The organism is Pseudomonas sp. F(2018) (assembly GCF_005508865.1).
In the GTDB taxonomy this organism is placed as follows: Bacteria; Pseudomonadota; Gammaproteobacteria; order Pseudomonadales; family Pseudomonadaceae; genus Aquipseudomonas.
Genome location: NZ_SCOM01000003.1, coordinates 57,672 through 112,268 on the forward strand (window position 1 = coordinate 57,672; position 54,597 = coordinate 112,268).

Consider the following 54,597-nt stretch of genomic DNA (forward strand, 5'->3'; position numbering starts at 1 on the left):
CTCACCCCTTTCGCCCTGTTTTCTCTCGCTCGCAAGACCGCAAGCGGGCTCCAAGCCGTCAAAGCTTGAAGCCGCGCCCCTCGGGCGCCGATAATGCACAGTTTTCGACCAGCCGCGGCCGACCCGAGCAGACCATGAAAGACACGATTCGCCACCTGATCCAGCAAGCCCTGACCCGCCTCACCGCCGAGGGCATGCTGCCCGAGGGCCTGAGCCCGGCCATTCAGGTGGAGAACACCAAGGACCGCAGCAACGGCGACTTCGCCAGCAACATCGCCATGATGCTGGCCAAGCCGGCCGGCATGAAGCCGCGCGACCTGGCCGAGAAGCTGGTCGCTGCCCTGCCGGCCGACGCTGGCATCGCCAAGGTCGAGATCGCCGGACCCGGCTTCCTCAACTTCTTCCAGAACAGCGACGCCCTGGCCCAGCGCCTGGAAGCCGCCCTAGCGGATGACAAGCTCGGCGTGCGCAAGGCCGGCAACCCGCAGCGCGTGGTGGTCGACCTGTCCGCGCCGAACCTGGCCAAGGAGATGCACGTCGGCCACCTGCGCTCGACCATCATCGGCGACGGCGTGGCCCGCGTGCTGGAGTTCCTCGGCGACAGCGTGATCCGCCAGAACCACGTGGGCGACTGGGGCACCCAGTTCGGCATGCTGCTGGCCTATATGCAGGAAAACCCGATTGCCGCGGAAAGCGAGCTGTCCGACCTGGAAGGCTTCTACCGCGCCGCCAAGAAGCGCTTCGACGAGTCCGCCGAGTTCGCCGACCGCGCCCGCGAGCTGGTGGTCCAGCTGCAGGCCGGTGACGCCGAGTGCCTGCGCCTGTGGAACCGTTTCAACGACATTTCCCTGTCCCACTGCCAGGCCATCTACGACCGCCTGGGCGTGAAACTGAGCATGGCCGACGTCAAGGGCGAGAGCGCCTACAACGCCGACCTCGCCAACGTGATCGCCGACCTGCAGGCCAAGGGCCTGCTGACCGAGGACAACGGCGCCCAGTGCGTGTTCATGGACGAGTTCAAGAACTCGGAAGGCAACCCGCTGCCGCTGATCGTGCAGAAGGCCGGTGGCGGCTATCTGTACGCCACCACCGACCTGGCCGCGACCCGTTATCGCGCCAACGTGCTCAAGGCCGACCGCGCCCTGTACTTCGTCGACCAGCGCCAGGCCCTGCACTTCCAGATGGTGTTCGCCGCCGCCCGCCTGGCCGGCTTCGTGCCGGCCAGCATGGAGCTGGAGCACATGGGCTTCGGCACCATGAACGGCCCGGACGGCAAGCCGTTCAAGACCCGCGACGGTGGCACCGTGAAGCTGGTCGAGCTGCTGGACGAGGCCGAGCAACGCGCCTATGCCCTGGTCAAGGACAAGAACCCCGAGCTGGCCGAGGACGAGCTGCGTCATATCGGCCGCGTGGTCGGCATCGCCTCGGTGAAATACGCCGACCTGTCCAAGCACCGCACCAGCGACTACCGCTTCAACTTCGAGCTGATGCTCAGCTTCGAGGGCAACACCGCGCCCTACCTGCTGTACGCCTACACCCGCGTCGCCAGCATTTTCCGCAAGCTGGGCAAGGACGTGGCCGAGATCGGCGGGCAGATCCGCATCGAGGCGCCGCAGGAGCAGGCCCTGGCCGGCAAGCTGGCGCAGTTCGCCGACACCCTCAACAATGTCGCCGGCAAGGGCGAACCACACCTGCTGTGCGCCTACCTCTACGACCTGGCCGGCCTGTTCTCCAGCTTCTACGAGAATTGCCCGATCCTCGCCGCCGAAGATGAAGCCACCCAGCAGAGCCGCCTGCGCCTGGCCGCGCTGACCGGCCGCACCCTCAAGCAGGGCCTGGAGCTGCTGGGCCTGGAAACCCTGGAGCGCATGTAAGTGGCGGCGGCGAAGAAGAAGCCCGCACCCAAGCGCGGCGCCAGCCGTTACCAGGCGCCGGCGAAGAAGCCGGTACCCGGCTGGGTGTGGATGGTCTGCGGCCTGGTGATCGGCGGGTTCTTCATGTTCCTGTTCAGCCTGGAGCCGGGCCGCGACGATGTGAAGCGGGCCAAGCCCGAGGAACAGAAGCGCGTCACCGAGCAGCAGAAGAAGCCGCAGGTGGCAGCGGAGCCGATCAAGCCAAAGTACGACTTCTACACCCTGCTGCCGGAATCCGAGGTCATAGTGCCGCCGGATGCCCTGCCGCCGGCCGATGCCGTGAAGCCGCCAGAAACCAAGCCGGTGAGCCCGGAGGAAGCGGCCAAGATCGACGCCACCCGCGCCGAGGCCGCGCTCAATGGCGAGACCCCGCCTCCGCCGCCCGTCGTGGTAGCCAAGGCGCCGGTCACCACCCAGTTCTTCCTGCAGGCCGGTTCGTTCCGCAAGCGCGAGGACGCCGACAAGGTGCGCGCGCAGATCCTCATGCTCGGCCAGAACGTGCAGGTGGAGTCCGGCAAGGTCCGCGAGGAGACCTGGCACCGCGTGCTGGTCGGCCCCTACGCCAACCGCGAGCAGCTGGCCACGGCGCAGAAGCAGTTGGCCGGCAGCGGCTTCAGCAATCTCTTGCTACAACAGCGGCAGAGCCGCTGAGTCATCAAGTTGCCCGCTCCGGTTGAAAAGCCGGGCGGGCCACCCCATCTGATCTCCATTCGGGCACATCGGCCCCGCTGCGTGGAGATTCACCCCTTGACCACCATCGTTTCAGTCCGCCGCAACGGCAAAGTCGTCATGGGCGGCGACGGCCAGGTTTCCCTCGGCAACACCGTGATGAAGGGCAACGCCAAGAAGGTGCGGCGCCTGTACCACGGCCAGGTGCTGGCCGGCTTCGCCGGCGCCACCGCCGACGCCTTCACCCTGTTCGAGCGCTTCGAGGGCCAGCTGGAGAAACACCAGGGCCATCTGGTACGGGCCGCCGTCGAGCTGGCCAAGGACTGGCGCACCGACCGTTCGCTGAGCCGCCTGGAGGCCATGCTGGCGGTGGCGAACAAGGACGCATCGCTGATCATCACCGGCAACGGCGACGTGGTCGAACCCGAACACGGCCTGATCGCCATGGGCTCCGGCGGCGGCTTCGCCCAGGCCGCGGCCATGGCCCTGCTGCAGAAGACCGAGCTGTCCGCCCGCGAAATCACCGAGACGGCGTTGAACATTGCCGGCTCCATCTGTGTCTTCACTAACCAGAATCTGACCATCGAGGAAGAAGACTGCGCCGAATGAGCGCGGCTTCCGGAGCCACATACATGTCCATGACGCCCCGCGAGATCGTTTCCGAGCTCAACCGCCACATCATCGGTCAGGATGACGCCAAGCGCGCCGTGGCCATCGCCCTGCGCAACCGCTGGCGGCGCATGCAGCTGCCGGCCGAGCTGCGCCAGGAAGTGACGCCGAAGAACATCCTGATGATCGGCCCCACCGGCGTCGGCAAGACCGAGATCGCCCGCCGCCTGGCCAAGCTGGCCAACGCGCCGTTCCTCAAGGTGGAAGCGACCAAGTTCACCGAGGTCGGCTATGTCGGCCGTGACGTCGAGTCGATCATCCGCGACCTAGCCGACGCCGCGCTCAAGCTGCTGCGCGAGCAGGAAGTGCAGAAGATGAGCCACCGCGCCGAGGACGCCGCCGAGGAGCGCATTCTCGACGCCCTGCTGCCGCCGGCCCGCGTCGGCTTCAACGACGACCCGGCGCCGAGCCAGGACTCCAACACCCGCCAGCTGTTCCGCAAGCGCCTGCGCGAAGGCCAGTTGGACGACAAGGAGATCGACATCGAGGTGGCCGAGCAACCGGCCGGCGTCGAGATCATGACCCCGCCGGGCATGGAGGAGATGACCAGCCAGCTGCAGAACCTGTTCTCCGGCCTGACCAAGGGCAAGAAGAAGACCCGCAAGCTCAAGGTCAAGGAAGCCTTCAAGCTGGTGCGCGACGAGGAAGCCGCGCGCCTGGTCAACGAAGAAGACCTCAAGGCCCGCGCCCTGGAGGCGGTGGAACAGCACGGCATCGTGTTCATCGACGAGATCGACAAGGTCGCCAAGCGCGCCAACGTTGGCGGCGCCGACGTGTCCCGCGAGGGTGTGCAGCGCGACCTGCTGCCGCTGATCGAGGGCTGCACGGTCAACACCAAGCTGGGCATGGTCAAGACCGACCACATCCTGTTCATCGCCTCCGGCGCCTTCCACCTGGCCAAGCCCAGCGACCTGGTGCCCGAGCTGCAGGGCCGCCTGCCGATCCGCGTCGAACTCAAGGCGCTGTCGCCCGAGGACTTCGAGCGAATCCTCACCGAGCCGCACGCGGCGCTGACCGAGCAGTACAGCGAGCTGCTGAAGACCGAGGGGCTGAACATCGAGTTCGCCGCCGACGGCATCAAGCGCATCGCCGAGATCGCCTGGCAGGTCAACGAGAAGACCGAGAACATCGGCGCCCGGCGCCTGCACACCCTGCTCGAGCGCCTGCTGGAGGAAGTCTCCTTCAGCGCCGGCGACCTGGCCGGCCAGCAGAACGGCGAGCCGATCCGCATCGACGCCGCCTACGTCAACGGCCACCTCGGCGAACTGGCGCAGGACGAAGACCTGTCGCGCTACATTCTCTGATGCGCGCGCGGGGTGGATAATGCGTTATCCACCCCGCTTCAGGACTCCCCGCGATGCGCATGCCCACCGCCATCAAACTGCACAAGGCCTCCCGCACCCTGGAGCTGGCCTATGGCGACGAGCGCTACAGCCTCGGCGCCGAGTTCCTGCGCGTGCATTCGCCCTCGGCCGAGGTGCAGGGCCACGGCAAGCCCATCCTGCAGCACGGCAAGCAGAACGTCGGCCTGAGCCGCATCGAGCCGGCCGGCAACTATGCACTGAAACTGTGCTTCGACGATGGCCACGACAGCGGCCTGTACACCTGGGACTACCTCTACCAGCTCGCCACCCGCCAGGAGCAGCTGTGGGCCGATTACCTGGAGGAGCTGGCCCGCGCCGGCAAATCCCGCGACCCGAGCGAGTCAGTAATCAGACTGATGCTCTAGGGCTGCTCGGCGCTCGATCATCGCCGCGCTCTGTTTCGCCCCTTCCGCCATATTAGTTTCACGCCTAGAGCGCATTTTCTAATCGCGCTCGGCATACTCCCGCGCGCCGCGCAATCAGTGTTCGCGAACTTGCGCAAAAACGGAAACTCGGGTAACCAAGGAACTGGCAGGTTCCATGCATTTGCCCCGGCGAATGCGAAGAAAGCGCGGAGTTCGCTCCGCACCCGGTAAACCCGAGCAGTACCAGCCCTTCGCCCTGTGCCCTTCACACAGCTGCAGTTGGTATTCGTCTCAGGACAATGGAGCGTCGTAGATGACCCAAAAGAATAATGAAGACCTGCATCGCCAAGCCTCGGAGAACACCCTGGGTCTGAACCCGGTGATCGGCTTGCGCGGCAAGGATCTACTCACTTCTGCCCGAATGGTGCTGGCCCAGGCCATCAAGCAACCGTTCCACAGCGCCAAGCACGTTACCCACTTCGCCTTCGAACTGAAGAACGTACTGCTCGGCCAGTCCGAGCTGCTACCGGAGGACGGCGACCGCCGCTTCGCCGACCCGGCCTGGAGCCAGAATCCGCTGTACCGCCGCTATCTGCAGACCTATCTGGCGTGGCGCAAGGAACTGCATGACTGGATCGAGGACAGCAACCTCTCCGAGCAGGACACCAGCCGCGGCCACTTCGTCATCAACCTGATGACCGAAGCCATGGCGCCGACCAACAGCATGGCCAACCCGGCCGCGGTCAAACGCTTCTTCGAGACCGGCGGCAAGAGCCTGCTCGACGGCCTCTCCCACCTGGCCAAGGACATGGTCAACAACGGCGGCATGCCGAGCCAGGTGAACATGGCGGCCTTCGAGGTCGGCAAGAACCTGGCCACCAGCGAAGGTGCGGTGATCTTCCGTAATGACCTGCTGGAGCTGATCCAGTACAAGCCGACCACCGAGCAAGTGCACGAGCGCCCTCTGCTGGTGGTGCCGCCGCAGATCAACAAGTTCTACGTGTTCGACCTGTCGCCGGAGAAGAGCGTCGCGCGCTTCCTCCTGCGCAACCATGTGCAGACCTTCGTGGTGAGCTGGCGCAACCCGACCAAGGCCCAGCGCGAGTGGGGGCTGTCGACCTACATCGAGGCGCTGAAGGAAGCGGTCGACGTGGTCACCAGCATCACCGGCAGCAAGGACGTCAACATCCTCGGCGCCTGCTCCGGCGGCATCACCATCTCCTCGCTGCTGGGCCACTACGCGGCCACCGGCGAGCAGAAGGTCAATTCGATGACCCTGCTGGTCAGCGTGCTGGATACCAAGCTGGACACCCAGGTCGCCCTGTTCGCCGACGAGAAGACCCTCGAGGCTGCCAAGCGCCGCTCGTACCAAACCGGCGTGCTGGAAGGCAAGGACATGGCCAAGGTGTTCGCCTGGATGCGCCCCAACGACCTGATCTGGAACTACTGGGTCAACAACTACCTGCTGGGCAACGAGCCGCCGGTGTTCGATATCCTCTACTGGAACAACGACACCACCCGCCTGCCCGCCGCCCTGCATGGCGACCTGATCGAGCTGTTCAAGACCAACCCGCTGACCCGCGCCGGCGCCCTGGAGGTCTGCGGCACGCCGATCGACCTCAAGCAGGTCACCACCGACATCTACTGCCTGGCCGGCACCAACGACCACATCACCCCGTGGGAGGCCTGCTACAAGTCCTCACTGCTGTTCGGCGGCAAGGTCGAATTCGTGCTGTCCAACAGCGGTCACATCCAGAGCATTCTCAACCCGCCGGGCAACCCCAAGGCACGCTTCGTCACCAACAGCGAGCCGGCGACAAGCGCCCGCGAATGGCAGGAGAAAGCCACCAAACACGCCGACTCCTGGTGGCTGCACTGGCAACAGTGGCTGGCCGAGCGCTCGGGCAAGCTGAAGAAGGCACCTGCCGGCCTGGGCAGCAAGAACTACACGCCGGGCGAGGCCGCGCCAGGGACTTACGTACACGAACGCTGAGACAAGCAACGCTGCACCTTGCGCAGTACTGCCCGCGGCACCTGGAAGTGCCGCACGCCGCGGCGGGCCAACGGCCCGGGCGGCGCCCGCCGCAAGGCGGGAGACTGGCGAGCGGTCCTGGAAGGTCGCTCTCCGCTGATCCATGTATAGGGCCTAGCGCATGCCGCAATCTTTTGTATTTCGCACCATCGAGCTGGATGGCCAGATCATCCGCACCGCGGTCCGCCCGGGCAGCAGCAACCTCACGCCACTGCTGATCTTCAATGGCATAGGCGCCAACCTGGAGCTGGTGATGCCCTTCGTCCGAGCCCTGGATCCGGACCTGGAAGTGATCGCCTTCGACGTCCCGGGCGTCGGCGGGTCATCCACCCCGAGCACGCCCTACCGCTTCCCCGGCCTGGCCAAGCTGGCCGCCCGCATGCTCGACTACCTGGACTACGGCCAGGTCAACGCCATCGGCGTGTCCTGGGGCGGTGCTCTGGCGCAGCAGTTCGCCCACGATTATCCCGAGCGCTGCAAGAAGCTGGTGCTGGCCGCCACCTCGGCCGGCGCGGTGATGGTGCCGGGCAAGCCCAAGGTGCTCTGGCGCATGGCCAGCCCGCGGCGCTACATCCAGCCGTCCTACGGCGTACACATCGCTCCGGACATCTACGGCGGCGCCTTCCGCCGCGACCCCAAACTGGCCCTGGCACATGCCAGCAAAGTGCGTTCCGGCGGCAAGATGGGTTACTACTGGCAGCTGTTCGCCGGCCTCGGCTGGACCAGCATCCACTGGCTACATCGCATTCGCCAACCTACTCTGGTACTGGCCGGCGACGACGACCCGATCATCCCACTGGTCAATATGCGCCTGCTGGCGTGGCGCATCCCCAACTCGGAACTTCACGTGATCGACGACGGTCACCTGTTCCTGGTGACGCGCGCCGAAGCGGTGGCACCTATCATCATGAAATTCCTCCAGGAGGAACGGCAGCGTGCGGTAATGCATCCGCAGCCGCAGCCGATTCGCAGTCACTGATCGCACAACTGTAGTGCTACTCCGGCAGGCTCGCCCCAGGGCGACGCTGGCCGGACAAGGAAGTTTTTTTCGCGCGGCAGTCTGGAATGCCCTCCGGCGCGCTTTGGTACAAGCCTTGCTGTCACTGGATGTGACAGTTCGACGACGGAGCCTGCCCCATGCGAGACAAGACTGCACCGGGATCCATGCCGGTACCCGCACACTTCATGAACGCGCAGAGCGCGATGGTCGGCGTACGCGGCCGCGATCTGTTTTCCACCCTGCGCACCCTGGCCTTCCAGGGCCTGCGCCAGCCGATGCACAGCACGCGACACTTGCTGTCGTTCGGCAAACAGTTGGGCCGGGTGATGCTCGGTGATACGCCCTTCCAGCCCAACCCGCAGGACAGCCGCTTCGCCGACCCCACCTGGCACCTCAACCCCTTCTATCGACGCAGCCTGCAGGCCTACCTGGCGTGGCAGAGGCAGCTCAAGGCGTGGATCGACGAGAGCGACCTGTCGCCGGACGACCGCACCCGCGCGCACTTCCTGTTCGCCCTGCTCAACGACGCCCTGGCGCCGTCCAACACCCTGCTCAACCCGCTGGCGATAAAGGAGCTGTTCAACAGCGGCGGCACCAGCGTGCTGCGCGGCGCACGTCAGCTGTTCGACGACTTGCTGCACAACAACGGCATGCCGCAGCAGGTCAACAAGCGCGCCTTCGAGGTCGGTCGCAATCTGGCCATCACCCCCGGCTCGGTGGTGTTCCGCAGCGAGATGTTCGAGCTGATCCACTACAAGCCGATGAGCGAAAAGCAGTACGAGCGCCCGCTGCTGGTAGTACCGCCGCAGATCAACAAGTTCTACATCTTCGACCTCAGCCCGGAGAAGAGCTTCGTCCAGTACTGCCTGAAGAACGGCCTGCAGGTGTTCATGATCAGCTGGCGCAACCCGGACGCTCGTCATCGCGAGTGGGGCCTGTCCAGCTACGTGCAGGCCGTGGAGGACGCCACCGACGTGTGCCGCGCCATCAGCGGCAGTAAGGAGGTCAACCTGATGGGCGCCTGCGCCGGTGGCCTGACCATCGCCGCTCTGCAGGGCCACCTGCAGGCCAAGCGCCAGCTGCGCAAAATCGGCTGCGCCACCTACATGGTCAGCCTGCTGGACAGTCAGGTGGAGAGCCCGGCGATGCTGTTCGCCGACGAGCAAACCCTGGAGTCGGCCAAGCGTCGCTCCTACCAGAGCGGCGTGCTCGATGGCCGCGACATGTCCCGGGTATTCGCCTGGATGCGCCCCAACGACCTGATCTGGAATTACTGGGTCAACAACTACCTGATGGGCAAGGAGCCGCCGGCGTTCGACATCCTCTACTGGAACAACGACAACACCCGCCTGCCGGCCGCCCTACACGGCGACCTGCTCGACCTGTTCAAGCACAACCCGCTGACCCGCATCGGCGGCCTGGAGGTGTGCGGCACGCCGATCGACCTGTCCAAAGTCAACCTGGACAGCTTCAGCGTCGCCGGCATCAACGACCACATCACCCCCTGGGACACGGTGTACCGCTCGGCGCTGCTGCTCGGCGGCAATCGCCGCTTCATCCTGTCCAACAGCGGCCACATCCAGAGCATCCTCAATCCGCCGAGCAACCCCAAGGCCACCTACTTCGAGAACGGCAAGCTGACCAGCGATCCGCGCGCCTGGTACTACGACGCGCAGAAGCACGAGGGCAGCTGGTGGCCGCAATGGCTGGAGTGGATCCAGCAGCGCTCGGGGGAGCAACGCGAAACGGTGTTCCGCGTCGGCAGCAATAAATACCCGGCGATGGAAGCAGCCCCCGGAACCTATGTCCACGTGCGCTGAGACGCGGCGAAAAACACTGGCCGGGCGCAAGCCCGGCCGGTTATCGTCGAAGCTCCAGCGGCCCTACAAGATCATGGAATGAAGACCCGCGACCGCATCCTCGAAACCGCCCTGCAGCTGTTCAACGACCAGGGCGAACCCAACGTCTCCACCCTCGAAATCGCCACCGAGATAGGCATCAGCCCGGGCAATCTCTATTACCACTTCCATGGCAAGGAGCCGCTGGTGATGGAGCTGTTCGAGCGCTTCCAGGCAGAACTGGCGCCGTTGCTCGACCCGCCCGCCGAAGCCGAGCTGGGCGCCGAGGACTACTGGCTGTTCCTGCACCTGATCGTCGAGCGCCTGGCCTCGTACCGCTTCCTGTTCCAGGACCTGTCCAACCTCTCCGGCCGCCTGCCCAAGCTGGCCCGTGGCGTCCGCCAGTGGCTGAACCTGCTCAAGCGCACCCTGGCCAGCCTGCTGGCGCGCCTCAAGGCCCTGGGCCAGCTGCGCAGCGATACGGAGGCGCTCGGCCAGCTGGTGGAGCAGATCACCCTGACCTTGCTGTTCTCCCTCGACTACCAACGCATCCTCGGCGCCAGCGGCGAAGTGCGCCTGGTGGTGTTCCAGATCATGATGCTGGTCGCCCCGCATCTCACCGATGAATCGCGCCACGCCGCCGAACGCATCGCCCATCGCTATCTGGAAGCCTGAACCCCCTCAGCGTTTTCTCTGCCCCTGAAATGCAAACGCCCGGCACTGGGCCGGGCGTTTGTACATCCTGAGGGGATCAGGACGGAGTGGCGGGCGTTGCCGGTGCAGCGGCCGGAGCCGGGGTGGCAGCCGGAGCCGGCGCCGGAGCGGCAGGCTTGGCAGCGACCGGTTTGGCGGCCGGCTTCGGCGCGGCGGCTTTCTTCACCGCCGGCTTCTTCGCGGCAGCCGGCTTGGCGGCCGGTTTTGCAGCGGGCTTGGCTGCAGCCGGTTTCGCCGCAGGCTTGGCGGCTGGTTTGGCAGCAGCCTTGGCCGCAGGCTTCGCAGCCGGCTTGGCGGCAGCTTTGGCAGCTGGCTTGGCGGCCGGTTTAGCGGCGGCCTTGGCGGCTGGCTTAGCAGCAGGTTTGGCTGCCGGCTTGGCAGCAGCCTTGGCGACCGGCTTGACCGACTTCACCGATACACCGGTGAGCTTTTCGATCTGCTTGGTCAGGCTGTCGACCTTGGTCTGCAGCGACTTCACTTCGTTGCGGCTCGGTACGCCCAGACGGGAGATGGCGCTGTTAAGACGCTTGTCGAAAGCCTCTTCCAGCTCGCTCCATTTGCCGATGGCCTTGCCTTTGACTTCGTCGACTTTCGACTTGGCCGAACCGACGGTGCTGCCGACGCTGGACTTGACCACATCCAGTTGCTTGTCGACTTCGGTCTTGGCTTTCTTCTCGGCCTTCTCGCCGTCCTTGACCAGGCCATCGAACAGCTTGTTGCCGTCGTTGCTGATCTTGGAATAGGCACCGAGGCCGGCCAGCCAGATCTGGCGCGAGTACTTCTCGATCTCGCCGATCCAGGAGTTGCTTTCCTTTTTGGCAGCCGGTTTTTTCACTGCCGGTTTAGCCGCCGGTTTTGCAGCGGTAGGTTTCTTAACAGCCATCCTGCTCTCCTTATTGGGTACGCGCCACTCGCTCAAGCAAAGCATTCAACTCGTCCAGCTTAGCAGAGAGTGCCTCAACATCCTGCTTGGAGGGAATACCCAGACGGTTCAGAGCGCTGGCTACACGATTGTCGAAGGCCTTTTCGATCTTGTCGAATTGCACTTCGACCTTACCTTTGACTTCGGAGACGCTGTTCTTGACGCTCTTGAGCTGGGACTCGATCTGGCTGTTGGCGGCATCGACCTGCTCGTTCACCAGTTTCTTGCCCTGCTTCTCGACGCCTTCGCCGGCCTTGACCAGCTCCTTGAAGTAGTCGACGCCTTCGGCACCGGCCTTGGCGTAGGCACCCAGGCCAGCCAGCCAGACCTTGCGGGCATAGGCTTTGACGTCGGTCAGAACGGTGAGTTTGTCTTCGACTTTCTCGACTGCGACTTTCTTCTTGGCGGCAACTTTAGTGACCATGGTGCACCTCTCGCTCAAAGTGATGGACTGTTCGTCCTTTGCCAGGACTTGAGCGCAAGGTAGTGAAGAAAATTAGAAATCACATACTAGGGACCGTCAGGCCTGCAGATGCTTGTCGAGGGTCTCCTCGATCTCGCGCCTGATGGTGCCACCCAGGGCGGACAGCAGCAGACCCAGCTTGAGCTCCACCCGCACGCTGGAATCGCCCACCGCGATGGTGCCGTCGGCGCCGCTGCGCTTGAACTCCAGGGTGTCGCCGCTCCAGCGGTACTTCACGTCGTACTCGCTGGCCAGGCGCTGGGCCAGCGCCTCGGCCTTCTCGCGGGCAACGGCCAGGCCGAGGGAATGGGTGCGTTCGACGGTGATGCGGGACATGCGCGACTCCTGCTGCGACCTTATGTCACGCGACTATATCAGCTCCGCCCGGCGCCAAGACAAAGGCCGGCCACGGGTTTAGAATGGCCGCCACTTCGATTCAGGTGACGGCGACATGAACGACCCGCGCAAAGCCCCAGAGCAGGAACAGACCACCCACTTCGGTTTCCAGGATGTGCCGGAAAGCCAGAAGGCGGAGAAGGTGGCGGAAGTCTTCCACTCGGTGGCGGCCAAGTACGACCTGATGAACGACGTGCTCTCCGGCGGCCTGCACCGCCTGTGGAAGCGCTTCACCATCGAGCTGTCCGGCGTGCGCCCGGGCAACCGGGTGCTGGATATCGCCGGCGGCACCGGCGACCTCACCCGCAAGTTCGCAAGCCTGGTCGGCCCGACCGGCGAAGTGGTGCTGGCCGACATCAACGACTCGATGCTCAAGGTCGGTCGGGATCGCCTGCTGGACAAGGGCGTGGCCGGCAACGTGGTATTCGTCCAGGCCGATGCCGAGAAGCTGCCGTTCCCGGACAACCATTTCGACGTGGTCACCATCGCCTTCGGCCTGCGCAATGTCACCCACAAGGAAGACGCCCTGCGCTCCATGCTGCGTGTGCTCAAGCCCGGTGGCCGCCTGCTGGTGCTGGAGTTCTCCAAACCCGGCAACCCGCTGCTGGCCAAGGTCTACGACACCTACTCGTTCAGCTTCATGCCGCTGGCCGGCAAGCTGATCACCAACGACTCCGACAGCTACCGCTACCTGGCCGAATCGATCCGCATGCACCCGGATCAGGAAACCCTCAAGGCCATGATGGTCGAGGCCGGCTTCGAGCGCGTCACCTACCACAACATGACCGGCGGCATCGTCGCTCTGCACCGCGGTATCAAACCCTGATGCTCACCCAGGCGCTGCTCGCCGGCGTCGAGCTCGGCCTCAACCGCGTGCTGCAGATGGACAGCACCGCGCTGCCGCGCCTGGCCCGGCTGGAAGGTACGGTGATCGAAGTCGACTGCCAGAGCCCGGCGCTCAAGCTGTTCATCCTGCCCAGCGAGGACGGCCTGCAACTGGCCAGCCAGTGGGGCGACGCCGACTGCACCCTCAGCGCCCCGGCCAGCAGCCTGTTGCGCCTGGCCCTGGCCAAGGACAAGACCGCCATCCTGCACCGCCCCGACGTCACCCTGAGTGGTGACAGCGCCGTGCTGCTGGAACTGGCCGGCATCCTCCAGGACCTGGAGCTGGACTGGGAATACGAGCTGTCGCGATGGCTCGGCCCGGTCGGCAGCACGCTGCTCGCCGGTCACCTGCGCAGCCGCATCAACTGGGCCGGCGACAGCCTCGACAGCCTGCGCCAGACCCTCGCCGACTACCTGGCCGAGGAGTCGCGCAGCCTGGTCGGCGAGCGCGAAGCCCAGGCCCGCTTTACCGAACTGGACGACCTCAAGCTCGCCCTCGACCGCCTCGACGCCCGCCTCGAGCGCCTCGCCAGAAGAATGAAACCCGACGCATGAAGCTGCTCGCCACCCGCCGCCTGCTGCGCATCCTGCGCGTGGTCATCCGCTACCGCCTGGACGACCTGCTGCTCAACCTGCCGCTGCCCACCTGGATGCGCGCCCTGCGCTTCGCCCTGCCCTGGCGCTGGCTACCCCGGCGCAAGCTCGAGCTGAGCCGCGGCGAGGCCCTGCGCCTGGCGCTGGAAGACCTCGGCCCGATCTTCATCAAGTTCGGCCAGTTGCTCTCCACCCGCCGCGACCTGCTGCCACCGGACGTGGCCGACGAGCTGGCACGCCTGCAGGATCAGGTACCGCCGTTCGACCCGGAGCACGCCGTGGAACGCATCGAGCAGCAGCTCGGCGCCACGGTCGGCGAAGTGTTCGCCCGCTTCGACGTGGCCCCGCTGGCCTCGGCCTCCATCGCCCAGGTCCACGCCGCGCAGCTGAAGAGCGGCGAGGAAGTAGTGGTCAAGGTGATCCGCCCCAACCTGCGGCCGATCATCCGTTCCGATCTGGCCTGGCTGTTCCTCGCCGCACGCATCGCCGAGAAGGCCTCGGCCGATGCCCGCCGCCTGCGCCCGGTGGAGGTGGTGTCGGACTACGAGAAGACCATCTACGACGAGCTCGATCTGCTGCGCGAGGCGGCCAACGCCAGCCAGCTGCGGCGCAATTTCCAGGACTCGCCGCTGCTCTACGTGCCCCAGGTGCACTGGGACTGGTGCCGGCCCAAGGTGCTGGTCATGGAGCGCATCTACGGCGTGCCGGTGACCGACCTGGCGACCCTGGCCGACCAGCGCACCAACATGAAACTGCTGGCCGAACGCGGTGTAGAGATCTTCTTCACCCAGGTGTTCCGCGACAGCTTCTTCCATGCCGACATGCACCCCGGCAACATCTTCGTCGCCACCCGCACGCCGTGGAGCCCGCAGTACATCGCCATCGACTGCGGCATCGTCGGTAGCCTCACCCCCGAGGACCAGGACTACCTGGCGCGCAACCTGATCGCCTTCTTCAAGCGCGATTACCGCAAGGTCGCGCAGCTGCATATCGACTCCGGCTGGGTACCGGCGGAAACCCGGGTCAACGACTTCGAGGCGGCCATCCGCACCGTGTGCGAGCCGATCTTCGAGAAGCCGCTGAAGGACATCTCCTTCGGCCAGCTGCTGCTGCGCCTGTTCCAGACCGCACGGCGCTTCAACATGGAAGTGCAGCCGCAGCTGGTGCTGCTGCAGAAGACCCTGCTCAACATCGAGGGCCTCGGCCGCCAGCTGTACCCGGACCTGGACCTGTGGAGCACCGCCCAGCCGTTCCTCGAACGCTGGATGCGCGAGCGCGTCAGCCCGCGCAACCTGCTGCACAACCTGCAGAGTCAGGCCGAACAGGTGCCGCACTTCGCCCACATGGCCCGCGACATGCTCGAGCGCATGAGCCAGCCGCACGCCAGCGACCCACCACCGCCGTGGCGCGAGCAGCGCGACCAGTGGCCGCTGCGTCTGCTCGGCGCCGCCCTGGTGGCCGGCGGCGTCAGCCAGGGCCTGGCGCTGGCGCCGACGGCTTGGGCCGCCTGGCTCAGCCTGGCGGCCGGGCTGGCGCTGATCCTGCGCCGATAGCCAGTATCGCGCCCGGCTGGCACACTGGCTCTTTCAGGCACCAACAGGGTGCACCACCGGCGCGACGCCCGCGCCACCGAAGTGCCCGGCAACGGGTGGATTGAGAAATGACCGACTGGCTCGACGAAATTCGCTGGAACGAGGATGGCCTGGTCCCGGCCATCGCCCAGGACCACAAGACCGGCCGCGTGCTGATGATGGCCTGGATGAACCGCGAGGCCCTGACCCTCACCGCCGCCGAACAGCGCGCCATCTACTGGTCACGTTCGCGTGGCAAGCTGTGGCGCAAGGGCGAAGACTCCGGCCATGTGCAGAAGCTCCACGAGCTGCGGCTGGACTGCGACGCCGACGTGATCATCCTGCTGGTCGAGCAGATCGGCGGCATCGCCTGTCACACCGGGCGTGAAAGTTGCTTTTACCGGGTCTGGGAAGATGGTGCGTGGCACAGCGTCGATCCGGTACTGAAAGACCCGCATGCCATCTACCAGGGACACAAGCATGAGTGACACCCTCACCCGCCTGGCCGAGGTGCTGGAGGCGCGCAAAGGCGCGGCGCCGGACAGCTCCTACGTGGCCAGCCTGTATCACAAGGGCCTGAACAAGATTCTGGAGAAGGTCGGCGAAGAGTCGGTCGAGACCATTCTTGCGGCCAAGGACGCGGCCATCAACGGCGATTGCAGCGACCTGATCTACGAAACCGCGGACCTCTGGTTCCACAGCCTGGTCATGCTCGCCGCCCTCGGCCAGCATCCGCAGGCCGTGCTGGACGAGCTGGATCGGCGTTTCGGACTTTCCGGGCACGACGAGAAAGCGGCGCGCCCCACTACTTCCGACTGATCATTTTCGAGGACTGATGCATGGGCATTTTCGACTGGAAACACTGGGTAGTCATTCTGATCGTGGTGGTGCTGGTGTTCGGCACCAAGCGCCTGAAGAACCTCGGCTCCGACCTGGGCGAGACCATCAAGGGCTTCCGCAAGGCGATGAACACCGAGGAAGACAAGCCCACCGAGCCGGCCCCCGCGGCGAGCGAGCAGCTGCACAAGCCGCAGACCATCGACGCCCAGGCGCAGAAGGTCGAAGAGCCGGCGCGTAAGGACTGACGCGTGTTCGATATCGGCTTCTCCGAGCTGCTGCTGGTCGGGCTGGTGGCGCTGATCGTCTTCGGCCCCGAGCGCCTGCCCGGCGCCGCACGCACCGCCGGTCTGTGGATCGGCAGGCTGAAGCGCAGCTTCGGTGCGATCAAGGCGGAAGTGGAACGCGAGATGGGTGCCGACGAAATTCGTCGGCAGCTGCACAACGAGCAGATCCTGCAGATGGAGCGCGAGCTCAAGCAGTCTATCCAGCCACCGGCGCCGCCCGTCGTCGCCGCGCAAGAGCCGCAGCCCGAGCCTGAGGCGCCCGTCACCCCGACGACCAGCGCACCCGCCACTCCCCCGGCCCCTTCCCCAGCCAATCCGGAGCCGCCGCGCCAGCCATGACCGAACAGAACAGCGAGATGCCCCTGGTCGCGCACCTCACCGAGCTGCGCTCACGCCTGCTGCGCTGCGTGATCGTCATCTTCATCGTGTTCGCCGGGCTGTTCTACTTCGCCCAGGACATCTACACCATCGTCTCGGCGCCGCTGCGCGCTTACCTGCCGGAAGGCGCGACGATGATCGCCACCGGCGTCGCCTCGCCCTTCCTCACGCCGTTCAAGCTGACCGCGTGGTGCGCGCTGTTCCTCGCCATCCCGATCATCCTGCACCAGGTGTGGGGCTTCATCGCGCCGGGGCTGTACAAGCACGAGAAGCGCATCGCCATGCCGCTGCTGGTCTCCAGCATCTTCCTGTTCTACGGCGGCATGGCCTTCGCCTACTTCCTGGTGTTCCCGCTGATGTTCCACTTCTTCGCCAGCGTGACCCCGGAAGGAGTGGCGATGATGACCGACATCAACGAATACCTGGACTTCGTCCTGACCCTGTTCTTCGCCTTCGGCGTGGCCTTCGAGATCCCGGTGGCGACCTTCCTGGTGCTGTGGGTCGGCATCATCGACATCGAGACGCTGAAGAAGAGCCGACCCTACGTGATCGTCGGCTGCTTCGTGGTCGGCATGATCCTCACTCCGCCGGACATCTTCTCGCAGACCCTGCTGGCCGTGCCCATGTGGCTGCTGTTCGAGGTCGGCCTGTTCTTCGGCGGCCTGGTGCGCAAGCGCAGCGACCACGACGAAGTCGAGTCCGACGACCAGCCGCCCGCACCACTGCAATGAACCTGCTGCTACTGGAAGACGCCGACTTCGTCGCGGCCGATCGCGCCGTGCTCGAAGGCCGGCGCCTCAAGCACCTGCACGAGGTACACCGCGCCGAGGCCGGCGACCAGCTGCGTGTCGGCCGCCTCGGTGGTGCCATGGGCCGCGGCACCCTGCTGGCCCTGGACGAGCAACACGCCGAGCTGCAGGTGGAGCTGGACCAGCCGCCGCCGGCCAAGCTGCCGCTGACCCTGCTGCTGGCCCTGCCCCGGCCGAAGATGCTAAAGCGCGTGCTGCAGACGGTGGCCGCCATGGGCGTGCCGCGCCTGGTGCTGCTCAACAGCTACCGGGTGGAGAAGAGCTTCTGGCAGACCCCCTTCCTCGAACCCGAGGCCATCCGCGAGCAACTGATCCTCGGCCTGGAGCAGGCCCGCGACACCGTGCTGCCCGAGGTGATCATCGAGAAGCGCTTCAAGCCCTTCGTCGAAGACCGCCTGCCGCAGATCGCCGCCGGCACCCTGGGCCTGGTCGGCCACCCCGGTGATTTCCCGGCCTGCCCACGCGCGGTCAGCGAAGCGGTGACCCTGGCCATCGGTCCGGAAGGCGGCTGGATCCCCTACGAGGTGGACAAGTTGCAAGAGGCCGGCCTGCAGCCGGTGCAGCTGGGCGAGCGCATTTTGCGGGTGGAAACGGCGGTGACAGCGCTGCTGGCAAGGTTGTTCTGAAACCACCAACGGCATAGGCTGAAGCTCCCTGCGTAAAGGAGCGACCGCCATGCGCCCCCTGACGATCGACCTGGATGCCCTGGCCGCGGCTCTCGCCGACCAGGATGCCGACCACCGCCTCGACCTGCTCAGCGGCAGGCTGCTGGACATCCCGCCACCCGGCGAAGACCCCGATATCGAACGCCTGCTGGAAGAGGAGCCGGAGCGCTTCCTGGCCTTGGATAGCCTCTCCCCCGGCGAGCGCCTGGCACTGATGCAGGACTTCCTGCCGGAAGTCTCCCAGCCGGACGCCTACACCGCCCTGGAAGCCGCCCTGGCCAGCCGCAAGCCGCAGCGCAGCTTCCACAACGCGCTCAACCAGTTCCCCGACGCACACAAGGACTGGCGGCTCTACGAGGCCGAGCGCCTGCACGAGCTGGCGCTGGACTGGCTGGCAGAGAATGAGCTGGAGCCCAGAAGCGCGGACGCGGGGGAAATCGGCCGGTTCGGCCGTGGATCGCCTGCCGCTGGCGAGCTCAGACCTCCAGCAGGAAGGTCACCGGCCCGTCGTTGACCAGATGCACCTGCATGTCGGCGCCGAATCTACCGGTGGCCACCTGTGGGTGCTGCTCGCGGGCCAGCGCCACCAACTGTTCGAACATGGCCAGGCCCTGGGCCGGCGGCGCGGCGGTGGAAAAGCTCGGACGCAGGCCGCTCCTGGTGTCGGCGGCCAGGGTGAACTGCGAGACCAGCAGCAGGCCGCCATTCACGTCCCTCAGCGACAGGTTCATTTTGCCCTCGGCATCGCTGAACACCCGGTAGGCCAGCATGCGCTGCAGGCCCTTGGCGATGCTGGCGGGATTGTCCTGCGGCTCGATGCCGACCAGCGCCAGGAGGCCCTGGTCGATGGCGCCGACTATCTCTCCATCGACTTCGACGCGGGCGCCACGCACCCGCTGGATCAATAGCTTCACGCGTCTTCCAGCGGCAGGTCGAGCAGGCGCCGGGCCATCTGGTCGGCGGCGCGCACCAGCGCATCGGTGATGCCCGGTTCGGCGGCGGCGTGACCGGCATCGCGGATGATCTGCAGCTCGCTGTTCGGCCAGGCCTGGTGCAACGCCCAGGCGTTGTCCAGAGGGCAGATCACGTCATAGCGGCCATGCACGATCACGCCTGGCAGGTGGGCGATCTTCGGCATGTCGCGCAGTAGCTGGTCCTCCTCGAGGAAGGCCTTGTTGACGAAGTAGTGGCACTCGATGCGGGCGATCGACAGGGCGCGATGCGGCTCGGTGAAGCGATCGACCACCTGCGGGTTGGGACGCAGGGTGGCGGTGCGGCCTTCCCAGCACGACCAGGCTTTGGCCGCATGCATCTGGGCGATCTGGTCCGGGCCGGTGAGGCGCTTGTAGAAGGCCTGCATCAGGTCGCCGCGCTCCTCGGCCGGGATCGGCGCCAGGTAGTCTTCCCAGTAGTCGGGGAACAGGCGGCTGGCGCCCTCCTGGTAGAACCAGTCGAACTCCTGCGGGCGGCAAAGGAAGATGCCGCGCAGTATCAGCGCATGTACGCGATCGGGATGGGTCTGGGCATAGGCCAGCGATAGGGTCGAACCCCAGGAACCGCCGAACAGCACCCACTTGTCGATGCCCAGGTGCTCGCGAATGCGCTCCATATCCGCCACCAGGCTCCAGGTGTCGTTGCCCTCGAGGCTGGCGTGGGGCGTGGAGCGACCGCAGCCGCGCTGATCGAAGGTGACGATGCGGTACAGGTTGGGATCGAAGTAGCGGCGGCTGGCGGCGTCACAGCCGGCGCCCGGGCCGCCGTGGACGAACACCACCGGCAGGCCGTCCGGAGAGCCGCTCTCGTCCACGTAGAGAACGTGCGGTTCCTCCACCGCCAGCTCATGGCGGGCGTAGGGTTTGATCTCCGGATACAAAGTCTGCATGGCGCACTCCCGAGTCTGTGCGTAAGGTCCTTGGACCGTCTGCCGACGGTCAGCCGTGCCGGGCATCATAACCATGAATCGGGAGTTGAACATGCCTACCCAGCGATTTGCTCTGGCTTTTCTACTGATCTGCACGCTGCTCGCCGGCTGCACGCCAAGCGATCCTCAGGCCGCGCTGGAGGCTGCCGTCCAGCAGTTGCAGGACAATATCGAGGCCAAGCGCAACGATGAGGTGCTGGACCAGTTGCACCCGCAGTTCAGCGCCCAGCAGCAATACGACCGCGAGTGGGCGCGGCGCACCATGGCCCTGCTGTTCCTGCGCCACAAGCAGGTGCGGGTGATCGCCATCGGCACCAGCAGCGAAGTCGACCCGACCTACAGCGAGAAGGGCCACACCCGCGCCGAGGTGGCCATGACCGGCGCCGAGGGGCTGATCCCGGACAGCGCCCGGCACTACAGCGTCAAGCTGGAATGGTGGCTGGAGGACGGCGAGTGGAAGCTGGCGCGGCTGAACTGGGAGTAGTCGTAGGGCGGGTGAAACCCGCGCTACGCCAGTTAGAACAAGTAGGGAATAAACATCCGGCTGCGGCCCATGTAGGCACGGTAGTCCTCGCCGAAGTAGGCCAGGCACTCCGCCTCGTCACGCCGTGCCGCCAGGTACAGCAGCACGCTGGCCACTGCGGCCAGGACCAGCGTCACGGGGTGCAGATCCTTCCAGGCAATCCCCCAGGTCAGCAGCAGCAACGAGCAGAACAGCGGGTGGCGGATAAAACGATAGATGCCGCCAGTGACCAGCTGCGAGGTGCGCTCGAAGGCGTACAGCTCATCGTCCTGGCGTTGCTCGCTGGGCTTGCCGTCACGGCGCAGCTGGTAGATGCCGCAGAACAGCACGCTCAGCGAGGCGAACAGCAGCACCCAGGACACCTTCTGGTGCAGGGCGTAGCGATCCTCGAACCACACCGGCGCGTTGAGCACCAGCAGGCCGAGCATCGCCTCCCAGGCGAGGAAGCGGTAGAAGCCGTGGGAACGGGTGTTCTTCAGCGCGCGCCAGGAGATGCCCAGCAACACCAGTGAGCCCAGCGCAAACCCCGCCACCTGCAGCCACGCCATCCCTTTCTCCTCCGTCTGCCGCTTCGCCAGCCCCGTTCGGGCCTCTGATACACTGCCGGCCTCTTCAGTTCCGGCGTACGCAATGGACCGCACCCAACTGCACAGCCTGCTGCCGCACCAGGGCCAAGCCCTGTGGCTGGATGCCCTGCTCGGCCACGACGCCGGCCGCATCGAGGGGCTGTCCGCCTGGCATCACCTGGACGCCCTGGGCCACGACGCCTCGCCCTGCCTGCTGTTCGAGGCCGCCGCCCAGCTGTGCGCCGCGCATGGTGCCCTATATGGCGAGGATAGCGCCATCGACATGGCTCTGGTGGGCAAGCTGTCCCAGTTGCAGCTGCACTTCGAGCCGCAACACCGCGAGGGCGCGCTGCATGTCGCCGCCACCCAGGAGGCACTGAGCCCGGCCGGCGCCCTCTACACCTTCAGCATCCATGCCGAGCAGCGCCTGCTGCTGGACGGCAAGCTCCTGCTGGTACTGGTCCGTGCTTGAACTGAGCAACCTCAGCCACCGCTACCCCGGCGCCGCTACTCCGGCCCTGCAGGACATCGACCTGCAGCTGCAGGCCGGCCAGTGCCTGGGCCTGCTAGGCAGCAACGGTGCCGGCAAGACCACCCTGCTCTCCCTGCTGGCCGGCGTGCTGCCGCTGCAGCAGGGCACGATCCGCTGGGACGGCGAGCGCAGCCTCGGCCTGGTGCCGCAGCAGCTGGCCTTCTATGCCGAGCTCAAGGTGCGCGAGAACCTCGAATTGTTCGCCGACCTCTACCGCCTGCGCGGCGCCGAGCGCGCCCGTCGCCTGGAGCTGTGCATCACCAGCACCGCCCTGGAAAGCAAGCTGCAGCGTCGTGCCGCGCGCCTGTCCGGTGGCGAACAACGGCGGCTGAACTTCGCCATCGGCCTGCTGCAACCGGCGCGCCTGTATCTGTTCGACGAGGCCACAGTCGGCGTCGACGCCGCCAGTCGCCAGCTGCTGCTGGGCGCCGTCGAGCGCCTCACCAGTGAAGGCCACGGGGTGATCTACACCAGCCACTACCTCGACGAAATCGAGCGCGTGGCCCAACGCATCGTCCTGCTGCACGAGGGCCGCGTGCGCCTGGACCTGGACAGTCGACAGCTGCTCGGCGACAGCCACGGCCTATTGCTGGAATGGCAGGGCGAGGAACCCGCCGGCCTGCGCGAGCTGCTGGGCAAGCTGCACCTGAGCGCAGAGACGCTGCCGGGCGGCCTGCGCATCGCCGCGCTGGATGGCCCGCAACTGCTGGAGATCACCCGCTTCCTCGCCGAGCGCCCCGAACTGCCGCACCTGCTGCGCTTCGGCCGGCCTTCGCTGGAGCAGCTCTACCTGCGCCTCAACGGAGGCCGGCTATGAGACTGCGGGCCCTGGTGCGCAAGGAATTCCTGCTGATGCTGCGCGACCCACACGCGCTGGCCGTGCTGTTCATCATGCCGACGCTGTTCCTGGTGCTGATGGCCGGCGCCATGTCCAACTACCTACAGGACAAGCCGCCGGCACTGCGCCTGGTATTGCAGGCAGAGCCCAACGGCAGCTACGAGCAGGTGTTCCGCGCTGCCCTGCAGGCCCAGCTGCCGGGCAGCGAACTGCTGGCGCAGGGCGATGCGCGCAGCGCCAGGATCAGCCTGCCCGCCGACTTCAGCGAGAGCCTGCTGGACGATGAGCGCCAGGGCCTGGCCCTGGGCTTCCCGCCGCAACTGGACAAGCTGTCGCGCCAGCACCTGCGCGGCGCCGTGCGCATCGCCCTGGCGCAGACCCGCCTGCTCGCCTTCCTCGAAGACAATGGCGACGTGGATGCCAGCCTGCCGCTGGCCGAGCGCCTGGCCCTGGTGCAGCAACGCACGCAGAGCCAGATCGAGGAACACGAACTGCTGGCCAGCGGTGACCTCAGCGGCCGGGCCAACGCCAGCCAGCTGAGCGTGCCGGCCTGGCTGATCTTCGGCATGTTCTTCGTCGCCCTGCCGATGGCCGGTGGCTTCCAGCGCGAACAGCAGAGCGGCGCGCTCTTACGCTTCCGCGCCCTCGACCTGAGTCTGGCCACCCTGGCCCTGAGCAAGCTGCTGCCCTACTTCGCCATCAACTTGGTGCAGTTCGCCCTGCTGCTGAGCATCGGCGTGCACGGCCTGCCGCTGCTCGGCCTGCAGGGCCTGAGCCTGCCGGGCAGCCCGGCGGGCTATGTGCTACTCGCCATCAGCCTGAGCCTGGCCACCTGCGGCCTCGGCCTGCTGCTGGCGGCGCTGGCGCGCAGCGCCGAGCAGGCGTTGTTGCTCGGCGGCGGGATCAATATCATCCTCGCCGCACTGGGCGGCATCATGGTGCCGAAGAGCGTGATGCCGGCGGCCATGGGCCAGCTGGCGGAAGTCTCGCCGATGAGCTGGGCGCTGGACGCCTTCCTCACCCTGCTGGTGGGCCAGGGCTCACTCGCCGACATCGCCCCCTACTGTTTCCGCCTGCTGCTGATGGCTGCCCTGCTGGGCGGCGGTGGCTGGCTTCTGTTCCGCAGACGAGCGCAGCAAACGCAATGGACGAACGACTAGAACAACAACTCAAGCAACTGCTGATTCGTGAGTGCGACAAGGAAGACGACATCGACTGGCAGAGCATCGCCGACGATGAGCCGCTGTTCGGCGCCAAGAGCCGCGTGCAGATGGACAGCCTGGACGCCCTGCAGGTGTCGCTGGCCCTGCAGCAGCACTACGGTGTGCGCATCGAGGGTGCCAAGGACGGGCGCAAGATCCTCGCCAGCATCGCCGATATCGCCGCCTTTATCCGCAGCCAGAAATGACCCCGGCCTACCTGCAGCGCGGCGCCCTGTACAGCGCCCTGGGCGCCGACCTGAGCGATGCGGCGAGCAACCTGCTGGCCGACCATCGGCCGCATCCGACGCCCTTCCAACTGCATGAACTGCAGCAGCCGCGCCCCTACTTCGCCGTCGCCGGTGACGAGGTATTGGACGCGCGCCTGGATCGCCTGCTCGGCGAAACCCTGGGCGGCGCAGCGGCCGGCGACTGCCTGCTGATCGTCGCCAGCACCGCGCTGGATATCACCGAGCTGGAAACCCAAGTGGTAGCCGACGGAGGCTTCCGCTTCGAGCATTCCACGCCACTGGACCTGATGGCCGAGCGGCTGCGCCAGCGCCACGGCTTCGCCGATGCCTTCACCCTCAACACCGCCTGCACCAGCGCCGCCAATGGCCTGCTGTATGGCGCGCGCCTGCTCGCCAGCGGCGAATACAAGCAGGTACTGGTGCTGGCCTTCGAGACGCCCAGCGCCATCGCCCAGCAGGGCTTCGGCGCCCTCGACCTGACCAGCCCCAGCGGCGCCTACCGGCCCTTCCATCCCGAACGCGACGGCCTGGTGCTCGGCGAGTGCTACTGCACCGCCCTGCTCGGCCTGGAACCGGGCCCGGCACCGCTGGCCAGGCTGCTCGGCGGTTTCAGCGCCTGCGATACCAGCAGCCTGACCACCACCCGCGAGGACGGCAGCCATATCGACTGGGTGATGCAACGCGCGCTGAACACCGCCGGAGTGACGGCTGGGCAGATCGGCCTGGCCAAGCTGCACGGCACCGCCACCGGCGCCAACGACCTGGCCGAGAGCGCCGGCATGCGCCTGCTCTACCCCAAGGAGATGCCGCCGCTGGCCGTGCTCAAGCCCTGGCTCGGCCATACCCTCGGCGCCTGCGGCCTGAGCGAAACCCTGGTTCTGCTCGCCGCCCTGCGCCAGGGCGCGCTGCCGGCGCTGGACTATGCCGACGCGGCGCTGCTGCCATTGCCCAGCGAACCGACGGCAATTGCGCCCGACGCCCTGCTGCTGGCCAACTTCTTCGGCTTCGGGGGCAATAACGCCAGCCTGGTACTGCAGGGCTGCGCTGCGGGAGAACAGCCATGAAGGTTATTGCCGCCAGCGAAATCCACGGCAGCGCCGCGCTCGACGACAAGGCGCTGAAGGCCGCGCTGAGCCAGTACCTGGCCAGCCCGCCACGGCGCATCGACCGCCTGATCTTCCAGGCCCTGCTCGGCGCCGCCCTGCTCAAGGAGCAGGTGCGCAGCGACTGCGGCCTGTACCTGGCCTCGCGCCACCCGGCGCGGCCGACCATGGGCGCGCTGCTCGACGCCGTGTGCGTGCAGCAGCGCCAGCCCAAGCCCTTCGAGTTCGTCAACAGCGTGAGCAATGCGGCCGGCTTCCATGTCGCCCAGCAATTGGGGCTGGAAGGGCCGAACCTGTTTGTTGGTGCAGGGCCACGGGTGTGGCCACAGCTGCAGCGATTGGCCGCGCTGGACCTGGCCGATGGCCTGGTCAGCCAGGCGCTGCTGGTAGTGGTGGAAGACCTGGGAGATTTCCGCGTGCAGGCGGTGCTGCTGGAACGCGGCGCACCGGCCGCAGTGGCGGCGGGCTTCGCCGCGCTGACGGCGGCGATCGAGGTTCGTCAGCTGAATCTGTAGGAGCGGCTGCAGCCTCAGCGCGTAGGGTGGATGACGCTCTGTTCATCCACCATTGCCCAGCTCGGTGGATCGATGGAGCGCGATCCACCCTACGTAAGCGGTTCACCCCGAGCGGATCAGGCCCTGCGCTTGCTCCAGGCGCCCAGCAGGTAGCCAGGATGCAATCCGGGGTCAGGCCGCACCAGGTTTCCCGGATTGCATCCGGGCTACGACTGAGTCTGTAGGAGCAAGCTTTGCTCGCGAACCTGCCCCGCACGGAGTGATTCGCGAGCAGAGCTCGCTCCTACCGGGTGCGTAAGTCTCAGCCCTTGCGCTTGCTCCAGGCGCCCAGTTCCTTCATCAGCGCCCGCTCCTGGCCGGCGATGCCACGCAGCATCTCGGCGATGGGGCGGAAGTCCGGCGCCTCGCCCTTGCTGCGGCTGGCGCGCACGCAGGCCGAGGCGAACTGGCGCCAGTCGTCGCCGATGGCGGTCAGGCGTGCCGAGGCCTCGCCCAGCTCGGCCGCACCGATCTTCTCGCCGGCCTCCTGCAGGAAGCTGGCGTACATGAAGCGGAAGCCGGCGCCGCCGGTGCCGATCTCTTCCTGCATGCGCACGATATGGGTCAGGTACAGGCGGTTGTATTTGGTCTGCGCCGGATCGAGTTGCTCGACCTGCTTGGCCAGGTGCTGGATGCCGCGGATGCCGATCCACGGCAGCGGCATGCCGTCGAGGATGCGCGTGGTGCCGAGCACGGCCTGGCGGATCAGTTTTTCCCAGTCCTGCTGCTGCGGTACATCATCCAGCCAGTACATCAGGCCCTTGGCCGCCAGCGCACCCTTGGCGAAGCGCGCCTTCTGCAGGTCGGCGCTGGCGCAGCGCACCGGCTCCTCGAACACCGGGTCGCTGATCAGGTACTCATCGCCATCGCGGCCGTAGGCCAGCAGGTTGTGCGCGTTGAAGTGGAAGCGCATCTCCGGCGGGAAGTACGGCAGCCAGAACACCGAGCTCTGCAGGCCGGCCAGGCGGCCCTGGTCGAGCAGCGCATCCAGCTCGCGGCGGCCCTGCTCGGGGTTGCCGAAGGTGCGGCTGTTGAGGCGCGCGCCGAGGCGCTTGCTCAGGGTCTTGATCAGGTGCTTCGGCGGCATGCGATAGGCAATCAGCGGCATGCCGCTGAGCTTGACGATCGGCAGGTAGGCGAAGGCCAGGCCCGAGGCCAGGCCGAAGGCCATCGGCTCGCTCATCGGCAGGCCGGCGTGGCTCAGCAGGCTGGCCATCACCCCGCTCTCGCAGTGGGCGCTCTGACGGTGCTGGAAATGCGGTTCGAAGCTGCTCATGCCGAGGCCTTCTGGTAGCCGATCAGTTGTTCCACCGGCAGGCCGAAGGCTTCGGCGTAACGGGCGAGGATAGACGCGCTCAGGCGCCGGTAGATGGCCGGACGGAAATGCCGGCGGATGCGCCACTGGAACAGCCCGGTGATCTGCGCCAGCGCCGGCTCGTCCAGGCGGTAGCGGTACATCAGGCATTTCAGCGGCGACAGCTCGCCACGTTGCCAGGCCGCCTCGGCCTCGGCTTCCTGGGCCTCCAGCTCGGCAACGGCCAGCTGGGTGGCGTAGGCCTCGGTGTCCCAGCCGTCGCTCTGCGCGCGCTGGTAGTGGCCCTCGGCATCCACGGCGTAGACCAGCTTGCTGTGGCCGCCGTAGGTGGAGCTGTGATCCTGGGGAACCTCGTCAAGCTTCATTGGCCAACCACCGTCAGATGCATGAACGCGCTGGAGAAACGCCCGCTTTCGGGCACGTAGCAGAGCAGGCGCTCGCCACTGCGCAGGCGACCGCCGTTGAACAGCTCCTCGAGGATGATGAAGATCGAGGCGGCGCCGGTGTTGCCCTTGCTGGTCAGGTTGGTGAACCAGCGCTCCATGGGAATCGGCAGATCGGCCTCGGCCAGTCCCACCGCCAGCGGCTCGCGGAAGAACTCGGAGGAATAGTGCGGCAGGAAGTGGTCGATGTCCGCCACGCGCAGGTCGCGCTTGTGCAGGATGCGCTTGAGCGTCTCGACCACCGTGTACTTGACGATGTTGTCGTTGAGCAGCTTGACGTCCTGCTTGATCGCCATCACCGAGCGACGGTTGCGCTCGTCGGCGTCGAAGCGGCTCCAGCCGGCCAGGCCGCCGTCCGTCATTTCCGCCCCGGCGTACATGCACGGCGGCATCTGGTCGGCAAAGGAGAGGATGTCGATCCAGTCGATGCGCAGGCTCAGGCCGCGGGCGTTGGGCTGGCCCTGCAGCCACACGGCGCCGGCACCGTCGGAGAGCATCCAGCGCAGGAAGTCCTTCTCGAAGGCGATCTCCGGATGGGTCTCCAGCTCGGCGGCGCGGCGCTCGTACTCCGCGTCGAAGTTGCGCGCCTGCATCAGCGTGGAGGCCACTTCCGAGCCGCAGGCCACCGCATTGCGGCTCTCGCCGCTGGCGACGCTGAGCCAGGCGTACTTCAGCGCGGTCATGCCGCACAGGCAGATGCCGGCAGTGGTCACCACCTCGCCGGGCGGGCTGCCCAGCTCGCCGTGCACCATCACCGCGTGGCCGGGCATGGTCTGGTCCGGCGACGAGGTGCTGGCCACCAGGCAATCCAGCTCATTCAGATCGAAGCCCGGGGCCTGCAGGTTGCGAATGGCCGCCGCGCTGATCTGCGCGTTGCTCATGGCCGCCTGGCCGCTGGCCGGGTCGATCACGTAGTGGCGGCTCTGGATGCCATTGCGCTTGAGCACCAGGCGCCGCGCCCGCGACGGCTGGCCGCCGACCAGGCCGAGACGCTCCTCCATCTGCTCGTTGTCGACCGGGTCGAACGGCAGGTAGGCGCTGATGCGGTTGATGAAGACGGGATTGGCCACGTTGAATTCCTCGGGTCTCTTCACTCGCCGGACGGGCCGGCGAAGTAGGCCTTTTCACGCAACGTCCGTTCCCTGGACAGCGGAGCCAGCAATTTCTTGAGCAGGGCACCGAGCGGCACCACGGTAACGATCAGGCACAGCAGGAAGACGATATAGACCACCAGGCCGGCGCCGCGGCGACGGCTCTGCTGCGGGCCGAGGGCGGAGAGCAGGCGGCTCCACAGCTGGAAGCTGCGGTTGCCGACCTTCTCGCTGCCGATCAGCTTCTCGTCGATACGCACGGCGCCGAGGCCCTTGAGCATGGGTTCGGTGATGGGCTGGGTGTCGCGGGTCAGGCGCTGCACCATGGCCTCGCCGAAGCGGCTGGCGGCGACGATCTCGCCCTCCTCGATGCCGGCACGCGGCACCCAGGAATAGGGTTTCTGCCGGCCAGTGAACATCCACAGCGGGGTGGCCAGGAAGCTGGCGGCGGTGCCGCAGGCGTCGGTCAGGGCGATATTGTCGACCAGCCGCGCGCCCAGCTCGCTCAGCTTGGCCTTGACCTTCTCCTGGGCCATCAACCACATGTTGCGGCAGCCGATCAGGGTCACCACCGGGGTGTCCTTGAGCAGCCTGGCCGCCTCGGGCGAGGCGAGGAAACTGGTCAGCGGCAGCGACGGTGAGAGGAACCACACCTGGTAGGCGAGAATCACAAGGTCGTAGCGCTTGCCGGCATCCACCTGCAGCGGCAGCAGCGGCTGCGGGCGCATCAGCACGGTTTCGGGGAAGATGCGGAAGAAGCCGAGGAACGGCCAGGGGAAGGGAAAAGGCTGGGCCGGCTGCAGTGCCAGATGGTCGACCTGAACGCCGTCGGCTTTCTCCAGCGGCGCGCATACCGACTGGGTCAGACGCCCCAACTGGCCGGTTTGTGAAAAATGGACCACTAAAACCTGACGCATCCCTTGCCTATTCCCTGCAGAATGGCCGGATTATGCCACAGCGATTTCTTCAAACCGTAACCTGGCCATGCCTGCTGGCGCTGCTGTTCGTCAGTTCACAGACGGTCGCCGGGGACATTCTGGTCAGGGTCGAGGGCAAACAGGCCAATGCCCCCGTGCATCTGGCCCTGCTCTCCGCCGATCAGCCCGATTGGAACGGCTCCATCCTGCGCCAGATCCAGAGCGATGACGGCGAACTGCGCCTGCGCGACCTGCCGCCGGGACGCTACGCCGTGCAGCTGTTCCAGGACCTGGACGGCGACGGCGCGCTGGCCCTCAGCCCGCGCGGGATACCGCGCGAGCCGGTGGGCTTCTCGACCAATCCGACGCTGCTCAAGGGCAAGCCGACGCCCTCGCAGTGCCTGTTCGAGCACGGCAGCGGCGATACCCGGATCACGGTGAAGCTGCGCAGCAAGAAGCGCTAGTCGGCGCGCCAGATCAGCTCGCCGGTGTCGTAGCCGCGGGCGCGGGCCTCGGCCAGCAGGCGTTCGCGCACCTCGTTACTGACTTGCGGCGTGCGCGACAGCAGCCACAGGTACTCGCGATTCGGATGGCCGACCAGCGCGACGCTGTAGTCCTGTTCGAGATAGAGCACCCAGTAGTCGCCCTTGCTCAGGCCGGGGAAGAGCTTGCTGAACCAGTTGTCGAAGCGCACCCACAGCTTGTCGGTGTGCCCCGCCTGCTGCAGCTCGGCCTCACCATTTGCCTCCTGCCACTCGCCATCCTCGCTGCGACAACGGTTGGTCACCGCCACGCGACCGTCGTCCTGCAGGCGGTAATGGGCCTCGGAGGCGACGCAGTGACGCTGGAAGAACATCGGCAGGCGCGCCAGTTCGTACCAGGTGCCCTGGTAGCGCTGCAGGTCGACCTGGCCGGCAGTCTGCGGCGGATCGTCCTGTTCGCCGGAGCCGGCGCAGCCGATCAGGGTGAGCCACAGCAGGGAAAGCAGGATGGGGCGCATGGCGGAGTCTCCTTCGGGCCTGTGCGCTGTTCGACCGCGAGCCAGGCCGAAGGAGCGAGTTATCTCGATCAGGCGTTACTTGAGGCCCTGGCCGGAGAACATCATCACCTTGTCGCCGGCGAACTGGACGCTGATGAAGGTCTTCTCGTCGCCCCAGGTGCAGCTGGTCAGGCCGATGGCGCCGGAACATTCGGTGGGACTGCCGAGCAGGCTCTCCACCTCGGCCTTGGGCATGCCGGCCTTGAGCTTGGAGTAGTTGTCCTGGTTGATCTTGCTGCAGGCGGCGAGCAGGACACAGGCGGCGAGGATGGCGAGGTTGCGCAGCGACATGGGGAACTCCAGAGGAAGGAAAACTGCGAGAGAGCTTGGCACAGGACGCGCCCGATTGCGCCTCTCCGACCCTCGAACTCGCGCACAGTTCGCCGGCCTCGTCGGCGCCTGCTAGAAACGCGAACCCGGTTGCGCGAGAAACGCCAGCTCCTCGGCGGTGGAAGAACGGCCGAGGCTTGCGTTGCGATGCGGGAAGCGGCCGAAGCGACGAATCACCTGGCGGTGGCGCTCGGCGTAATCGAGATAGCCATCGAACGGCGCGCGCTGGTCGGCGGCAACCTGCTCGCGCAAGGCGGCGAAACGCGCGATCGCCTCGTCCTGCTGGGCGAGGTCTTCGGCGTGCTCCAGCACCAGATAGGGAAATACCCGGCAGATCGCCGGCAGCTGGGCATCCACCCCAGACTCCAGGCCCTGGCGAACCAGCGCCTGCGCGCGGGCATCGCCGGAGAAGGCTTGCGGGGTACCGCGGTGGATCATGCGCGGCAGCTGGTCCAGCAGCAGGATCAGCGCCAGCCAGCCCTGCGGCTGTTCGGTCCACTCCTGCAGGCCACCGGCGAGGGCGGCGGCGCAGGGCTCGCCGAACAGACGGCGCGCCTGGTCGTCCTGCTCGGCGCGGTAGCCGAACCACAGCCCCTGGCGGTTGGCAGCCACGGCACTGGCGGAGGCTTCGGCATCACCGAACCACCAGTCCAGCAGCGGCTGCCAGGCACTCATGATTCAGGCCTTGTGATAACCGGTGACGCGCTCGACTTCTTCCTTCGAACCGAGGAATACCGCCACGCGCTGGTGCAGGGACTCCGGCTGGATGTCGAGAATGCGCTGGGTGCCGTTGGTGGCGGCACCACCGGCCTGCTCGATCAGCATCGACATCGGGTTGGCCTCGTACATCAGGCGCAGCTTGCCCGGCTTTTCCGGCTCGCGGGCATCGCGCGGGTACATGAACAGGCCGCCACGGGTGAGGATGCGATGCACGTCGGCCACCATGGAGGCGATCCAGCGCATGTTGTAGTTCTTGCCCAGCGGGCCTTCCTTGCCGGCCAGCAGCTCGGAGACATAGCCCTGCACCGGGGCTTCCCAGTGGCGCTGGTTGGACATGTTGATGGCGAACTCGGCGGTGCTTTCCGGCACGCGGATATTGTCGTGGGTGAGCACGAAGCTGCCCATCTCGCGGTCCAGGGTGAAGCCCATGACGCCGTCGCCTAGGGTCAGCATCAGCATGGTCTGCGGGCCGTAGATGGCGTAGCCGGCACAGACCTGCTGGGTGCCCGGCTGCAGGAAGGCCTTCTCGTCCAGAGTATCGTTCTGGCTCAGGTACTGATCCGGGCAACGCAGCACGGAGAAGATGGTGCCGACCGAGACGTTGACGTCGATGTTGCTGGAGCCGTCCAGCGGGTCGAACACCAGCAGGTAGGCGCCTTTCGGGTACTTGCCGGGGATCTGGTAGGCGTTGTCCATCTCTTCGGAAGCCATGCCGGCCAGGTGGCCGCCCCACTCGTTGGCCTCCAGCAGGATCTCGTTGGAGATCACGTCGAGCTTCTTCTGCACCTCGCCCTGGACGTTCTCGGTGCCCATGCTGCCGAGCACGCCGCCAAGGGCGCCCTTGGACACGGCATGGCTGATTTCCTTGCACGCGCGCGCGACCACCTCGATGAGGAAACGCAGGTCGGCCGGGGTGTTGTGACTGCGGGTCTGTTCGATCAGGTAGCGGCTGAGGGTGACGCGCGACATGGAGGGGCTCCGGAAACTGGGAAAAATCGGCGGCAGTTTAACCGTTTGCGCGCGCGGGCGCCTCTGCCGAACCGGACAGCAGATGAGAGGATGGCGACACGGGGGAAGTTCAAACGCGTGGCCCCGTTGCGGGGCCACCCTGTCACGCCGTCGGCTTGCGCAGCAGGCTGAAGGCCATGCCACCCAGCAGCGCGACTCCGGCCAGCAGGACGACCCACAGGCCGATACGTTTCCAGTCCGCCGCGGACTGCGCCGCATCGGCCGCCTCACGCACCACCTCTGGCACCGTCTCGGGCGCGATGGCGCGACCGAGGCTGGCCAGACGCTTGGGCTCGTAGCCGGGAATCAGGGTGCCCAGCGGCAACGCCGCGGAGCGCGACGAGCTGTCACCCACCGCCAGTCGGTAGGGCGCCGAACCGCGCGCCAGGAATGCCACCTGGGTACCGCGCACCGCCACCTGCAGGCCTGGAGCCTCCTTGCCGAGACCACCGCCGCGGGCATCGACGCGCAGGCGCAGCTGTTGCACCGGCGTTCCGTATAGCTCGATCTCGTCCTGCAGCACCTCCTTGCCGTCCTGCGGCAGGCGATAGAGCAGGCCGCTGGTCAGCGGCTGCCACTCCAGCTTGCCGGCGCCGCGGGAGGACAGGCTGACCGGCGCCAGCACATTGCCCTGGGGCAACGACACCCGCACGCGCTCCAGCGGCAGAGACAGCGGCAACTCCCAGCTGTACTCGCCGACCTTGTTCGTCGTCGGAGCCAGAGCGGCGGACCAGGCCAGCGCCGGCGCCGACTCCTGGTTCTCGATGCTCACCACCCGCGCGTCCAGCAAGGCCGGGGCCTGTTGCGGCGCCTGCCAGAGCAGACGCAGGTAGCGTGCCTTGGCGCCAGGCAGCTCCACTTCACGCTGCTCGACGCGCTCCTCGGCGAAGCTCAGGCGGGCGATCTGCCCGTCTTCCCAGCGCTGCCAGTGCTGCAGGTCGTCGCTGGCCTCGATGGTGAAACGCTGGAAGCCCTCCTGGTCGGAGCTCCAGTCCAGCTGCAGGCGGTGCAGCGGCTGGTCGAAGGCGCTGGCATCCAGCAGCCAGCCCCGCAGGATCTGCTCGCCCTGCCCCGCCGACTCCGGCGCCACCTCCACCAGGGTACCGGTGGTGCTGCGCTGCACGCGGATGGCAGGCACCGCCTCGGCATCCGCAGCGCCCTTGAGCGGGAACCACTTCACCGAGGCCTCCTGGCGCTTCTCCTCGGGCTGGGCGCTGCCCAGGGTCAGGGCATAGGCCAGCTCCTCACCTTCGGCATTGAGCACCCGCAGGTCGCGCAGGTCCGCGTGGCGGGCGGCCATCTGCAGGCCCAGCGGCAACTCCAGGCGATACCAGGGCCCTTCGCCTTCCAGCTTCAGCGGTACTTGGGTCGAGTAGTCGGCCTGCACCAACGGTGCGACGAGCAGGGCCGCGAGGGCGATCGACAAGCACTTGTTCATGTATTCACCTGTGCAGATTCGGCTTTGCGCGGCGGCAGCGGGGCGAAGTAGCCGACCACCAGCAACAGCACGCCGACGCCGATAAAGGAAATGATGCGCTCCAGGCCACCGCGGTTGCCCAGCTCGACGAAGAACAGCTTGGCCACCACCACGGCGATCAGCGCCGCGCCCAGCAGCCACAGCTCGCGGCGGCCACGCAGGTGACCGACGATCATCAGCGGCAGGGCGATCAGGGTCCAGACAATGGACAGGCCGGCCTGCACCAGCATCGAGTCGAGCAGCGCATCCAGTTCGTAGGGCACGCCGCCCCAGTGATGCGCGGCGCGGAACACCGTCGCGGTGAGCACGACGAACAGCGTGGCGCCGGCGACCATCTGCGCGATGCGCTCGCTGTGCGCCGCCAGCCCCAGCTGAGGCAGACCCGCACGCAGCCAGGCGTAGATCGACAGCAGCACCAGCAGCATGCCCAGCTCCAGCGGGTTGAGCAGCGGCAGGTAGGGCAGCGGATCGGCGCTGCCGTCGCTGGCGATGTTGGCCAGCCACAGCCAGCCGAGCATCAGCAGCGCCAGCGGCGCGGCGGCCAGCACCCGGTATTCGCGCGGGTACGCCGCCACCGGCCAGGGCCAGGCACGCGGAGCGGCCATCGCCAGGAGGAAAGCGCTCGGCAACACGGCCCAGCCCAGCCAGCGCCAGGCGTTGTAGTGCTCGGCCAGCAGCATCAGCAGATAGCGCAGTTCCAGGGCCAGGACGCCGAGGATCAACCAGCAACCCAGCACATGGGCGGCGCTGCGCACACCGGCTGGCAGCAGCTCGGCCAGACGCTTGAGCGACCACAGGTGCGCGGCGAACAGCAGGCCCCAGCCGATCCAGCCGAAGCCGGCCGCCGGATGATAGGTGCGCTCGCCCAGGTGCAGCAGGATCACCAGGCCGGCCGGCACCAACAGGCTGCACAGCAGTGCCAGCGCACGCCAGCGCAGGCGCCCGGCCAGCCAGCTCCACAGCGCCACACTGAGCGCGGCCAGGGCCAGCAGCGCGGCGCCCTGCAGATCGATGGCGACGAAGCGCAGCACCTCGCTGCTCAGGGCAAGCGCCCACCAGGCGGCGCCCCAGGCCAGCAACAGCTGCGACAGACGCTGCAGACTCAGGCTCCCCAGGCTGCCCGCCTGCTGGCGCAACAGCACATGGCGCAGACGCCAGGCGCCGACCTGCGCGGCCAGGGCCAGCACCAGCGGCGCCCAGAAGCCGGCATGCGCCAGCGGTCGCAGCCCCTCGCTGGGCAGATAGCCGAGCAACAACGGGCTGGCGGCGAGGAAGGCGATACCGCCGACCACCTGCAGCAGCAGACCGAACAGGAAGCTGGCGCGCAGCTGCAGGCGCAGGCTGAGCCAGATGATCAGCAGGCCCGTACCGCCCCACACCGCCGCGGCACTCTGCCAGGGCAACACGAACAGCACCGCCAGGTTGACGAACAGCAGGCCGACCAGCATCACCAGCGACAGCCCGCGCATCAGGCCGCGGTCCTCGCTGACCAGCTTGTCGCGCACCGCGATCAGCATGCCGGCCACCAGCGCCAGGCCGATCAGCGAGCAGACCATCAGGCCGCGCCAGCCGGAGTCGAGTACGCCCGCGCCATCCGCATCGGCACCCCGCAGCCGCGCGAGGAACAGCACGCCGCCGAGCAACTGGATGGCGAATGCGCTGAACAGGAAGGTGCGCGACTGCAGGCGCAGGCCGGCAAACAGGGTCGCCAGCCCGGCCAGCGCCCAGGCCATGGCCGTGCCTTCCGGGCCCAGGCACAGCGGGGCGATCAGATAGAGGAAGCCCAGGCCGACCGCCGCCAGCAACGGCAGGCCGCGGCGTTCCCAGGCCCGGCTGACGTCGTCCGGCGCCTGGCGCAGTTGCCAGAAGCTGAACAGCAGCGCCACCCCGAGCATCAGTGCGCCCAGCGGGGCGCCGTCGAGCACCGTGTCGCCGGGGATGGAGAAGTCGATGCCGCCGAGGAAGGCCAGCGCCGCCGCGAACTGCAGGAACAAGGCGAAGCTGCGCGCCAGCGGCCGCCCCTGGCGCAGGCCCAGCCAGTAGATGCCGGCGCCCTCCACCGCCCAGGCGGCGGAGGTCCAGCGCGCGTCCAGCCCCAGCGGGATGGCCAGGGTGGCGAACACCACGCCCAGGGCCAGACAGGTCTCCATCAGCAACAGCACGTTGCGCCCGCGCAGCAGGCGCGCCAGCACCATATAGAACAGGCCAAGGCCGAGGGCGCTGAAGGCGGCGGCGAACTCGAGGTGTTGGACGATGGCGTACTGCAGGCCGAAGCCCACCAGCGGCGGGCCGAACAGCACGGTGCCGTCGACATAGTCGGCGTGCCCGCGACTCCAGCGCAGCAACTCGTCGCGCCCCTCGGGGGCATCCGTCGCCTCACGCAGCTTGCGCCGGGCGAACAGCAGGCCGATGGCCACGTACATCAGGAAGAACAGCACCAGGAACGGCTCGGTGCTCCACAGCAACTCCGGGGTGTAGGAGCGAATGCCCCAGGCGAAGCCGATGCCGAAGGTGCCGAGGAAGCCGACCAGGTTGAGCAGGCGCCAGGCCTTGAACCAGGCGATGGCGAAGATGCCGGCGTTGAGCAGGATGAAGTAGGAGAACAGCGCCACATGGTTGCCGCTGCCGGTGGAGGTGAGGATCGGCGCGGCGAAGCCGCCGAGCGCCGCCGCCACGGCCAGCCCTAGGGCGTTCTGCGCCACGGCGAGGATGGCCGAGAAGGCGGTGACCAGCACCAGCAGGCCAAGGGCCAGCTTGGGGTCGAGCAGCGGGTGCAGGCGCATGGCGGCGAACACCGTCAGGTACAGCACGGCGATGCCGGTGCCCTGCAGCATCAGGCCGTAGTTGGGATTGCGGCGACGCAGCCACCAGCCCAGCCCGAGCAAGGCGATGGCACTGGCCGCCACGCCGGCGTAGCGCAGCTCCACCGGCACCACCATGCCCTCGGTGGCGTAGCGCAGGAGGAAGGCCAGGCCGAGGAACAGCAGCACCAAACCGACCCGCAGCACCGTGTTGCCACCTAGCAGCCAGGCCTTGGCCAGGGCGAAGCCACGCTCGATAGGCGACGGCTCCCGCGGCGCGGCCGGACGGCGCGGCTCGCTGGGGCGCGGCGGAAGCTGAGGCAAGGGGGCGACCGGTGCCGGAGTCGGGCGCGGCGCCTCGGCGGCGACCTGGGGCGCGGGACTGAGCTGCTCCGGCAGCTCCCAAACCAGCTCGGCAGATTCAGGCTCGACGTCGGGCTCGGCAAGCGGCTCCACATCAGGCGCTGCAGCTGTCGTCACGACAGCGGGCTGCTCGGCGACCGGCGCGGCCGTGCTCGGCGGGGCGCTCTCCAGCCTGACCAGGCGCTCATACAGCGCCGTGGTGCCGTGCTCGAAGCGCTCGGCGAAGCCTTTCAGCTCCTTGCGCAGCCGCTCGTTGTCCGCCGCCAGCTGCTGCAGGCGCAACGCCTGGCCCAGGCCCAACCCCAGCAAGCCGCCAAGCAGGGCCGAAGTTATCGATTCACCAGCCAGTGCACCGAGCACCAGACCGACCAGCATGAAGATCCATTGCATGCAGTAATTCCCGAGCCATTGAGGCGAAGTCCCTTCCCCGTACGCCTGACCGAGGATGGCCGAGTATATCGGCGCAGCGGGGGACACTACCTGAAGACGTAGGCCAACTGGTGCACAGACACAACGCTTCGCTTACTCACGATCCCTCAGCCCGTAGGGCGGGTAAAACCCGCGGCCTTGGCAACGCGGGTTGCACCCGCCCTACCCGGCTTGCCCTGGCGTCACCGGACATAAAAAAAGCCCCGCCGAAGCGGGGCTCTTTCATTGCCGGATCAGACTCAGAACTGAGCGGCGTCCAGCAGATACAGCGACTCGCTACCGGCCTTGACCGAGGCGGTCAGCGAGTGGATACGCGGCAGCAGGCGGGCGAAGAAGAAGCGCGCGGTGCCCAGCTTGCTCACGTAGAACTCGTCGTCGCCCTGCTTGGCCAGTGCGGCACGGGCCATCAGCGCCCAGACGTAGGCGTAGGCGGTGTAGCCGAACACCTGCAGGTACTCGACCGACGCGGCGCCGATCTCGTTCGGGTTGGTCTTGGCCTGGGCGATGACCCAAGCGGTCAGCTCGTCGAGGTTGGCGATGGCGGCTTTCAGCGGCTCGGTGAACTCGCCCAGCGATGCATCGGCGCTGCCGATGAAGGCCTTCACTTCATCGCTGAAGTGCTTGTAGAAGCTGCCGCCGCTGCCGACGATCTTGCGGCCCATCAGGTCCAGCGACTGGATGCCGTTGGTGCCTTCGTAGATCTGGGTGATGCGGCAGTCGCGGATCAGCTGCTCCTGGCCCCACTCACGGACGAAGCCGTGACCGCCGAAGATCTGCTGGCCGTGGATGGTGGTTTCCAGGCCCATGTCGGTGAGGAAGGCCTTGGCCACCGGCGTCAGCAGGGCGACCAGTTCTTCGGCGCGCTTACGGGTGTCCTTGTCTTCGCTGTACTTGGCGGTGTCCAGCTGCATGGCGACGTAGCTGGAGAAGGCGCGACCGCCCTCGTTCAGCGCCTTCATGGTCAGCAGCATGCGGCGCACGTCCGGATGCACGATGATCGGGTCGGCGGCCTTGTCCTTGTTCACCGGACCGGTCGGGGCGCGGCTCTGAATGCGGTCGCGGGCGTACTCGATGGCGCTCTGGTAGGAACGCTCGCCCAGGGCCAGGCCCTGGATGCCGACGCCCAGACGCTCGTAGTTCATCATGGTGAACATGGCGTTGAGGCCCTTGTTCGGCTCGTCGACGATCCAGCCGGTGGCGCCGTCGAAGTTCATCACGCAGGTGGCCGAGGCCTTGATGCCCATCTTGTGCTCAATCGAGCCGCAGGACAGCGAGTTCTTCTCGCCCAGCGAGCCATCGGCATTGACCATGACCTTGGGTACCAGGAACAGCGAGATGCCTTTCGGACCGGCCGGGGCGTCCGGCAGCTTGGCCAGCACCAGGTGGACGATGTTCTCGGTCAGGTCGTGCTCGCCACCGGTGATGAAGATCTTGGTGCCGGAAATCTTGTAGCTGCCATCGGCCTGAGGTTCGGCCTTGGTGCGGATGATGCCCAGGTCGGTGCCGGCGTGCGGCTCGGTCAGGCACATGGAGCCGGCCCAGACGCCGGAATACATGTTCGGCAGGTACTGCTGCTTCAGCTCTTCGCTGGCGTGGTTGAGGATCGACAGGCAGGCGCCGGCGGTCAGCATCGGGTACAGGCCGAAGGACAGGTTGGCCGAGTTGACCATTTCCTCGACCTGGGCACCGATCACTTTCGGCATGCCCATGCCGCCGAACTCCGGCGCGCCGCCAACACCAACCCAGCCGCCTTCGGCGTAGGTCTGGTAGGCCTCGGGGAAGCCGGCCGGGGTTTTCACCACGCCGTTGGTCCAGGAGCAGCCTTCTTCGTCGCCGCTGCGGTTCAGCGGGGCGATCACGCCACCGGTGACCTTGCCGGCTTCTTCGAGGATCGCGGCAGCGGTGTCTTCGTCGACCACTTCGGCCAGACCGGGCAGCTGGGCCCAGAGTTTGGAGACCTCGAAGACTTCATTGAGAACGAAGCGCATGTCGCGCAGGGGAGCTTTGTAGTCGGCCATGGAGCGATCCTCGGGAGCAACGAAACGGCCGACGATCCGGCCGATCCAACATGCTCCGGAGTCTATCTGAACACCAATTTAGGACATAGGTTCTAGTTGTGAACCAATGGTCACCAATCGTTCTCACTCGGCCGCAGCCTTGACCCGCACCGCGCCGCGGCGATTCTCGCCCTGGGCCACCACGCAATTGCGGCCGGCCCTCTTGGCCGCGTAGAGCGCCTTGTCGGCGCAGCGGATCACCTCGTCGGCCGTGCGCTGCTGCAGCTCGCGCTCGGCCACGCCGATGCTGATGGTCACCGACACGCTGGCCGCGCCACTCGCGCGCCGGCGCTGGCGGCCTTCCTTGTTGTCCTTCGGCCGCTGCTGCTTGTCGCGCAGTTGCAGCGGATAGTTCTCCACCGCCAGACGCACGGCCTCCAGGTGCTGGCGGCAGTCTTCGATGGACTTGCCGGGGAACACCAGGGTGAACTCCTCGCCGCCGTAGCGATAGGCCTTGCCACCGCCGCCCACCTTGCGCAGCTGACTGGCAACCAGGCGCAGTACCTGGTCGCCGACGTCGTGGCCGTGGGTGTCGTTGAATTTCTTGAAGTGGTCGACGTCGGCCATGGCGATCACATAGCTGCGCCCTAGGCGTTCCAGGCGATCGTTCAGCGCGCGCCGTCCGGGCAGGCCGGTGAGCTCGTCGCGGTAGGCCATCTGGTAGGCCTCGTGGACCACGGCGGCAACCAGCATCAGCATCACCAGGCTGCTCATCACCTGCAGCGCATGCGGCAGGATGAAAGTGTTGGGCAGCATCCACAGCAGGCCGATCAGCCCCAGCAGCACGGCGGCATGCAGCGGGCGGGGCTGGCGCAGGTACTGCACCAGCAGCAGCACGCCGGCGATCAGGAACAGCGGGTAGGACAGCTGGATCAGGCTCATCCACTGGCCATGCCAGAGCGGCCAGTGGATCTCCGCCAACCAGGCCTGCAGGCCCTGGGGGAAGCGCCGCGCCAGGGCCAGAGCGGTGCCGCCGATGGCCAGCAGTACGGCGGCGCGGGCGACCATGTCCTGCAGCAGGTGGCTGCGCTCGCGCCAGGCGCCGTAAAGGCCATAGAGCAGCGGCAGCAGCAGGCTGCACAGGTGGAACATCAGCGCCGCGTCTTCGCGCACCTTGCCGTGCTCGCGGAAATGGTCGGTCTGGGTATCCAGCAGGAAATAGCCGAGGTAGACCACCACCAGCAACGACAACTCGCGCTGGCGGCCATAGACCACGCAGAAGGCGCCGCCGAGCAGCAGGAGCAGGGTCGGCAACACGTTAAATAGCGACAGGAAGAATTCGTTGAGCTCGCTCATGCGCGCGACCAGCAGCCCGGCGACCAGCAGCGGCAGCGCGGTCAGCAGATGATCGGGGCGGTAGGCGGCGAGACGCGACACTTCAGATTCTCCAGCCCGCAAAGCAGGAGCGGGACGCGGCATTTTGCCTGTATCGCGAACAAAGGGCAGCGGCAATCGTTCGCATTCTGTCGACTCGCCTTTTTCCGGACCAAAAAAAACCGCGACCCGGGGGCCGCGGTTTCTCTGACCTGAGGTCGGAGCGGACTTAGTAGCCCAGAGCGAAGTGCTCTTCGTCCATTTCCATCAGGTTGCTGGCGCCGGACAGCATGGTGGCGACGTGAGTACGGGTACGCGGCAGGATGCGCTCGAAGTAGAAGCGAGCGGTCTGCAGCTTGGCCTTGTAGAAAGCCTCGTCCTCGGTGCCGGCAGCGATCTTCTCGGCAGCCAGGCGCGCCATGTCGGCCCAGAAGTAGGCCAGGCAGGCGTAACCGGAGTACATCAGGTAGTCCACCGAGGCGGCACCGACTTCTTCGCGGTCTTTCATCGCGGCCATGCCCACTTTCATGGTCAGGTCGCCCCACTCCTTGTTCAGCTGGGCCAGCGGTGCGACCAGGCCTTTGATGGCCTCGTTGCCTTCGTTGGCCTGGCAGAACTTGTGCACGATCTTGGTGAAGCCTTTCAGGGCTTCGCCTTGGGTCATCAGCACTTTACGGCCGAGCAGGTCGAGGGCCTGAACACCGGTGGTGCCTTCGTACAGGCAGGAGATGCGGCTGTCGCGCACGTTCTGCTCCATGCCCCACTCGGCGATGAAGCCGTGGCCACCGTAGATCTGCACGCCGTGGTTGGCGGCTTCGAAGCCGACTTCGGTCATGAAGGCCTTGGCGATCGGAGTCAGGAAGGCCAGCATCGCGTCGGCGGCTTTCTTCTCTTCTTCGTCCTGGCTGTACTTGACGATGTCGACCTGCTTGGCGGTGAAGTACACCATCGCGCGGTTGCCTTCGGCGAAGGCCTTCATGGTCAGCAGCATGCGACGCACGTCCGGGTGGACGATGATCGGGTCAGCAGCCTTGTCCGGAGCTTTCGGGCCGGTCAGGGAACGCATCTGCAGACGCTCGCGGGCATACTTGATGCCGCCCTGGAAGGCGATTTCGGCGTGGGCCAGGCCCTGCAGAGCGGTACCCAGGCGAGCAGTGTTCATGAAGGTGAACATGCAGTTCAGGCCTTTGTTGGCCGGGCCGATCAGGTAGCCGGTAGCGCCGTCGAAGTTCATCACGCAGGTGGCGTTGCCATGGATGCCCATCTTGTGCTCCAGGGAGCCACAGGAAACGGCGTTACGCGAGCCAACGCTGCCATCGGCATTGACGTTGAACTTCGGCACGATGAACAGGGAGATGCCCTTGGTGCCTTGCGGGGCGTCGGGCAGGCGGGCCAGCACGATGTGGACAATGTTATCGACCATGTCGTGTTCGCCGGCGGAGATGAAGATCTTGGTACCGGATACCTTGTAGGAACCGTCAGCCTGCGGCTCGGCCTTGGTGCGCAGCATGCCCAGGTCGGTACCGCAGTGCGGCTCGGTCAGGCACATGGTGCCGGTCCACTCGCCGGATACCAGCTTGGTCAGGTAGGTGTGCTTCTGCTCGTCGGTGCCGTGGGCTTCGATGGTGTTCATCGCGCCGTGGGACAGGCCGGGGTACATGCCCCAGGACCAGTTGGCTTCGCCGACCATCTCGCTCAGGGCCAGGCCCAGGGATTCCGGCAGGCCTTGGCCGCCGTGGTCAACGTTGTGCGCCAGGCTCGGCCAGCCGCCTTCGACGAACTGCTGGTAGGCTTCCTTGAAGCCGGTGGGGGTCTTCACACCGGACTCGGACCAGGTGCAGCCCTCGAGGTCACCAACACGGTTCAGCGGAGCGATGACTTGCTCACAGAACTTGGCGCCTTCTTCCAGAATGGCGCTGACCATGTCCGGGGTGGCGTCTTGGCAGCCAGGCAGGCTCTGATAGTGCGCTTCGTAGCCGAGCAGTTCGTCGCGAACGAAGCGGATATCACGCAAGGGGGCCTTGTACTCAGGCATAGCGGTAAACCTCTACGGTGGATTCCTTAGTGTTAGGGTGACCGTCTAGAGCGGTCGTTCGCGGGATTTCTCCCGGCACCCGGCAGGCGAAAACCGGCCCGGCACTCAAACAAGCGTTTGAAACATACGTTTACGCCCTACCCTTGTCAAGCACCCCCGGGGAAGCACTTCAGACCTGCAGGTCGACCGCCGGGAGCGGAGCCTGCAACTGGGCCAGACGCAGATACAGATCAAGCTTAGGTGGCGCCGCCGCAGCCTGCTGCGGCTTTTCCTCTTCTTCGCTGGCGGCCTTCTCTTCCTCTTCGGCCAACTGCTCCTCGCGCCGAGTGGCACGCTCTTCGGCGGCGGCAAGCGCCTCCTCGCGACGCAACTCACCCAGCTCGGTACGGGCCTGGGTGGCCTGCGCCGCGGCTTCGGCGGCGACGCGCAGATCCTGGGCGGAAGGCTCGGCAGGCGCCAACGCGGCGCGCTGCACCAGCTCCATCTTGCGCAGGGTGGCTTCCGGGTCGCCGGGAATGGGGCTGGTGTCGATGCTGACTTCGCCACCGACGGCGTAGCTCTTGCCGTCCGGGCCGCGCTTGAAGGTATAGGTGGGGGCGCCGGCATAAGAGCCGCCGACCGAGGCATGGGCCTGCTCGTGAGCGCGCACTTCGCGGTCGCGGCTGGCCAGGTCGGCGATCTCCAGCTGCTCCTGACGCAGCTGCTGGGTTTCGCGCGGGGATTCTTCCTCGCCTTCGCCATCGGTGCGCGCCGGGCTCTGCGCCTCGTCACGCAGCTCGGTGGATTCGCCAGTGGCTTTAAGTGGTTCGGCGGCGGGATCGGCGGGGCGGGAAAGCTCGGACGAAGGAGTCCTGGCCGCCTGGGACGACGGCAGGGGCGCAGCGTAGGTCATGGCGCTGCCGATCTGCATCACACCCCTCCTCGCCCGATCGGGCGAGCCCTCTGATTACTGCTACGCCGACAGCCCTGTCAGGCGCGGGTATCGATCAGCGTGCCGAGCACTTCGTCGGCGGTTTCCACTACCCGAGCGCTGGCCTGCACTTCGTTGCGACCCTGGGTCAGGCCTACCAGGCTCTCGGCCAGGTCGGGCTGGCGATTGGCGAGCGCCTCCGGATTGGGCTCGACCTGCTGGGTCGGCGGAGTCTCGCTCGGCTGCTGCACCGGCAGGGTGTTGCTGGCGATCTCGCTGGCGGCCTGGTCGACACGACGTTGCCCGGCCTGGATGCCACTGAGGCCAGCGCTGAAGGCGTTACCGGAGATTTGCATGGTGGTGACTCCCTGACGGGGACAGACTCGTGCGGACAATTGAAGCAGAAAATGCTCAAAAAACGTACAAGCAAAGCGTTATGGCCGATCAGCGGCTTATAGCGCGGCGCTTAACGGTCGCAGATCGAGATGCGTGGCCACTGCCGCGGGCGTCGCCGCCGCCAGACGCGGCACCCGTCCGAGGCAGGGCGCCGGCAGGCGCTCGGCGAGGGTCGCCAGGTTCTCTTCGAGGCGCGAGGTCTGCGGGTCGACGATATTGGCCACCCAGCCGGCCAGGCGCAGGCCGTCGCGCTCGATGGCTTCGACGCTGAGCAGCGCATGGTTGATGCAGCCCAGGCGCACGCCGACCACCAGAATCACTGGCAGCCGTAATGCGATAGCGAGATCGGACAGATTCTCGCGCCCGGTCAGCGGCACCCGCCAGCCACCCGCGCCCTCGACCAGGGAGAAGTCCGCGCCTTTATCCAGCACCCGCCGTACCGCCGGCAGCAGCCGCGCCACGCTCAGCTCGACACCCGCCTCGCGCGCCGCCAGATGCGGGGCGATGGCGGGTTCGAAGGCAAATGGATTGACCTCGTCGTAGCCCAGCGCCAAGGAGCACTCGCCGAGCAGGGCCAGGGCATCGTCATTGCGCAGGCCAGCGACGGTCCGCACGCAGCCGGAGGCCACCGGCTTGGCTGCCGCCGTGCTCAGCCCGGCCTCGCGCGCTGCGTGCAGCAGGCCGGCAGCAATGGTGGTCTTGCCGACTTCAGTGTCAGTACCAGTGACGAAGTATGCTCGGCTCATACGCACATCCCCCCTCGCCATGGTCGAGCCGATGGTCTTGCCGGCTCTCTACCCAAGAGCAGGGTGTCAGTACCGGTGACGAAACAGGCCTGGCTCATATCAATCCTTGCGCAAAACGCCGTACACCACCTGATAGGTGGCCGGCAGGCCCTGGGGCTGGCGGAAGCGCTCGTAGGCCTCGACCAGGGCGCGCACCCGCGCCCGCCCGGTGAGGCCGCCCGGGCGCCCGGGGTTGAGGTTGTGCGCACCGAGGGCCTTGAGCTCGTGGGTCAGGGCGCGCAGATCGGGGAAGTGCAGCGTCCTGGCCCGGCGCTCCAGCGTCAGCAGCTGCATACCGCTGGCCACGCACAGCGCTTGGTAATCCTCGAAGCGGCGGAAGCGGTTGACGTGGACGAAGCCGTCCACCGCCTGCCAGCTGTCGCGCAGCTCCTGCAGGGTGCCCACGCACAGGCTGCTGAAGGCCAGTACTCCGCCCGATCGCAGCGTGCGTCGCGCCTCGTCCAGCACGGCGGCGAAGTCGCCACACCACTGCACGGCCAGGCTGGAATAGATCAGGTCGAGGCTGACATCGCGCAGCGGCAGGCGCTCGGCATCGCCGGCGACAAAGTGGCGGGCGCCGCCCTGGGGCCGCGCATGGCGCAGCATGCCCTCGGCCAGGTCCAGGGCCAGCCCGCTGCCCTGTGGGTAGCGCTCGGCCAGGCCACGGGTGAAGTAGCCAGTACCGCACCCCAGGTCCAGCCAGCGGGCGGGGGTCAGCGCCGGCAGGCGTGCCAGCAGCTCATTGCCGACATCGCGCTGCAGCGCGGCGACGCCGTCATAGCTGTGCGCCGCGCGCGAGAAGGAGGCCGCGACCTGGCGCTTGTCCGGCAGGTCGCCCTGCTGCAGCGACTCAGACATCGCCGGCCTCGCCGAGGAAGGCCAGTATCGCCGCCGCTATCTCGTGCGGGCGCTCCAGCGGGAAGGCGTGGCTGACCTCCTCGATCAGTCCCACCTCGATATCCGGCTGCAACATCAGCAGCTCGCCGGCCACTTCGGCCGGCACCAGGGCGTCGGCGCCGGCCAGCAGGTGCAGTTGCGGCCCGGCAAAGCGCTGCAGGGCGCTGCGCCCGTCGAAGTTGCCCAGCACCTCCAGCCCGGCCAGCAACACCTCGGCAGAAGCATGCGGGGCGGCGGCCTGCAGCTGACGGGCCAGGCCGCGGCCCTCGCTGGAGCCCTGGGTGCAGAGCAGACTGAAGCGTTTGAGGGTGGCCGCAGGATCGGCGCGGCAGCCATCGACGAAGGCATTGAAGGTGGCCTCATCCATGCCGAACGGCCAGTCCGAACCGGCGACGAAGCAGGGGTTGCTGGCCAGGGTCAGCAGGCCGCGGCAGCGTTCGCCACGCAGGGCCGCAAGCTCGCTGGCGAGCATGCCGCCGAGGGACCAGCCGCCCAGCCAGGTATGCGGCGGCAAGCGCTCGTCCAGCTCCAGCAGCCAGTCGCGCGGCTCGCCACGGGTCAGCTCGGGCAGCGGCTCGATTTCCACCTTGAGCGTCGGAGCGAGGCCGCGCAGGGCCTCGGCCAGCACCTCCAGCGGCAGGCTGCCCAGGCCCCAGCCTGGCAGCAGGATCAGATGATTACGCATCGTGGTTCACCAACGGCCAGCATTCGGCCAGGGCATCGAGCAGGCGCTCCAGCTGCACCTCGCTGTGCAGCGCGGAGAGGGTCACCCGCAGGCGCGCACTGCCGGCCGGCACGGTGGGCGGACGAATGGCGCCGACCAGCAGGCCGCGCGCCATCAGCAGCGCGGAGAGCTGCAGCGCGCGCTCGCTGTCGCCGACCAGGATCGGCTGGATCGGCGTCGGGCTGTCCATCAGGCTCAGGCCGATCTCGGCGGCGCCGGCGCGGAATCGCGCGATCAGCTTGTTCAGATGTTCGCGGCGCCAGCTTTCCGTGCGCAGCACTTCCAGGCTCTTCAGCGTGGCGCAGGCCACGGCGGGCGGCTGGCTGGTGGTATAGATGTAGGGGCGGGCGAACTGGATCAGCGTCTCGATCAGCTCCTCGCTGCCGGCGACAAAGGCGCCGGCAGTGCCGAAGGCCTTGCCCAGGGTACCGACCAGTACCGGCACGTCATCCAAGCCCAGGCGGAAGTGCTCGACGATGCCGCCGCCGCTGGCGCCCAAAGGCCCGAAGCCGTGGGCGTCGTCGACCATCATCCAGGCGCCCTTGCTGCGGGCCTCGGCGCACAGGGTCGGCAGGTCGGCCAGGTCGCCGTCCATGCTGAACACGCCGTCGCTCACCACCAGGGTGTTGCCGGAGGCACCGTCCAGGCGCTTGCTCAGGCTCACCGCATCGTTGTGCAGGTAGCGCGAGAAGCGCGCGCCGGAGAGCAGGCCGGCATCCAGCAGCGAGGCGTGATTGAGGCGGTCTTCCAGCACCGTATCGCCCTGCCCCACCAGCGCCGTCACGGCGGCCAGGTTGGCCATGTAGCCGGTGGAGAACAGCAGCGCGCGCGGCCGGCCGGTGAACTCGGCCAGCGCCTCTTCCAGCTGGTGGTGCGGCGTGCTGTGGCCGATCACCAGGTGCGAGGCCCCGCCACCCACACCCCAGCGCTCGGCGCCGGCGCGCATGGCCGCGGTCACCTCGGGGTGATTGGCCAGGCCCAGGTAGTCGTTGGAGCAGAAGGCCAGCAGCGCCTGACCATCGACCACCACCTCCGGCCCTTGCGGGCCTTCCAGCAACGGGCGCTGGCGATAGAGGTGAGCGGCGCGGCGCTCGGCGAGGCGGGCGGCAAGATTGAAACTCATGCGATTGGTCCGTAGGAGCGAGGAGGACGCCTAGTTCTTTGCTCGCGCACCTTGGTCACGCGAGCTCCTTCGCGAGCAGAGCTCGCCCCTACTCAAAGCGGGATCAGGCCGAGGCGGCGTTATAGAACAGCTGACCGTCGCGCTGCTCGACCAGCGCCTGCTCGATGGCGGCCTGATGCACCTCGTCGGCATGCTCCTCGCGCTCCTCCGGCTTGATGCCGAGGCGGGCGAACAGCTGCATGTCCTTGTCGGCCTGCGGGTTCTTGGTGGTCAGCAGCTTCTCGCCGTAGAAGATCGAGTTGGCGCCTGCCATAAAGGCCAGGGCCTGCATCTGCTCGTTCATCGCCTCGCGGCCGGCGGACAGGCGCACATGGGACTTAGGCATCATGATCCGCGCCACGGCGAGCATGCGGATAAAGTCGAACGGGTCGACGTCCTTCTCCTGGGCCAACGGCGTGCCCTCGACCTTGACCAGCATGTTGATCGGCACCGACTCCGGATGCTCGGGCAGGTTGGCCAGCTGGATCAGCAGGCCAGCGCGGTCGTCCAGCGACTCGCCCATGCCGAGGATGCCGCCGGAGCAGATCTTCATCCCAGCGTCGCGCACATAGGCCAGGGTCTGCAGGCGCTCGGCGTAGGTGCGGGTGGTGATGATGTTGCCGTAGAACTCCGGTGAGGTATCCAGGTTGTGGTTGTAGTAGTCCAGGCCGGCCTCGGCCAGGGCGCGGGTCTGCTCCTGGTCGAGCTTGCCCAGGGTCATGCAGGTTTCCAGGCCGAGCTTCTTCACGCCTTCGACCATCTTCAACACGTAGGGCATGTCCTTGGCCGACGGGTGCTTCCACGCCGCGCCCATGCAGAAACGGGTCGAGCCGATGGCCTTGGCCTCGGCGGCCGCCTCCAGCACCTTCTGCACTTCCATCAGCTTCTGCTTGTCCAGGCCGGTGTTGTAGTGACCGGACTGCGGGCAGTACTTGCAGTCTTCGGGGCAGGCGCCGGTCTTGATCGACAACAGGGTCGAGACCTGCACGCGGTTCGGGTCGAAGTGCGCGCGGTGGACGGTCTGGGCCTGGAACAGCAGGTCGTTGAACGGCTGCTCGAACAGCGCCTTCACCTCGGCGAGGGACCAATCGTGACGGGTGACGGAGGCGATACTGGCGCTCATGGGCGATATTCCTTGTTCTAGGCTGTGCAACACGGCTGCGAGGCATAGTCAAAGGAAGGACCATGCGCTGTCAACCATTCACCGATAGCCAGGTTTACATCTGGACGAAAAATAAACAAATGTGCTTGCTGTGTGCCGAAGCGGCGGACACCGAGCACCCGCTGTGCAGCGCCTGCGAGGGCGAACTGCCGTGGCTGGGCGGCCACTGCAGCGTCTGCGCCCTGCCGCTGCCGGCCAGCGGTCTGACCTGCGGCGCCTGCCAGAAGCGACCACCGAGCTTCGCCCGGGTGGAAGCGGCCTGGCGCTACGCCTTTCCGGTCGACAGCCTGATCACCCGCTTCAAGCACCAGGCGCAGTGGCCAATGGGACGTCTGCTGGCCGAGCTTCTGTCACATCATCTGCAACACGCCTTCGCCGAAGGCCTGCCGCGCCCCGACCTGCTGCTGCCCGTGCCGCTGGGGCGCAAGCGCCTGCGCAGCCGCGGCTTCAACCAGGCCGGGATGCTCGCCGACTGGCTGAGCAAGAGCCTGCAGCTACCGGTGCAGGAACGCTGGCTGCTGCGCCCGCAGGAAGGCGCGCACCAGCAGGAGCTGGACGCGGCCGCGCGCAAACGCAACCTGCGCCAGGCCTTCACCCTCGCCGAGTGCGCCGAAGTACACGGCCGGCATATCGCGCTGACCGATGATGTGCTCACCACCGGCGCCACGGCCGAGGCACTGGCGCGCCTGCTACTGAAGGCCGGCGCGGCGCGCGTGGACGTCTACTGCCTGGCCCGCACACCCAAGCCAGGAGATTGACCGCAGGCTCTGGATCGCGCATCGTGCGCCGCTATATAGAAAACTATATTGCGCTTGTCCCATGACCCTGCTGACCGCCCTCTCCCAACATATCGCCCGCCGCCCGCAACGCATCGCCCTGCTCCAGCAGGTAGCGGAGCAGGGCTCGATCACCCGTGCGGCCAAGGCCGCCGGGCTCAGCTACAAGGCGGCCTGGGATGCCATCGACGAGTTGAACAACCTGGCCGGCCAGGCGCTGGTCGAGCGCAGCGTCGGTGGCAAGGGCGGCGGTGGCGCGCGCCTGTCGGCCACCGGCGCGCGTCTGCTGCAGCTGTATCGCCGTCTCGAACAGCTGCAGGCGCAGCTGTTCGACGCCGCTGAACAGGATGCCGACCTGGCCCTGCTCGGCCGCCTGATGCTGCGTACCAGCGCGCGCAACCAGCTCAGCGGCCGGGTCAGTGCCATCCAGCCCCAGGGCCGCAACGACCTGATCGAGATCACCCTGGACGACGACAACCGCCTGCGGGCGCAGATCACCCACGACAGCACCCTGCACCTGGAGCTAGCCATCGGCAGTACCGTGGTCGCGCTGTTCAAGGCCGGCTGCCTGGAGCTGCTGCCGAGCGACCCGCCAGCCGAAGGTGCGCTACGCGGCGAGGTCGAGGAAGTGCTCGACGAAGGAGACGGCCCCTGCGAAGTGCGCATCGCCCTGCCCGGCGGCCAGCGCCTGTGCGCCCTGCTCGATGCCCGGCAATTGCCGGCTCTCGACCTGGCCGCCAGCCGCCCGATCCAGGCCCGCGTTTCCCCCGCCCAGGTCCTGCTGGGCATCGCCACCTGAAGACAAGGAGTCCACCATGCGCCGCCTGCTACTCACCCTCACCCTGCTGGGCGCGACCCAGGCCCAGGCCGCCGAGCCGGTGCGCATCGCCGTGGCCGCCAACCTGCTGCCGGTGATGGAAAGGATCGCCAAGGACTACCAGCAACAGACCGGTGCCGAAGTGCAGCTGGCCGGTGGCTCCAGCGGCGCCTTCTTCGAGCAGATCCAGCGTGGTGCGCCTTTCGACCTGTTCTATTCGGCCGATGCCGAGCGCCCGGACAAGCTGGCCGCCATCGGCGCGGGCGCAGCATCGCGCACCTACGCCTGCGGCCGCCTGGCCCTGTGGGCCCCAAAGACCGAACCCATACTGGGCGCCCTGCCCGCCGGCAAGATCGCCATCGCCCTGCCTGACACCGCGCCCTACGGCAAGGCCGCCCTGCAGACCCTCGAGCGCAGCGGCCAGCTGGACGCACTCAAGCTGCGCCTGGTGTACGCCCAGGACATCGGCCAGGCCTTCCAGTTCGTCACCACCGGCCACGCGCCGAGCGGCTTCGTCGCCCTCAGCCAGCTGACCGCGGCCAAGACTCCGACCGCGCAGTACCTGCAGGTCGACGCCAAGCTCTACGACCCCCTGGAGCAGAAGCGCGTGCTGCTGGCCAAGGGCGAGCGCAAGGCGGCCGCCGAGGCCTTCCTGAAGTTCTTCGACGCCCAGCACGAAACCCTGAAAGCCGCGGGCTACGCCCTGCCCGGCGAGGCCGGCTGTGCTGCTGACTGACAGCGACTGGCAGGCACTGTCGATCACCCTGCAGCTGGCGGCGCTGTCCACCGCCCTGCTGCTGGCGATCGGCCTGCCGCTGGCGGCCTGGCGCGTGCGCAAGCAGACGGCGCTGCGGCGCATCCTCGACGCAGTACTGGCCCTGCCCCTAGTGCTGCCGCCGACCGTGCTGGGCTTCTACCTGCTGGTGCTGTTCGCCCCCACCACGCCGCTCGGCCAGGCCTGGCACTGGCTCACCGGCCAGGGCCTGGCCTTCAGCTTCACCGGCCTGGTGCTGGGTTCGGTGCTCTACTCGCTGCCGTTCGTGGTGCAGCCGCTGACCGTGGCCATGCGCGAGATTCCGCAGAGCCTGCTGGAGGCCGCCGCCAGCCTCGGCGCTGGCCGCTGGCAGCGCCTGCTGCGCGTGGTACTGCCGCTGCTGCGGCGCGGCATCCTGGTCGCCGGCACGCTCGGCTTCGCCCACACCCTGGGCGAGTTCGGCGTGGTACTGATGCTCGGTGGCAGCATTCCCGGCGAGACCCAGGTGGTGTCCATCGCCCTGTTCCAGCATGTCGAGGCCCTGCGCTATGGCGAGGCCCATCGCCTGGCCGCCTGCCTGCTGGGGCTGTCGTTCCTGCTGCTGTTGCTGGTCTATGGCCTGGGCGATGCGCGCCGCGCCGCACCGATGCGCAGTTGAGAGGCTGCTTTAGAGATAGACTGGGCGCCCTGACTGGAGCCCGCCATGAGCCACCCCTTCGCCACCCTCACCCCCGACCTGGTCCTCGACGCCGTCGAGAGCATCGGCCATCTCAGCGATGCCCGCGTGCTGGCGCTGAACAGCTACGAGAACCGCGTCTACCAGGTGGGCATCGAGGATAGCCAGCCGCTGATCGCCAAGTTCTATCGCCCGGATCGCTGGAGCGATGCGGCGATTCGCGAGGAGCATGCCTTCAGCTTTGAGCTGGCCGAGTGCGACGTGCCGGTGGTGGCGCCACTGCAGCAGGACGGCGAGAGCCTGTTCGAGCACGCCGGCTTCCGCTTCGCCCTGTTTCCCCGTCGCGGCGGACGCGCGCCGGAGCCGGGCAATCTGGACCAGCTGTACAGCCTCGGCCAGTTGCTCGGCCGCCTGCACGCGGTCGGCGCCAGCCGCCCGTTCGCGCACCGCGAGACGCTGGCGGTAGACAACTTCGGCCATGCCTCGCTGACCACCTTGCTGGAAGGCGACTTCGTCCCGCGCAGCCTGCTGCCGGCCTACGAGTCAGTGGCCCGCGACCTGCTGGGGCGCCTGGACGAGCTGTTCGGCCGAGTGCGCTACACCCCGATCCGCCTGCACGGCGACTGCCACCCAGGCAACCTGCTGCACCGCGACGACGCCTTCCATGTCGTCGACCTCGACGACTGCCGCATGGGCCCCGCCGTGCAGGACCTGTGGATGATGCTGGCCGGCGACCGCCAGGAACGCCTCGGCCAGCTCTCCGAGCTGATCGACGGCTATCAGGAGTTCCACGACTTCGATACCCGCGAGCTGCCGCTGATCGAAGGCCTGCGCGCGCTGCGCCTGATGCATCACAGCGCCTGGATCGCCCGCCGCTGGGACGATCCGGCCTTCCCCCTGGCCTTCCCCTGGTTTGCCAACGAACGCTACTGGGGCGACCAGATCCTGGCCCTGCGCGAGCAGCTGGCGGCGCTGGATGAGGAGCCGTTGCGGCTGTTCTGATCGAGTGCAGAAGTCCAAAGCCAGCCGCCACCGTAAAGCCTGCCTTACGCGATTTTCGCATCGGCAGCTCGCGCCAAAGCTGATCACACAGACAAGCTCGATCGACCGGCACTAGAATCAGGCCTCTTAGTTAGCCGCCTATCCACCAAGGACGCCCATGTCTTCCGCCAACCCCAGCCGCGGCTACGCGCTCGGCATCGCCGCCTATCTGATCTGGGGCCTGTTCCCGCTCTACTTCAAGGCCATCCAGGCCGTGCCGGCGTTGGAGATCATCGCCCACCGGGCGATCTGGTCGGCACTGTTCGGTGCGTTGCTGCTGGCCCTGTGGAAGCATCCCGGCTGGTGGCGCGAGCTGCGCGACAATCCCAGGCGCCTGGCGGTGCTCGCCGGCAGCGGCCTGCTGATCGCCAGCAACTGGCTGGTGTATGTGTGGGCGGTGAACAACGGGCGCATGCTCGAGGCCAGCCTGGGTTACTACATCAACCCGCTGATCAACGTGCTGCTCGGCATGCTGCTGCTCGGCGAGCGCCTGCGCCGCCTGCAATGGGTCGCAGTCGGCCTGGCCGCCCTCGGTGTGCTGCAGCAGGTGTGGCAGGTCGGCAGCATCCCCTGGGTATCGCTGGTGCTGGCGCTGACCTTCGGCTTCTACGGGCTGATCCGCAAACAGGCGCCGGTAGCCGCCCTGCCCGGCCTGGTGGTGGAAACCTGGCTGCTGCTGCCGCTGGCCCTCGGCTGGCTGTTGCTGCACCCCGCGGCGATGAGCACCCAGCCGGCGTTCTGGAGCAGCAGCGAGGCGCTCTGGCTGATCGCCGCCGGCCCCATCACCCTGGTGCCGCTGCTGTGCTTCAACGCTGCCGCGCGCCATCTGCCCTACACCACCCTGGGCTTTCTGCAGTACTTGGCGCCAACCCTGGTGCTGTTGCAGGCGGTGCTGCTGTTCGGCGAGACGCTGGAGCCGAGCAAGCTGCTGTCCTTCGTGTGCATCTGGGCGGCGCTGTTCATCTATAGCCTGGACATCTGGCTGGGCCTGCGTCGCCGCGGCCAGACTGGCTAGAAAACAGCCAGCCGGCGCAGAGGCGCGGCGGAGCTGGGCTGAGGCGGTTGTTCCCAACCTTTTCCACAGCTCCATCCCCAGGCTTTGTGCACAAGCCAAGCGGGCCTGCTCAGTTCCTGATCGATTGGCTGTAGGCCTCGCCAATCCTGGCCTGCAGCCCTGACTCCCCAGGCTGTCCACAGGACTGCCCACGGCGAATGGGGACAGTCCGGCGCAACGCTGCGGCGAGCGTTATCCACCGAGCGCGGAAGAACGGGCCCTGCACAAATATCAGCCAGAACGCTG

Annotated in this window: 59 protein-coding genes; 33 read left to right on the top strand and 26 right to left on the bottom strand. The window is 67.1% G+C overall.

The genetic code is table 11. The features are described 5' to 3' along the window. Positions 1-134 precede the first annotated feature (134 nt). The 9 genes from argS (at position 135) to FFS62_RS14215 (ending at position 10,525) form a co-directional block, all read left to right on the top strand. On the top strand, positions 135-1,874 hold the full coding sequence (argS, locus tag FFS62_RS14175; protein WP_137973483.1) for an arginine--tRNA ligase: 1,740 nt from the start codon (positions 135-137) through the stop codon (positions 1,872-1,874). Then, on the top strand, positions 1,875-2,564 hold the full coding sequence (locus FFS62_RS14180) for an SPOR domain-containing protein (protein ID WP_256662232.1): 690 nt from the start codon (positions 1,875-1,877) through the stop codon (positions 2,562-2,564). A gap of 96 nt (positions 2,565-2,660) precedes the next feature. Then, entirely contained in the window at positions 2,661-3,191 is a 531-nt protein-coding gene (hslV, locus tag FFS62_RS14185) for an ATP-dependent protease subunit HslV (RefSeq protein WP_068824557.1), read from the top strand. A 23-nt stretch (positions 3,192-3,214) separates the two neighbouring features. Continuing rightward, positions 3,215-4,555, top strand: a complete 1,341-nt coding sequence (gene hslU / locus FFS62_RS14190) for an ATP-dependent protease ATPase subunit HslU (RefSeq protein ID WP_137973484.1) — start codon at positions 3,215-3,217, stop codon at positions 4,553-4,555. Between the two features lie 53 nt (positions 4,556-4,608). After that, entirely contained in the window at positions 4,609-4,980 is a 372-nt protein-coding gene (locus tag FFS62_RS14195) for a gamma-butyrobetaine hydroxylase-like domain-containing protein (protein WP_137973485.1), read from the top strand. A 313-nt stretch (positions 4,981-5,293) separates the two neighbouring features. Further along, positions 5,294-6,973, top strand: a complete 1,680-nt coding sequence (gene phaC, locus FFS62_RS14200; RefSeq protein ID WP_137973486.1) for a class II poly(R)-hydroxyalkanoic acid synthase — start codon at positions 5,294-5,296, stop codon at positions 6,971-6,973. Positions 6,974-7,133: 160 nt separating this feature from the next. Beyond that, positions 7,134-7,991, top strand: a complete 858-nt coding sequence (phaZ, locus tag FFS62_RS14205) for a poly(3-hydroxyalkanoate) depolymerase (RefSeq protein ID WP_137973487.1) — start codon at positions 7,134-7,136, stop codon at positions 7,989-7,991. A gap of 158 nt (positions 7,992-8,149) precedes the next feature. After that, on the top strand, positions 8,150-9,832 hold the full coding sequence (gene phaC / locus FFS62_RS14210) for a class II poly(R)-hydroxyalkanoic acid synthase (protein WP_137973488.1): 1,683 nt from the start codon (positions 8,150-8,152) through the stop codon (positions 9,830-9,832). Between the two features lie 78 nt (positions 9,833-9,910). Beyond that, positions 9,911-10,525 carry a TetR/AcrR family transcriptional regulator gene (locus FFS62_RS14215; protein ID WP_137973489.1) on the top strand — a complete coding sequence of 205 codons (615 nt, stop codon included), beginning with the start codon at positions 9,911-9,913 and terminating at the stop codon, positions 10,523-10,525. Positions 10,526-10,601: 76 nt separating this feature from the next. Here the strand turns inward: FFS62_RS14215 and FFS62_RS14220 are convergent, their stop codons facing one another. From FFS62_RS14220 to FFS62_RS14230, 3 genes are all read right to left on the bottom strand, one after another. Then, entirely contained in the window at positions 10,602-11,447 is an 846-nt protein-coding gene (locus FFS62_RS14220; protein WP_137973490.1) for a phasin family protein, read from the bottom strand. A gap of 10 nt (positions 11,448-11,457) precedes the next feature. Continuing rightward, positions 11,458-11,910, bottom strand: a complete 453-nt coding sequence (locus FFS62_RS14225) for a phasin family protein (protein ID WP_137973491.1) — start codon at positions 11,908-11,910, stop codon at positions 11,458-11,460. Positions 11,911-12,006: 96 nt separating this feature from the next. Further along, positions 12,007-12,285, bottom strand: coding sequence for a polyhydroxyalkanoic acid system family protein (locus tag FFS62_RS14230; protein ID WP_137973492.1), 279 nt, complete (start codon positions 12,283-12,285; stop codon positions 12,007-12,009). Between the two features lie 115 nt (positions 12,286-12,400). Between FFS62_RS14230 and ubiE the strand changes: the two genes are divergently transcribed. The 10 genes from ubiE to FFS62_RS14280 all read left to right on the top strand — a co-directional run bounded on the left by ubiE (position 12,401) and on the right by FFS62_RS14280 (position 18,885). Continuing rightward, the gene (ubiE, locus tag FFS62_RS14235) at positions 12,401-13,171 is read left to right on the top strand and encodes a bifunctional demethylmenaquinone methyltransferase/2-methoxy-6-polyprenyl-1,4-benzoquinol methylase UbiE (protein WP_137973493.1); all 771 of its coding nucleotides are present in this window, start codon (positions 12,401-12,403) and stop codon (positions 13,169-13,171) included. Next, complete coding sequence (locus FFS62_RS14240) at positions 13,171-13,785, top strand: SCP2 domain-containing protein (RefSeq protein ID WP_137973494.1); 615 nt, start codon at positions 13,171-13,173, stop codon at positions 13,783-13,785. Before ubiE ends, FFS62_RS14240 begins: the two co-directional genes overlap by 1 nt. After that, positions 13,782-15,377 carry a ubiquinone biosynthesis regulatory protein kinase UbiB gene (gene ubiB / locus FFS62_RS14245; protein ID WP_137973495.1) on the top strand — a complete coding sequence of 532 codons (1,596 nt, stop codon included), beginning with the start codon at positions 13,782-13,784 and terminating at the stop codon, positions 15,375-15,377. Before FFS62_RS14240 ends, ubiB begins: the two co-directional genes overlap by 4 nt. A 107-nt stretch (positions 15,378-15,484) precedes the next feature. Next, on the top strand, positions 15,485-15,883 hold the full coding sequence (gene hisI, locus FFS62_RS14250) for a phosphoribosyl-AMP cyclohydrolase (RefSeq protein ID WP_137973496.1): 399 nt from the start codon (positions 15,485-15,487) through the stop codon (positions 15,881-15,883). Further along, positions 15,876-16,214, top strand: a complete 339-nt coding sequence (locus FFS62_RS14255) for a phosphoribosyl-ATP diphosphatase (protein ID WP_137973497.1) — start codon at positions 15,876-15,878, stop codon at positions 16,212-16,214. Before hisI ends, FFS62_RS14255 begins: the two co-directional genes overlap by 8 nt. A 20-nt stretch (positions 16,215-16,234) precedes the next feature. Then, positions 16,235-16,480, top strand: a complete 246-nt coding sequence (locus tag FFS62_RS14260) for a twin-arginine translocase TatA/TatE family subunit (protein WP_137973498.1) — start codon at positions 16,235-16,237, stop codon at positions 16,478-16,480. A 3-nt stretch (positions 16,481-16,483) separates the two neighbouring features. Further along, positions 16,484-16,858, top strand: coding sequence for a Sec-independent protein translocase protein TatB (gene tatB, locus FFS62_RS14265; protein WP_137973499.1), 375 nt, complete (start codon positions 16,484-16,486; stop codon positions 16,856-16,858). After that, on the top strand, positions 16,855-17,628 hold the full coding sequence (gene tatC, locus FFS62_RS14270) for a twin-arginine translocase subunit TatC (RefSeq protein WP_137973500.1): 774 nt from the start codon (positions 16,855-16,857) through the stop codon (positions 17,626-17,628). The genes tatB and tatC overlap by 4 nt, the downstream gene beginning before the upstream one ends. Then, positions 17,625-18,332, top strand: coding sequence for a 16S rRNA (uracil(1498)-N(3))-methyltransferase (locus FFS62_RS14275; RefSeq protein ID WP_137973501.1), 708 nt, complete (start codon positions 17,625-17,627; stop codon positions 18,330-18,332). The genes tatC and FFS62_RS14275 overlap by 4 nt, the downstream gene beginning before the upstream one ends. Positions 18,333-18,381: 49 nt before the next feature. After that, a complete protein-coding gene (locus FFS62_RS14280; protein ID WP_137973502.1) occupies positions 18,382-18,885 on the top strand; it encodes a UPF0158 family protein in 504 nt (167 codons plus the stop codon). On the opposite strand, the gene dtd is transcribed toward FFS62_RS14280, so the two are convergent. Together dtd and pip are read right to left on the bottom strand one after the other, a co-directional pair. Then, positions 18,848-19,285, bottom strand: a complete 438-nt coding sequence (gene dtd / locus FFS62_RS14285) for a D-aminoacyl-tRNA deacylase (protein ID WP_137973503.1) — start codon at positions 19,283-19,285, stop codon at positions 18,848-18,850. The two genes, FFS62_RS14280 and dtd, sit on opposite strands and share 38 nt — an antisense overlap. After that, positions 19,282-20,253 (bottom strand): prolyl aminopeptidase, encoded by a 972-nt coding sequence (gene pip, locus FFS62_RS14290; protein WP_137973504.1) that lies wholly within the window; start codon positions 20,251-20,253, stop codon positions 19,282-19,284. Before pip ends, dtd begins: the two co-directional genes overlap by 4 nt. 91 nt (positions 20,254-20,344) lie before the next feature. On the opposite strand from pip, the gene FFS62_RS14295 reads away from it, so the two are divergent. Next, positions 20,345-20,776, top strand: coding sequence for a hypothetical protein (locus FFS62_RS14295; protein WP_137973505.1), 432 nt, complete (start codon positions 20,345-20,347; stop codon positions 20,774-20,776). 32 nt (positions 20,777-20,808) lie between these two features. On the opposite strand, the gene FFS62_RS14300 is transcribed toward FFS62_RS14295, so the two are convergent. Then, complete coding sequence (locus tag FFS62_RS14300) at positions 20,809-21,363, bottom strand: isoprenylcysteine carboxylmethyltransferase family protein (RefSeq protein WP_137973506.1); 555 nt, start codon at positions 21,361-21,363, stop codon at positions 20,809-20,811. Positions 21,364-21,445: 82 nt separating this feature from the next. Between FFS62_RS14300 and FFS62_RS14305 the strand changes: the two genes are divergently transcribed. From FFS62_RS14305 to FFS62_RS14330, 6 genes are read left to right on the top strand one after another with little or no spacing between them, the layout of a single operon-like run. Next, positions 21,446-21,853, top strand: a complete 408-nt coding sequence (locus FFS62_RS14305) for a beta-hydroxyacyl-ACP dehydratase (protein WP_137973507.1) — start codon at positions 21,446-21,448, stop codon at positions 21,851-21,853. Continuing rightward, positions 21,846-22,730, top strand: coding sequence for an ABC transporter ATP-binding protein (locus tag FFS62_RS14310; protein WP_137973508.1), 885 nt, complete (start codon positions 21,846-21,848; stop codon positions 22,728-22,730). Before FFS62_RS14305 ends, FFS62_RS14310 begins: the two co-directional genes overlap by 8 nt. Further along, positions 22,727-23,911 carry an ABC transporter permease gene (locus tag FFS62_RS14315; RefSeq protein WP_137973509.1) on the top strand — a complete coding sequence of 395 codons (1,185 nt, stop codon included), beginning with the start codon at positions 22,727-22,729 and terminating at the stop codon, positions 23,909-23,911. Before FFS62_RS14310 ends, FFS62_RS14315 begins: the two co-directional genes overlap by 4 nt. Further along, positions 23,896-24,159, top strand: coding sequence for an acyl carrier protein (locus tag FFS62_RS14320; protein ID WP_137973510.1), 264 nt, complete (start codon positions 23,896-23,898; stop codon positions 24,157-24,159). Before FFS62_RS14315 ends, FFS62_RS14320 begins: the two co-directional genes overlap by 16 nt. Beyond that, entirely contained in the window at positions 24,156-25,265 is a 1,110-nt protein-coding gene (locus FFS62_RS14325) for a beta-ketoacyl synthase N-terminal-like domain-containing protein (RefSeq protein ID WP_137973511.1), read from the top strand. Before FFS62_RS14320 ends, FFS62_RS14325 begins: the two co-directional genes overlap by 4 nt. Next, entirely contained in the window at positions 25,262-25,819 is a 558-nt protein-coding gene (locus tag FFS62_RS14330; RefSeq protein ID WP_137973512.1) for a hypothetical protein, read from the top strand. Before FFS62_RS14325 ends, FFS62_RS14330 begins: the two co-directional genes overlap by 4 nt. 301 nt (positions 25,820-26,120) lie before the next feature. Here the strand turns inward: FFS62_RS14330 and FFS62_RS14335 are convergent, their stop codons facing one another. From FFS62_RS14335 to FFS62_RS14350, 4 genes are read right to left on the bottom strand one after another with little or no spacing between them, the layout of a single operon-like run. Then, positions 26,121-27,134 carry a BtrH N-terminal domain-containing protein gene (locus tag FFS62_RS14335; RefSeq protein WP_137973513.1) on the bottom strand — a complete coding sequence of 338 codons (1,014 nt, stop codon included), beginning with the start codon at positions 27,132-27,134 and terminating at the stop codon, positions 26,121-26,123. Continuing rightward, positions 27,131-27,538 carry a hypothetical protein gene (locus FFS62_RS14340; RefSeq protein ID WP_137973514.1) on the bottom strand — a complete coding sequence of 136 codons (408 nt, stop codon included), beginning with the start codon at positions 27,536-27,538 and terminating at the stop codon, positions 27,131-27,133. The genes FFS62_RS14335 and FFS62_RS14340 overlap by 4 nt, the downstream gene beginning before the upstream one ends. Beyond that, positions 27,535-28,686 carry a beta-ketoacyl-ACP synthase III gene (locus FFS62_RS14345; protein ID WP_137973515.1) on the bottom strand — a complete coding sequence of 384 codons (1,152 nt, stop codon included), beginning with the start codon at positions 28,684-28,686 and terminating at the stop codon, positions 27,535-27,537. The genes FFS62_RS14340 and FFS62_RS14345 overlap by 4 nt, the downstream gene beginning before the upstream one ends. Positions 28,687-28,706: 20 nt before the next feature. Next, positions 28,707-29,624, bottom strand: coding sequence for a dialkylrecorsinol condensing enzyme (locus FFS62_RS14350; RefSeq protein WP_137973516.1), 918 nt, complete (start codon positions 29,622-29,624; stop codon positions 28,707-28,709). 32 nt (positions 29,625-29,656) lie between these two features. Between FFS62_RS14350 and FFS62_RS14355 the strand changes: the two genes are divergently transcribed. Beyond that, positions 29,657-30,088 (top strand): DUF2141 domain-containing protein, encoded by a 432-nt coding sequence (locus FFS62_RS14355; RefSeq protein ID WP_137973517.1) that lies wholly within the window; start codon positions 29,657-29,659, stop codon positions 30,086-30,088. On the opposite strand, the gene FFS62_RS14360 is transcribed toward FFS62_RS14355, so the two are convergent. The 16 genes from FFS62_RS14360 to bioB form a co-directional block, all read right to left on the bottom strand. Continuing rightward, positions 30,085-30,624, bottom strand: coding sequence for a lipocalin family protein (locus tag FFS62_RS14360; RefSeq protein ID WP_137973518.1), 540 nt, complete (start codon positions 30,622-30,624; stop codon positions 30,085-30,087). The genes FFS62_RS14355 and FFS62_RS14360 overlap by 4 nt on opposite strands. Positions 30,625-30,699: 75 nt before the next feature. Then, positions 30,700-30,954 carry an outer membrane protein assembly factor BamE gene (locus FFS62_RS14365; protein ID WP_137973519.1) on the bottom strand — a complete coding sequence of 85 codons (255 nt, stop codon included), beginning with the start codon at positions 30,952-30,954 and terminating at the stop codon, positions 30,700-30,702. A 111-nt stretch (positions 30,955-31,065) separates the two neighbouring features. Further along, on the bottom strand, positions 31,066-31,668 hold the full coding sequence (locus tag FFS62_RS14370) for a DUF924 family protein (RefSeq protein ID WP_137973520.1): 603 nt from the start codon (positions 31,666-31,668) through the stop codon (positions 31,066-31,068). 3 nt (positions 31,669-31,671) lie between these two features. Then, a complete protein-coding gene (locus FFS62_RS14375; protein WP_137973521.1) occupies positions 31,672-32,682 on the bottom strand; it encodes a class 1 fructose-bisphosphatase in 1,011 nt (336 codons plus the stop codon). A gap of 142 nt (positions 32,683-32,824) precedes the next feature. Next, complete coding sequence (locus FFS62_RS14380) at positions 32,825-34,159, bottom strand: DUF3999 domain-containing protein (RefSeq protein ID WP_137973522.1); 1,335 nt, start codon at positions 34,157-34,159, stop codon at positions 32,825-32,827. Next, the gene (locus FFS62_RS14385) at positions 34,156-37,752 is read right to left on the bottom strand and encodes a DUF2339 domain-containing protein (protein ID WP_137973523.1); all 3,597 of its coding nucleotides are present in this window, start codon (positions 37,750-37,752) and stop codon (positions 34,156-34,158) included. Before FFS62_RS14385 ends, FFS62_RS14380 begins: the two co-directional genes overlap by 4 nt. 278 nt (positions 37,753-38,030) lie before the next feature. Next, a complete protein-coding gene (locus FFS62_RS14390) occupies positions 38,031-39,809 on the bottom strand; it encodes an acyl-CoA dehydrogenase C-terminal domain-containing protein (RefSeq protein ID WP_137973524.1) in 1,779 nt (592 codons plus the stop codon). Between the two features lie 123 nt (positions 39,810-39,932). Next, entirely contained in the window at positions 39,933-41,225 is a 1,293-nt protein-coding gene (locus FFS62_RS14395; RefSeq protein WP_137973525.1) for a diguanylate cyclase, read from the bottom strand. A gap of 166 nt (positions 41,226-41,391) precedes the next feature. Then, entirely contained in the window at positions 41,392-43,197 is a 1,806-nt protein-coding gene (locus FFS62_RS14400; protein WP_137973526.1) for a phenylacyl-CoA dehydrogenase, read from the bottom strand. 169 nt (positions 43,198-43,366) lie between these two features. Then, complete coding sequence (locus FFS62_RS14405) at positions 43,367-44,107, bottom strand: putative metalloprotease CJM1_0395 family protein (RefSeq protein WP_137973527.1); 741 nt, start codon at positions 44,105-44,107, stop codon at positions 43,367-43,369. A 59-nt stretch (positions 44,108-44,166) separates the two neighbouring features. Continuing rightward, a complete protein-coding gene (locus FFS62_RS14410) occupies positions 44,167-44,463 on the bottom strand; it encodes a hypothetical protein (RefSeq protein WP_137973528.1) in 297 nt (98 codons plus the stop codon). Positions 44,464-44,559: 96 nt separating this feature from the next. Next, a complete protein-coding gene (bioD, locus tag FFS62_RS14415; RefSeq protein WP_137973529.1) occupies positions 44,560-45,249 on the bottom strand; it encodes a dethiobiotin synthase in 690 nt (229 codons plus the stop codon). A 99-nt stretch (positions 45,250-45,348) separates the two neighbouring features. After that, complete coding sequence (gene bioC, locus FFS62_RS14420; protein WP_137973530.1) at positions 45,349-46,146, bottom strand: malonyl-ACP O-methyltransferase BioC; 798 nt, start codon at positions 46,144-46,146, stop codon at positions 45,349-45,351. Then, on the bottom strand, positions 46,139-46,870 hold the full coding sequence (locus FFS62_RS14425) for an alpha/beta fold hydrolase (RefSeq protein ID WP_137973531.1): 732 nt from the start codon (positions 46,868-46,870) through the stop codon (positions 46,139-46,141). The genes bioC and FFS62_RS14425 overlap by 8 nt, the downstream gene beginning before the upstream one ends. After that, positions 46,863-48,032, bottom strand: a complete 1,170-nt coding sequence (gene bioF / locus FFS62_RS14430; RefSeq protein WP_137973532.1) for an 8-amino-7-oxononanoate synthase — start codon at positions 48,030-48,032, stop codon at positions 46,863-46,865. The genes FFS62_RS14425 and bioF overlap by 8 nt, the downstream gene beginning before the upstream one ends. A 103-nt stretch (positions 48,033-48,135) precedes the next feature. Beyond that, positions 48,136-49,194, bottom strand: coding sequence for a biotin synthase BioB (gene bioB / locus FFS62_RS14435; RefSeq protein WP_137973533.1), 1,059 nt, complete (start codon positions 49,192-49,194; stop codon positions 48,136-48,138). A 62-nt stretch (positions 49,195-49,256) separates the two neighbouring features. On the opposite strand from bioB, the gene FFS62_RS14440 reads away from it, so the two are divergent. The 6 genes from FFS62_RS14440 (at position 49,257) to rarD (ending at position 54,312) form a co-directional block, all read left to right on the top strand. Further along, complete coding sequence (locus FFS62_RS14440) at positions 49,257-49,991, top strand: ComF family protein (protein ID WP_137973534.1); 735 nt, start codon at positions 49,257-49,259, stop codon at positions 49,989-49,991. 61 nt (positions 49,992-50,052) lie between these two features. Further along, on the top strand, positions 50,053-50,808 hold the full coding sequence (locus tag FFS62_RS14445; RefSeq protein WP_137973535.1) for a TOBE domain-containing protein: 756 nt from the start codon (positions 50,053-50,055) through the stop codon (positions 50,806-50,808). Between the two features lie 16 nt (positions 50,809-50,824). Further along, a complete protein-coding gene (modA, locus tag FFS62_RS14450) occupies positions 50,825-51,562 on the top strand; it encodes a molybdate ABC transporter substrate-binding protein (protein WP_137973536.1) in 738 nt (245 codons plus the stop codon). Continuing rightward, complete coding sequence (gene modB, locus FFS62_RS14455) at positions 51,549-52,238, top strand: molybdate ABC transporter permease subunit (protein ID WP_137973537.1); 690 nt, start codon at positions 51,549-51,551, stop codon at positions 52,236-52,238. The genes modA and modB overlap by 14 nt, the downstream gene beginning before the upstream one ends. A gap of 45 nt (positions 52,239-52,283) precedes the next feature. Further along, positions 52,284-53,258, top strand: a complete 975-nt coding sequence (locus FFS62_RS14460) for a serine/threonine protein kinase (protein ID WP_137973538.1) — start codon at positions 52,284-52,286, stop codon at positions 53,256-53,258. A 157-nt stretch (positions 53,259-53,415) separates the two neighbouring features. Further along, positions 53,416-54,312: an EamA family transporter RarD gene (rarD, locus tag FFS62_RS14465; RefSeq protein ID WP_137973539.1), complete on the top strand. Its 897-nt coding sequence runs from the start codon at positions 53,416-53,418 to the stop codon at positions 54,310-54,312. Positions 54,313-54,597 lie beyond the last annotated feature (285 nt).

Bases quoted from the DNA above. Each gene is read 5' to 3' on its own strand.
- FFS62_RS14215 (WP_137973489.1), top strand. From the start codon at position 9,911: ATGAAGACCCGCGACCGCATCCTCGAAACCGCCCTGCAGCTGTTCAAC.
- hslU (WP_137973484.1), top strand. From the start codon at position 3,215: ATGTCCATGACGCCCCGCGAGATCGTTTCCGAGCTCAACCGCCACATC.
- FFS62_RS14260 (WP_137973498.1), top strand. From the start codon at position 16,235: ATGGGCATTTTCGACTGGAAACACTGGGTAGTCATTCTGATCGTGGTG.
- FFS62_RS14295 (WP_137973505.1), top strand. From the start codon at position 20,345: ATGCCTACCCAGCGATTTGCTCTGGCTTTTCTACTGATCTGCACGCTG.
- FFS62_RS14300 (WP_137973506.1), bottom strand. From the start codon at position 21,363: ATGGCGTGGCTGCAGGTGGCGGGGTTTGCGCTGGGCTCACTGGTGTTG.
- FFS62_RS14385 (WP_137973523.1), bottom strand. From the start codon at position 37,752: ATGCAATGGATCTTCATGCTGGTCGGTCTGGTGCTCGGTGCACTGGCT.
- FFS62_RS14240 (WP_137973494.1), top strand. From the start codon at position 13,171: ATGCTCACCCAGGCGCTGCTCGCCGGCGTCGAGCTCGGCCTCAACCGC.
- FFS62_RS14335 (WP_137973513.1), bottom strand. From the start codon at position 27,134: ATGAGCAGCTTCGAACCGCATTTCCAGCACCGTCAGAGCGCCCACTGC.
- FFS62_RS14305 (WP_137973507.1), top strand. From the start codon at position 21,446: ATGGACCGCACCCAACTGCACAGCCTGCTGCCGCACCAGGGCCAAGCC.
- argS (WP_137973483.1), top strand. From the start codon at position 135: ATGAAAGACACGATTCGCCACCTGATCCAGCAAGCCCTGACCCGCCTC.
- tatC (WP_137973500.1), top strand. From the start codon at position 16,855: ATGACCGAACAGAACAGCGAGATGCCCCTGGTCGCGCACCTCACCGAG.
- bioF (WP_137973532.1), bottom strand. From the start codon at position 48,032: ATGAGTTTCAATCTTGCCGCCCGCCTCGCCGAGCGCCGCGCCGCTCAC.
- ubiB (WP_137973495.1), top strand. From the start codon at position 13,782: ATGAAGCTGCTCGCCACCCGCCGCCTGCTGCGCATCCTGCGCGTGGTC.
- phaC (WP_137973486.1), top strand. From the start codon at position 5,294: ATGACCCAAAAGAATAATGAAGACCTGCATCGCCAAGCCTCGGAGAAC.
- FFS62_RS14340 (WP_137973514.1), bottom strand. From the start codon at position 27,538: ATGAAGCTTGACGAGGTTCCCCAGGATCACAGCTCCACCTACGGCGGC.
- FFS62_RS14405 (WP_137973527.1), bottom strand. From the start codon at position 44,107: ATGCAGATCGGCAGCGCCATGACCTACGCTGCGCCCCTGCCGTCGTCC.
- FFS62_RS14360 (WP_137973518.1), bottom strand. From the start codon at position 30,624: ATGCGCCCCATCCTGCTTTCCCTGCTGTGGCTCACCCTGATCGGCTGC.
- FFS62_RS14425 (WP_137973531.1), bottom strand. From the start codon at position 46,870: ATGCGTAATCATCTGATCCTGCTGCCAGGCTGGGGCCTGGGCAGCCTG.
- FFS62_RS14365 (WP_137973519.1), bottom strand. From the start codon at position 30,954: ATGTCGCTGCGCAACCTCGCCATCCTCGCCGCCTGTGTCCTGCTCGCC.
- bioB (WP_137973533.1), bottom strand. From the start codon at position 49,194: ATGAGCGCCAGTATCGCCTCCGTCACCCGTCACGATTGGTCCCTCGCC.
- FFS62_RS14280 (WP_137973502.1), top strand. From the start codon at position 18,382: ATGCGCCCCCTGACGATCGACCTGGATGCCCTGGCCGCGGCTCTCGCC.
- FFS62_RS14440 (WP_137973534.1), top strand. From the start codon at position 49,257: ATGCGCTGTCAACCATTCACCGATAGCCAGGTTTACATCTGGACGAAA.
- bioD (WP_137973529.1), bottom strand. From the start codon at position 45,249: ATGAGCCGAGCATACTTCGTCACTGGTACTGACACTGAAGTCGGCAAG.
- FFS62_RS14355 (WP_137973517.1), top strand. From the start codon at position 29,657: ATGCCACAGCGATTTCTTCAAACCGTAACCTGGCCATGCCTGCTGGCG.
- rarD (WP_137973539.1), top strand. From the start codon at position 53,416: ATGTCTTCCGCCAACCCCAGCCGCGGCTACGCGCTCGGCATCGCCGCC.
- FFS62_RS14225 (WP_137973491.1), bottom strand. From the start codon at position 11,910: ATGGTCACTAAAGTTGCCGCCAAGAAGAAAGTCGCAGTCGAGAAAGTC.
- FFS62_RS14255 (WP_137973497.1), top strand. From the start codon at position 15,876: ATGAGTGACACCCTCACCCGCCTGGCCGAGGTGCTGGAGGCGCGCAAA.
- FFS62_RS14380 (WP_137973522.1), bottom strand. From the start codon at position 34,159: ATGAACAAGTGCTTGTCGATCGCCCTCGCGGCCCTGCTCGTCGCACCG.
- phaZ (WP_137973487.1), top strand. From the start codon at position 7,134: ATGCCGCAATCTTTTGTATTTCGCACCATCGAGCTGGATGGCCAGATC.
- FFS62_RS14275 (WP_137973501.1), top strand. From the start codon at position 17,625: ATGAACCTGCTGCTACTGGAAGACGCCGACTTCGTCGCGGCCGATCGC.
- FFS62_RS14330 (WP_137973512.1), top strand. From the start codon at position 25,262: ATGAAGGTTATTGCCGCCAGCGAAATCCACGGCAGCGCCGCGCTCGAC.
- FFS62_RS14400 (WP_137973526.1), bottom strand. From the start codon at position 43,197: ATGCCTGAGTACAAGGCCCCCTTGCGTGATATCCGCTTCGTTCGCGAC.
- FFS62_RS14315 (WP_137973509.1), top strand. From the start codon at position 22,727: ATGAGACTGCGGGCCCTGGTGCGCAAGGAATTCCTGCTGATGCTGCGC.
- FFS62_RS14445 (WP_137973535.1), top strand. From the start codon at position 50,053: ATGACCCTGCTGACCGCCCTCTCCCAACATATCGCCCGCCGCCCGCAA.
- pip (WP_137973504.1), bottom strand. From the start codon at position 20,253: ATGCAGACTTTGTATCCGGAGATCAAACCCTACGCCCGCCATGAGCTG.
- FFS62_RS14350 (WP_137973516.1), bottom strand. From the start codon at position 29,624: ATGCGTCAGGTTTTAGTGGTCCATTTTTCACAAACCGGCCAGTTGGGG.
- modA (WP_137973536.1), top strand. From the start codon at position 50,825: ATGCGCCGCCTGCTACTCACCCTCACCCTGCTGGGCGCGACCCAGGCC.
- FFS62_RS14320 (WP_137973510.1), top strand. From the start codon at position 23,896: ATGGACGAACGACTAGAACAACAACTCAAGCAACTGCTGATTCGTGAG.
- FFS62_RS14220 (WP_137973490.1), bottom strand. From the start codon at position 11,447: ATGGCTGTTAAGAAACCTACCGCTGCAAAACCGGCGGCTAAACCGGCA.
- ubiE (WP_137973493.1), top strand. From the start codon at position 12,401: ATGAACGACCCGCGCAAAGCCCCAGAGCAGGAACAGACCACCCACTTC.
- FFS62_RS14460 (WP_137973538.1), top strand. From the start codon at position 52,284: ATGAGCCACCCCTTCGCCACCCTCACCCCCGACCTGGTCCTCGACGCC.
- hisI (WP_137973496.1), top strand. From the start codon at position 15,485: ATGACCGACTGGCTCGACGAAATTCGCTGGAACGAGGATGGCCTGGTC.
- FFS62_RS14325 (WP_137973511.1), top strand. From the start codon at position 24,156: ATGACCCCGGCCTACCTGCAGCGCGGCGCCCTGTACAGCGCCCTGGGC.
- FFS62_RS14390 (WP_137973524.1), bottom strand. From the start codon at position 39,809: ATGGCCGACTACAAAGCTCCCCTGCGCGACATGCGCTTCGTTCTCAAT.
- FFS62_RS14410 (WP_137973528.1), bottom strand. From the start codon at position 44,463: ATGCAAATCTCCGGTAACGCCTTCAGCGCTGGCCTCAGTGGCATCCAG.
- bioC (WP_137973530.1), bottom strand. From the start codon at position 46,146: ATGTCTGAGTCGCTGCAGCAGGGCGACCTGCCGGACAAGCGCCAGGTC.
- FFS62_RS14230 (WP_137973492.1), bottom strand. From the start codon at position 12,285: ATGTCCCGCATCACCGTCGAACGCACCCATTCCCTCGGCCTGGCCGTT.
- FFS62_RS14195 (WP_137973485.1), top strand. From the start codon at position 4,609: ATGCGCATGCCCACCGCCATCAAACTGCACAAGGCCTCCCGCACCCTG.
- FFS62_RS14370 (WP_137973520.1), bottom strand. From the start codon at position 31,668: ATGAGTGCCTGGCAGCCGCTGCTGGACTGGTGGTTCGGTGATGCCGAA.
- FFS62_RS14375 (WP_137973521.1), bottom strand. From the start codon at position 32,682: ATGTCGCGCGTCACCCTCAGCCGCTACCTGATCGAACAGACCCGCAGT.
- phaC (WP_137973488.1), top strand. From the start codon at position 8,150: ATGCGAGACAAGACTGCACCGGGATCCATGCCGGTACCCGCACACTTC.